General features: G+C 73.6%; 43 protein-coding genes and 6 pseudogenes (1 of these 49 only partly in view). 32 read left to right on the top strand and 17 right to left on the bottom strand.

Annotated features, from left to right (window positions below):
• Positions 1–46 precede the first annotated feature (46 nt).
• Both Q3Y56_RS02440 and Q3Y56_RS02435 read right to left on the bottom strand, forming a co-directional pair.
• A complete protein-coding gene (locus Q3Y56_RS02440; protein ID WP_304460324.1) occupies positions 47–1,582 on the bottom strand; it encodes an amino acid permease in 1,536 nt (511 codons plus the stop codon).
• A 76-nt stretch (positions 1,583–1,658) separates the two neighbouring features.
• Entirely contained in the window at positions 1,659–2,720 is a 1,062-nt protein-coding gene (locus tag Q3Y56_RS02435) for a hypothetical protein (RefSeq protein WP_304460323.1), read from the bottom strand.
• Between the two features lie 410 nt (positions 2,721–3,130).
• Between Q3Y56_RS02435 and Q3Y56_RS02430 the strand changes: the two genes are divergently transcribed.
• The 3 genes and pseudogenes from Q3Y56_RS02430 to Q3Y56_RS02420 all read left to right on the top strand — a co-directional run.
• Entirely contained in the window at positions 3,131–4,567 is a 1,437-nt protein-coding gene (locus Q3Y56_RS02430) for an FGGY family carbohydrate kinase (protein ID WP_304460322.1), read from the top strand.
• A gap of 125 nt (positions 4,568–4,692) precedes the next feature.
• Positions 4,693–6,102 (top strand): annotated as a pseudogene (locus tag Q3Y56_RS02425) (FAD-dependent oxidoreductase); the annotation flags it as partial.
• Between the two features lie 363 nt (positions 6,103–6,465).
• Positions 6,466–7,722: pseudogene (locus tag Q3Y56_RS02420) on the top strand (NAD(P)/FAD-dependent oxidoreductase); the annotation flags it as partial.
• A 31-nt stretch (positions 7,723–7,753) separates the two neighbouring features.
• Here the strand turns inward: Q3Y56_RS02420 and Q3Y56_RS02415 are convergent.
• The 3 genes from Q3Y56_RS02415 to Q3Y56_RS02405 all read right to left on the bottom strand — a co-directional run bounded on the left by Q3Y56_RS02415 (position 7,754) and on the right by Q3Y56_RS02405 (position 9,939).
• A complete protein-coding gene (locus Q3Y56_RS02415) occupies positions 7,754–8,737 on the bottom strand; it encodes an NAD-dependent epimerase/dehydratase family protein (protein ID WP_304460321.1) in 984 nt (327 codons plus the stop codon).
• Positions 8,738–8,833: 96 nt separating this feature from the next.
• Complete coding sequence (locus Q3Y56_RS02410) at positions 8,834–9,328, bottom strand: YchJ family protein (RefSeq protein ID WP_304460320.1); 495 nt, start codon at positions 9,326–9,328, stop codon at positions 8,834–8,836.
• Positions 9,329–9,510: 182 nt separating this feature from the next.
• On the bottom strand, positions 9,511–9,939 hold the full coding sequence (locus Q3Y56_RS02405) for an RNA-binding S4 domain-containing protein (RefSeq protein WP_304460319.1): 429 nt from the start codon (positions 9,937–9,939) through the stop codon (positions 9,511–9,513).
• A gap of 206 nt (positions 9,940–10,145) precedes the next feature.
• Between Q3Y56_RS02405 and Q3Y56_RS02400 the strand changes: the two genes are divergently transcribed.
• The 3 genes from Q3Y56_RS02400 (at position 10,146) to Q3Y56_RS02390 (ending at position 14,005) form a co-directional block, all read left to right on the top strand.
• On the top strand, positions 10,146–12,149 hold the full coding sequence (locus tag Q3Y56_RS02400; protein WP_304460318.1) for a DUF2264 domain-containing protein: 2,004 nt from the start codon (positions 10,146–10,148) through the stop codon (positions 12,147–12,149).
• A 98-nt stretch (positions 12,150–12,247) separates the two neighbouring features.
• The gene (locus Q3Y56_RS02395) at positions 12,248–12,982 is read left to right on the top strand and encodes a Mut7-C RNAse domain-containing protein (RefSeq protein WP_304460317.1); all 735 of its coding nucleotides are present in this window, start codon (positions 12,248–12,250) and stop codon (positions 12,980–12,982) included.
• A gap of 204 nt (positions 12,983–13,186) precedes the next feature.
• Positions 13,187–14,005 carry a DUF4157 domain-containing protein gene (locus tag Q3Y56_RS02390; RefSeq protein WP_304460316.1) on the top strand — a complete coding sequence of 273 codons (819 nt, stop codon included), beginning with the start codon at positions 13,187–13,189 and terminating at the stop codon, positions 14,003–14,005.
• A 36-nt stretch (positions 14,006–14,041) separates the two neighbouring features.
• On the opposite strand, the gene Q3Y56_RS02385 is transcribed toward Q3Y56_RS02390, so the two are convergent.
• Complete coding sequence (locus Q3Y56_RS02385; protein WP_304460315.1) at positions 14,042–15,409, bottom strand: hypothetical protein; 1,368 nt, start codon at positions 15,407–15,409, stop codon at positions 14,042–14,044.
• A gap of 205 nt (positions 15,410–15,614) precedes the next feature.
• On the opposite strand from Q3Y56_RS02385, the gene Q3Y56_RS02380 reads away from it, so the two are divergent.
• The 5 genes and pseudogenes from Q3Y56_RS02380 (at position 15,615) to Q3Y56_RS02360 (ending at position 22,468) form a co-directional block, all read left to right on the top strand.
• Positions 15,615–16,253 carry a response regulator transcription factor gene (locus Q3Y56_RS02380; RefSeq protein ID WP_304460314.1) on the top strand — a complete coding sequence of 213 codons (639 nt, stop codon included), beginning with the start codon at positions 15,615–15,617 and terminating at the stop codon, positions 16,251–16,253.
• Between the two features lie 306 nt (positions 16,254–16,559).
• Entirely contained in the window at positions 16,560–18,536 is a 1,977-nt protein-coding gene (locus Q3Y56_RS02375) for a VWA domain-containing protein (protein WP_304460313.1), read from the top strand.
• A 30-nt stretch (positions 18,537–18,566) separates the two neighbouring features.
• Positions 18,567–19,289 (top strand): DUF4255 domain-containing protein, encoded by a 723-nt coding sequence (locus Q3Y56_RS02370; RefSeq protein WP_304460312.1) that lies wholly within the window; start codon positions 18,567–18,569, stop codon positions 19,287–19,289.
• Positions 19,286–21,465 (top strand): annotated as a pseudogene (locus tag Q3Y56_RS02365) (ATP-binding protein). The gene Q3Y56_RS02370 and the pseudogene Q3Y56_RS02365 overlap by 4 nt, the downstream one beginning before the upstream one ends.
• Positions 21,466–21,538: 73 nt before the next feature.
• Positions 21,539–22,468 carry a type IV toxin-antitoxin system AbiEi family antitoxin domain-containing protein gene (locus tag Q3Y56_RS02360; RefSeq protein ID WP_304460311.1) on the top strand — a complete coding sequence of 310 codons (930 nt, stop codon included), beginning with the start codon at positions 21,539–21,541 and terminating at the stop codon, positions 22,466–22,468.
• A gap of 4 nt (positions 22,469–22,472) precedes the next feature.
• Here Q3Y56_RS02360 and Q3Y56_RS02355 read toward each other — a convergent pair.
• Positions 22,473–23,260: pseudogene (locus Q3Y56_RS02355) on the bottom strand (LysR substrate-binding domain-containing protein).
• Between the two features lie 60 nt (positions 23,261–23,320).
• On the opposite strand from Q3Y56_RS02355, the gene Q3Y56_RS02350 reads away from it, so the two are divergent.
• Positions 23,321–23,695 carry a DUF5997 family protein gene (locus tag Q3Y56_RS02350; protein WP_304460310.1) on the top strand — a complete coding sequence of 125 codons (375 nt, stop codon included), beginning with the start codon at positions 23,321–23,323 and terminating at the stop codon, positions 23,693–23,695.
• Here Q3Y56_RS02350 and Q3Y56_RS02345 read toward each other — a convergent pair.
• Genes Q3Y56_RS02345 through Q3Y56_RS02335 form a run of 3 tightly spaced genes read right to left on the bottom strand, consistent with a single transcriptional unit; the run spans position 23,673 to position 27,560 of the window.
• Complete coding sequence (locus Q3Y56_RS02345) at positions 23,673–24,338, bottom strand: SMI1/KNR4 family protein (protein WP_304460309.1); 666 nt, start codon at positions 24,336–24,338, stop codon at positions 23,673–23,675. The two genes, Q3Y56_RS02350 and Q3Y56_RS02345, sit on opposite strands and share 23 nt — an antisense overlap.
• Positions 24,322–24,639, bottom strand: a complete 318-nt coding sequence (locus Q3Y56_RS02340; protein ID WP_304460308.1) for a hypothetical protein — start codon at positions 24,637–24,639, stop codon at positions 24,322–24,324. Before Q3Y56_RS02340 ends, Q3Y56_RS02345 begins: the two co-directional genes overlap by 17 nt.
• Positions 24,579–27,560, bottom strand: coding sequence for a hypothetical protein (locus tag Q3Y56_RS02335; protein WP_304460307.1), 2,982 nt, complete (start codon positions 27,558–27,560; stop codon positions 24,579–24,581). The genes Q3Y56_RS02340 and Q3Y56_RS02335 overlap by 61 nt, the downstream gene beginning before the upstream one ends.
• Before the next feature lie 219 nt (positions 27,561–27,779).
• On the opposite strand from Q3Y56_RS02335, the gene Q3Y56_RS02330 reads away from it, so the two are divergent.
• The 13 genes from Q3Y56_RS02330 (at position 27,780) to Q3Y56_RS02270 (ending at position 40,657) form a co-directional block, all read left to right on the top strand.
• The gene (locus Q3Y56_RS02330; protein WP_304460306.1) at positions 27,780–29,318 is read left to right on the top strand and encodes a phage tail sheath subtilisin-like domain-containing protein; all 1,539 of its coding nucleotides are present in this window, start codon (positions 27,780–27,782) and stop codon (positions 29,316–29,318) included.
• A 68-nt stretch (positions 29,319–29,386) separates the two neighbouring features.
• Positions 29,387–29,830 carry a phage tail protein gene (locus Q3Y56_RS02325; protein ID WP_304460305.1) on the top strand — a complete coding sequence of 148 codons (444 nt, stop codon included), beginning with the start codon at positions 29,387–29,389 and terminating at the stop codon, positions 29,828–29,830.
• Positions 29,830–30,291: a hypothetical protein gene (locus Q3Y56_RS02320; protein ID WP_304460304.1), complete on the top strand. Its 462-nt coding sequence runs from the start codon at positions 29,830–29,832 to the stop codon at positions 30,289–30,291. Before Q3Y56_RS02325 ends, Q3Y56_RS02320 begins: the two co-directional genes overlap by 1 nt.
• Positions 30,288–30,431: a DUF6760 family protein gene (locus Q3Y56_RS02315; protein WP_304460303.1), complete on the top strand. Its 144-nt coding sequence runs from the start codon at positions 30,288–30,290 to the stop codon at positions 30,429–30,431. The genes Q3Y56_RS02320 and Q3Y56_RS02315 overlap by 4 nt, the downstream gene beginning before the upstream one ends.
• A 55-nt stretch (positions 30,432–30,486) precedes the next feature.
• On the top strand, positions 30,487–32,784 hold the full coding sequence (locus Q3Y56_RS02310; RefSeq protein ID WP_304460302.1) for a hypothetical protein: 2,298 nt from the start codon (positions 30,487–30,489) through the stop codon (positions 32,782–32,784).
• Between the two features lie 33 nt (positions 32,785–32,817).
• On the top strand, positions 32,818–33,249 hold the full coding sequence (locus Q3Y56_RS02305; RefSeq protein WP_304460301.1) for a phage tail protein: 432 nt from the start codon (positions 32,818–32,820) through the stop codon (positions 33,247–33,249).
• Between the two features lie 4 nt (positions 33,250–33,253).
• On the top strand, positions 33,254–34,063 hold the full coding sequence (locus Q3Y56_RS02300) for a LysM peptidoglycan-binding domain-containing protein (protein WP_304460300.1): 810 nt from the start codon (positions 33,254–33,256) through the stop codon (positions 34,061–34,063).
• Between the two features lie 8 nt (positions 34,064–34,071).
• Positions 34,072–35,919, top strand: coding sequence for a VgrG-related protein (locus Q3Y56_RS02295; RefSeq protein ID WP_304460299.1), 1,848 nt, complete (start codon positions 34,072–34,074; stop codon positions 35,917–35,919).
• Between the two features lie 18 nt (positions 35,920–35,937).
• On the top strand, positions 35,938–36,219 hold the full coding sequence (locus tag Q3Y56_RS02290) for a PAAR domain-containing protein (RefSeq protein ID WP_304460298.1): 282 nt from the start codon (positions 35,938–35,940) through the stop codon (positions 36,217–36,219).
• A gap of 2 nt (positions 36,220–36,221) precedes the next feature.
• Complete coding sequence (locus Q3Y56_RS02285; protein ID WP_304460297.1) at positions 36,222–36,629, top strand: GPW/gp25 family protein; 408 nt, start codon at positions 36,222–36,224, stop codon at positions 36,627–36,629.
• 25 nt (positions 36,630–36,654) lie between these two features.
• Complete coding sequence (locus Q3Y56_RS02280) at positions 36,655–38,643, top strand: putative baseplate assembly protein (protein WP_304460296.1); 1,989 nt, start codon at positions 36,655–36,657, stop codon at positions 38,641–38,643.
• A gap of 2 nt (positions 38,644–38,645) precedes the next feature.
• A complete protein-coding gene (locus tag Q3Y56_RS02275; RefSeq protein ID WP_304460295.1) occupies positions 38,646–39,206 on the top strand; it encodes a phage tail protein in 561 nt (186 codons plus the stop codon).
• Positions 39,207–39,559: 353 nt separating this feature from the next.
• The gene (locus tag Q3Y56_RS02270; protein WP_304460294.1) at positions 39,560–40,657 is read left to right on the top strand and encodes a hypothetical protein; all 1,098 of its coding nucleotides are present in this window, start codon (positions 39,560–39,562) and stop codon (positions 40,655–40,657) included.
• A gap of 124 nt (positions 40,658–40,781) precedes the next feature.
• Here Q3Y56_RS02270 and Q3Y56_RS02265 read toward each other — a convergent pair whose 3' ends face one another.
• Together Q3Y56_RS02265 and Q3Y56_RS02260 are read right to left on the bottom strand one after the other, a co-directional pair.
• A complete protein-coding gene (locus Q3Y56_RS02265) occupies positions 40,782–41,576 on the bottom strand; it encodes an endonuclease I family protein (protein ID WP_304460293.1) in 795 nt (264 codons plus the stop codon).
• Between the two features lie 179 nt (positions 41,577–41,755).
• Positions 41,756–43,849 carry a SpoIIE family protein phosphatase gene (locus tag Q3Y56_RS02260; RefSeq protein ID WP_304460292.1) on the bottom strand — a complete coding sequence of 698 codons (2,094 nt, stop codon included), beginning with the start codon at positions 43,847–43,849 and terminating at the stop codon, positions 41,756–41,758.
• Positions 43,850–44,284: 435 nt separating this feature from the next.
• Here Q3Y56_RS02260 and Q3Y56_RS02255 point away from each other — a divergent pair, with 435 nt between their 5' ends.
• Entirely contained in the window at positions 44,285–45,790 is a 1,506-nt protein-coding gene (locus Q3Y56_RS02255) for a carboxylesterase/lipase family protein (RefSeq protein WP_304460291.1), read from the top strand.
• 35 nt (positions 45,791–45,825) lie between these two features.
• On the opposite strand, the pseudogene Q3Y56_RS02250 reads toward Q3Y56_RS02255, so the two are convergent.
• The 5 genes and pseudogenes from Q3Y56_RS02250 to Q3Y56_RS02230 all read right to left on the bottom strand — a co-directional run bounded on the left by Q3Y56_RS02250 (position 45,826) and on the right by Q3Y56_RS02230 (position 51,628).
• A pseudogene (locus Q3Y56_RS02250) lies at positions 45,826–47,216 on the bottom strand (MATE family efflux transporter).
• 5 nt (positions 47,217–47,221) lie between these two features.
• Positions 47,222–48,249, bottom strand: a pseudogene (locus tag Q3Y56_RS02245) (cysteine synthase family protein).
• A complete protein-coding gene (locus tag Q3Y56_RS02240) occupies positions 48,198–49,631 on the bottom strand; it encodes an alanine racemase (RefSeq protein ID WP_304460290.1) in 1,434 nt (477 codons plus the stop codon). Before Q3Y56_RS02240 ends, Q3Y56_RS02245 begins: the two are co-directional and overlap by 52 nt.
• Entirely contained in the window at positions 49,622–50,611 is a 990-nt protein-coding gene (locus Q3Y56_RS02235) for an ornithine cyclodeaminase family protein (protein WP_304460289.1), read from the bottom strand. Before Q3Y56_RS02235 ends, Q3Y56_RS02240 begins: the two co-directional genes overlap by 10 nt.
• A 30-nt stretch (positions 50,612–50,641) precedes the next feature.
• Positions 50,642–51,628, bottom strand: a complete 987-nt coding sequence (locus Q3Y56_RS02230) for a TauD/TfdA family dioxygenase (RefSeq protein WP_304460288.1) — start codon at positions 51,626–51,628, stop codon at positions 50,642–50,644.
• Between the two features lie 345 nt (positions 51,629–51,973).
• Here Q3Y56_RS02230 and Q3Y56_RS02225 point away from each other — a divergent pair, with 345 nt between their 5' ends.
• From Q3Y56_RS02225 to Q3Y56_RS02200, 6 genes are all read left to right on the top strand, one after another.
• Positions 51,974–53,506, top strand: a complete 1,533-nt coding sequence (locus tag Q3Y56_RS02225; RefSeq protein ID WP_304465448.1) for an ABC transporter substrate-binding protein — start codon at positions 51,974–51,976, stop codon at positions 53,504–53,506.
• Complete coding sequence (locus Q3Y56_RS02220; protein ID WP_304460287.1) at positions 53,491–54,495, top strand: ABC transporter permease; 1,005 nt, start codon at positions 53,491–53,493, stop codon at positions 54,493–54,495. Before Q3Y56_RS02225 ends, Q3Y56_RS02220 begins: the two co-directional genes overlap by 16 nt.
• Complete coding sequence (locus tag Q3Y56_RS02215) at positions 54,492–55,430, top strand: ABC transporter permease (protein WP_304460286.1); 939 nt, start codon at positions 54,492–54,494, stop codon at positions 55,428–55,430. The genes Q3Y56_RS02220 and Q3Y56_RS02215 overlap by 4 nt, the downstream gene beginning before the upstream one ends.
• Positions 55,427–56,986, top strand: a complete 1,560-nt coding sequence (locus Q3Y56_RS02210; RefSeq protein ID WP_304460285.1) for an ABC transporter ATP-binding protein — start codon at positions 55,427–55,429, stop codon at positions 56,984–56,986. The genes Q3Y56_RS02215 and Q3Y56_RS02210 overlap by 4 nt, the downstream gene beginning before the upstream one ends.
• Before the next feature lie 36 nt (positions 56,987–57,022).
• A complete protein-coding gene (locus Q3Y56_RS02205) occupies positions 57,023–57,502 on the top strand; it encodes an SRPBCC family protein (protein WP_304460284.1) in 480 nt (159 codons plus the stop codon).
• Between the two features lie 61 nt (positions 57,503–57,563).
• Positions 57,564–57,671: the 5' portion of a gamma-glutamylcyclotransferase family protein gene (locus Q3Y56_RS02200; protein ID WP_304460283.1), read on the top strand. It continues 303 nt past the right edge of the window; the window shows 108 of its 411 coding nt (coding positions 1–108); the start codon lies at positions 57,564–57,566; the stop codon falls past the right edge of the window.

The raw sequence follows: 57,671 nt of genomic DNA, 5'->3' as shown, positions 1-57,671 counted from the left end.
GGCCGAAGCCGTTTCACCGGCGGCCGGCGGGCGGGCGTGAAGCCGCTCACACGATCCCTTCCGCTATCTCCTTCTGCTCACGCGCCGTCCCGTACGCGGACGGCGCGCCCTGCGGCGTGCCGTACGACCGGCGGGCGACGTACCACCACGCCGTGGCCAGCAGCAGCACCACCGCCAGGGCGACCGCCGCGTAGTTCATCGAATCGACCGTCACCGGGCGGGACTGCGGCAGGCAGAACAGCACCGTCACCACCGCCACCCAGCACACGGCCACCCAGCCGACCGGCCGGCTCCAGCGACCCAGCCGCCAGGGGCCGGGCCGGAACCGGTCCCCGGCGCGCAGCCGCAGGAAGATCGGGATCGCGTAGGCCGGGGTGATGCCGATGACGTTGATGGCCGTCACCGCCCCGTAGGCCGTCTCGGAGTACAGGGACGGCGCCGCGAGCACCGCGGCCACGCCCACCGACAGCCACACCGCCGCGACCGGGGTCTGCGTACGGGAGCTGACCCGCCGCCAGAGCCCCGAACCCGGCAGCGCGCCGTCCCGGCTGAACGCGAACACCATCCGGCTGGCGGCGGCGACCTCCGCGTTGCCGCAGAACAGCTGCGCCACGATCACCACGAGCAGCAGCAGCTCGGCGCCGGTCGTACCGAGCCCGTCGAGGAAGATCTGGGCCGGCGGCACACCCGTGTCGCTCTCCAGCGTGCCGGAGTAGTCCTGGATGGCGAAGGTCAGCCCGGCCAGCAGCACGAACCCCGCCAGCCACGACACCCAGATCGAGCGCACTATGCCGCGGGCCGCGGACACCGACGCGCGCGAGGTCTCCTCCGACAGGTGCGCGGAGGCGTCGTAGCCGGAGAAGGTGTACTGCGCCAGCAGCAGCCCGATCGCCGCCACGTACAGCGGGTTGGACCAGCCGGTCTCGTTGGCGAACTCGGAGAACGCGAACGACGCCGAGCGGTGCTGGTCCGGCACCACCGCCAGGGTGGTCACGATCACCGCGACGCCCGCCAGATGCCACCAGACGCTGATGGAGTTGAGCACGCTCACCAGCCGTACGCCGAACAGGTTGAGCACCGCGTGCAGCAGCAGGATGCAGCCGAATATGACCATGGTCTTCTCCGGAGTGGGCTCGAACCCGAACTCCAGGTTCAGCAGCGCGCCCGTGAACAGGGCGGCGCCGTAGTCGATGCCGGCGATGGCGCCCAGCAGTCCGAGCAGGTTCAGCCAGCCCGTGTACCAGCCCCACTTCCGGCCGCCGAGCCGGTCGGCCATGTAGTACAGCGCCCCCGACGTCGGGTACGCGCTGGTGACCTCGGCCAGCGCCATGCCGACGCACAGCACGAAGAGCCCGACACCGAGCCAGCCCCACAGCATCACCGCCGGGCCGCCGGTCTTCATGCCGAACCCGTACAGCGTCATGCAGCCGGACAGGACGGAGATGACGGAGAAGCTGATGGCGAAGTTCCCGAAATCGCCCATGCGGCGGGCCAGCACCGGCTGATAGCCGAGCTCCCGTAACCGCTGCTCCTCGTCCCGCTGTTCGGATTGGCTCGAACTCGTCCATGTCGTACGGGACATATGCGTACCTCCGGAAGGGAGAGGGTGTGGGGGGACAGGGGGACAGCCGGGGGGGAGAGAGCGCGCGTGCGAGCGCTCAGCCGTGGGGCGCGGGGCCGGGGTCGCGTCCGCGCCCGGGATCCGGGTCGCGGCCCGGGCCGGGGCCCGGGTCGCGCGCGGCGGCCAGACAGCGGCCCCGGGCGCGCAGGAAGACCTCCTCGGCCCGCTCGGGGCCGCCGTCCGGGCCGTCGGGGTGCCGGTGCGCCCACGGCGCCGGGGTGAAGTAGGGGCCGAGCGCCGCGAACACCCGGGCCGCGTCGGCGAACCGCAGCGCACCCCAGAGCGCGTGCGCCAGGTGGTTCAGATCCAGCAGCGAGGACGCGGCGGGGTCGGCGTGGTCGAACCAGTCCCGCAGCGCCCGCCGCGCGTCCCGGACCGCCTCCTCCGTGGTCCAGTGCAGATCCAGGGCCCGCTTGTAGCCGTGCCCCTCCCGGAACCGCTCGACGTGCACGTACAGCGGCATCGCCTGGAGCGCCGAGCCCACGGGCGCGCACGAGGCCACCCACTGCGCGTAGTTGACCGCCTCCGCGAGCGGCCCGCCGTCGCGTCGCGCGTACACGAACTGCAGCATCCGGTGGTACGCCTCCCGGTTGAACGGGTCCCGCCGGTGCGCCTCGCCCAGCAGCCCCCACGGACCCGGGAACAGCATCGGCTCCGGCGGCCGCAGCCGGTGCTCCGCCAGGTGCTGCCGGTGGTCCAGCTGCGCCAGGGCCAGCAGGCAGATCCACGGCACCGGGTCGGCGGGCGCGCCGCGCGCGGCCGCGTGGCACGCCTCCCACGCCTCCTGCCGCAGCTCACGGGTGTGCCGGTGGCCTTCGCGGTGGGCGCGTACGGTGCGCTCCACCGCGACTCTCGCGCGCATCACCAGCGCGGCGGTGCTGTCGGGCTCCTCGACCTGCCAGGTGCGCACCACGTTGGACCCGGCCGCGGCCGTCGCCAGCACCTGCGTCCGCCGGGTCCACGACGCCCAGTCCGCGGTCTCGGCCAGCAGGTTCCGCATCGCGACCCACCGCCCGGTGCGCAGGTCCTGCAACGCGATCCGCAGCCCGTTGTCGTAACCCGCCGGGTGGTACACCGGGCGGAACCCGTCCTCGGGCATCAAGCGGCCGCCGCGGCGGCACGAGTGGGGGAGCGGCGGGCGGAGCCGGTGGCGCCGCCGCGGCGTCCGGCGGGAGTCGTGCTGGTCATAAGTCCTCGGAGTCGGCGGGACGCGTCCTGTCCGGGTGCGTGACCGGCCCGCGTCGCGCGGGCGACGTGCCGGAGGGCGGACGCGTCGTGGGGGGTGACACGGTCAGGGAGGTGACGTTCTCGTGCGGGTGACGCTGTCGTGTGCCCCTCTCGTACGGTGCCGCGGCTGGATCCGGAAAGCCCTCCGGCGGACGGACGTTGGCGTTCCGCGCCCGGACGTTGGCGTTCCGCCCGGCAGTCTAGAGTCGGGGCGGCGGCACTCGGGCGACTTTCGCGACGCCCGCGCCGCCGACAGCCCGTGCCGAGTGAAGGAGTCCCGACATGACCGGTCCCGTACTCGCCGTCGACCAGGGCACCTCGGGGACCAAGGCCCTGGTGCTCTGCCCGGAACGCGGAGTCATCGGCTCGGGCACGGCTCCGGTACGGCCCCGCTACGGAGCGGACGGGCTCGTCGAGGCCGACCCGGCCGCGCTGCTCTCCTCCGTCCTCGACGCGGGCCGCCGCGCCCTGGCCGAGGCGGGCGAACCGGTGGTCGCCGCGGGCCTGGCCAACCAGGGCGAGACCGTACTTGCCTGGGACCCGGTGACCGGCGCCGCGCTGACCGACGCGATCGTGTGGCAGGACCGGCGGGCGGAAGGGCTGTGCGCGGAACTCGCCCCGCACGCCGACACGTTGCGGGAGCTCACCGGGCTGCCCCTGGACCCGTACTTCGCGGCCCCGAAGATGGCCTGGATCCGCCGCCACCTCACCCGCGACGGGGTGGTCACCACCAGCGACGTGTGGCTGACCCACCAGCTGACCGGGGCGTTCGTGACGGACGCCGCCACCGCCGGCCGCACCCAGCTGCTCGACCTGGACGACGTCTCCTGGTCCCCGCCCGCCTTGGAGGTCTTCGGCCTGGAAGGGGAGCGGCTCCCGGAGATCGTGGACGCGGGCGGTGACTTCGGCACCACCAGCGCCTTCGGCGCCCCCGTCCCCCTCACCGGCCTCCTGGTGGACCAGCAGGCCGCGTTGCTCGCCCAGAACGTGACCGAACCCGGCACAGCCAAGTGCACCTACGGCACCGGCGCGTTCCTGCTCGCCCAGACCGGCGACCGGCCCCGGCGCAGCACCACCGGCCTGGTCAGCTGCGTGGCGTGGCGGTTCGCCGGACGCACCAGCTACTGCCTCGACGGCCAGGTCTATACCGCCGCGTCCGCCGTACGCTGGCTCGTGGACCTCGGCGTCATCCGCGGCGCGGAGGACCTCGACCCGGTCGGCGGCTCCGTGCCGGACACCGGCGGCACCATCTTCGTCCCGGCACTCGCCGGACTCGCCGCCCCCTGGTGGCGCAGCGACCTGCGGGGCTCGCTGACCGGACTCGGCCTCGACACCTCCGCCGGGCACCTCGTCCGGGCCCTGTGCGAGGGGATCGCCGCCCAGATCGTGGAGATCGCCGACGCGGCCGCCGCCGACACCGGGACCCCGCTGACCGCCCTGCGCGTCGACGGCGGCCTGACCCGGTCCGCACTGCTCATGCAGACCCAGGCGGACCTGCTGCAACGACCGATCGAGGTCTCCGCGCTGCCGGACGTCACCGCGCTGGGCGTGGGCACCGCCGCCCGGCTCGGCCTCGACCCCCGGCTGTCGCTGGCCGACGCGCTGCCCGAATGGAAGCCGGCCGCCGTGTACGAACCGCGCGTCACCCCGGACGAGGCCGCGGAGCGCCGGGCGGCCTTCCGCGCGGCGGTGGCGGCGCTGCCCGCCCACCGCGCGTGACAGCGACACGTACCTTGCCGGGCGTGACTGCCGGGCCTGGGCAGACACGTACCTGCCGGGCGTGACTGCCGGGCCCGGGCACGCTTCCCCCCACCCCAGCACGTTCCACCGAACGAGGGACCGCCATGACCCTGACGACCAACGGTGACCTGCCGGACGACGTGTACGACGTGGCCGTCGTCGGCGCCGGGGTGGTGGGTACCGCCATCGCCCGCGAACTGGCCCGGCATCCGCTGCGCGTCGCCCTCCTCGAGGCCGCCCACGACGTCGGCGACGGCACCTCCAAGGCCAACACCGCGATCCTGCACACCGGTTTCGACGCCGTACCCGGCAGCCTGGAGGCGCGCCTCGTCCGCGAGGGGTACCGGCTGCTCACCGCGTACGCCGCCGAGACGGGCATCCCGGTCGAACCCGTCGGCGCCCTGCTCGTCGCCTGGGACGACGAACAGCTCGCCGCCCTGCCCCGGCTCGCCGCCAAGGCGGAACGCAACGGCTACCACGACGCCCGCCTGGTGGACGCGGCCGAACTGCGCGCCCGCGAACCCCGGCTGGGGCCCGGCGCGCTCGGTGCCCTCGACATCCCGGGCGAGAGCGTCATCTGCCCGTGGACCACGGTCATCGCCTACGCCACCGAGGCGGTACAGGCCGGAGCGGACCTCCACCTCAACTGCCGGGTCGAGTCCGTCCGGACCCCCGCCCGTACTCTCGCCCGTACCGAAGCGGCCGCGGACCACCACGAACTCGCCACCAGCCGGGGACTCCTGCGGGCCCGTCACCTGGTCAACGCCGCGGGCCTGCGCTCCGACGAGATCGACCGGCTGCTCGGCCACGCCGACTTCACCGTCACCCCGCGCCGCGGCCAGTTGATCGTCTTCGACAAGCCCGCCCGCGACCTGGTCCGGCACATCCTGCTGCCCGTGCCCACCGCCCTCGGCAAGGGCGTGCTCGTCACGCCCACCGTGTTCGGCAACGTCCTGCTCGGCCCCACCGCCGAGGACCTGGACGACAAGCGGGCGACCGGCTCCACCGTCGACGGCCTGACCGCGCTGCGCGCGGGCGCCGCCCGCATCCTGCCGGACCTGCTCCGCGAGGACGTCACCGCCGTCTACGCCGGGCTGCGCGCCGCCACGGAACACAGCGACTACCGCATCACCGGCCACCCCGGCCAGCGGTACGTCACGGTCGGCGGCATCCGCTCCACGGGGCTCAGCGCGTCGATGGCCATCGCCCGGCACGTCACCGGCCTGCTGGCCGAGGCGGGCCTCGCCCTGGGGCAGCCGCGCGAGCCGGCACCCCCGCGCGTACCGAACCTCGGCGAGGCGTTCCCCCGCCCGTACCAGCGGGCCGCTCTCATCGCCGCCGACCCGGCGTACGGCACGCTCGTCTGCCACTGCGAACGGGTGAGCCGCGGCGAGATCCGCGACGCGCTGGCGTCTCCCGTACCGCCCGCGACCCTCGACGGACTACGCCGCCGCACCCGCGCGACGGGCGGCCGCTGCCAGGGCTTCCACTGCGCGGCGGCGATCCGCGACCTGCTGGCCGAGAGCGCCGCGGGCAGCGGCTCCACGGCGGACGGGGGCACCCGTGCGCGTACCGCACCGACAGAGCCCGGAGCAGGCGGCCCGGGGAGTGACGTCCGGGCGCGCCCCGTCCCCGCGCCTGCCCCCACGCTGGTGCCGCGCACCGCACAGCCACAGGCGGGACCGGTGCATCCGGCACCCGCCGCCCCGGCCCGCGCCGACGACGCTCGCGCGACGGGTGCGGAGCACCCCCGCACGGCTTCCGCCGACGACGGCTGCATCTCCACCCAGGACTCCTGCCCGGCTTCCGCCGACACCCGCCCCGCGGCCCGTGTCGCCGCCGCTCGCGGCACGGCGTCCGACGACGCCCGCCGCACCCGCACCGTCGACGTACTCGTCATCGGCGCGGGTCCGGCCGGGCTGGCCACCGCCGCGCGGCTGGCCGAGGCCGGCGCGGGCACCGTCGAGGTGCTGGAGCGCGAACAGTGGGCCGGTGGCGCACCGCGGCACTCGCACCACACCGGATACGGCCTGCGCGACCTGCGCCGCCCGCTCAGCGGCCCCGACTACGCCCGCCACTGGGCCGACGCGGCGGCCCGCGCCGGCGCCCGCCTGCGCACCTCGGTCACCGCCACCGGGTGGGCCGGGCCGCTCGCCCTGGACCTCACCGGGCCCGGCGGCGCGGAGCGCGTCACCGCCAAGGCCGTCGTCCTGGCCACCGGCGCCCGTGAACGCCCGCGCAGCGCCCGCCTGGTCCCCGGCACCCGGCCCGCCGGGGTGTTCACCACGGGCGAGCTGCAACAGACCGTCAACCTCTATCGGCAGCCCGTGGGCTCCCGCGCCGTCGTCGTCGGCGCCGAACACGTCAGCTACTTCGCGGTGCTCGCCCTGCGCCGCGCCGGTACCGACGTCGTCGCGATGGTCACCGATCTCCCGCGCCACCAGACGGTCCCGGCGTTCGCCGCGGCCGCCCGGCTCCACCACCGGATCCCGCTGCTCACGGGCGCCACGGTCACCGAACTGCTCGGCCGCGACCGGCTGACCGGCGTCAGGCTCCGGCGGGCGGACGGCCGCACGACGACCGTCGGCTGCGACACGGTCGTCTTCACCGGGGACTGGGTCCCCGAACACGAGCTGGCCAGGACCGGTGGGATCGCCCTCGACCCCGGCACGGCGGGCCCGGCGGTCGACCCGTGGTTCCGCACCTCCCGGCCCGGTGTCTTCGCCGCGGGCAACCTGCTGCACCCCGTGGAACCGGCGGACGCCGCCGCGGGCGACGGACGGGACACGGCCGAGGCGGTGCTGCGCCACCTGGCCGGTGTGCCCTGGCCCGGCGCCTGGCTGCCCGTCGAGGCGGCGGCCCCGCTGCGCTGGGTGGCACCGAACCGCATCGACCCCAGCGGACCGCAGCCCAGGGGCCGTCACTTCACGTTGCGCGTCACCGAGTTCCACGCCCGGCCCCTGCTCGTCGTCGCCCAGGACGGCCGGGAACTGCACCGCGAGCGGCCCTGCCGCATCGCGGTCCCGAACCGGCCGCTGCGGCTGTCCGCCGACTGGACGGTCCGGGTGGATCCCGGCGGAGGCCCGGTACGGATCGCCGTCCAAGGCGCCGCCCCACCGTCGGCCCCCCGGTGACGGTGCCGACCCACTCGCCCGGCGGACCCGTTCAGCCCCGCAGGAACTCGGCCTCCACCTCCGGGTCCAGACCGACCGGCGGCCGGTCGGGCCGCTGCGGCGCCACCCCGCCCAGCTCCTGGAGCCACTCCCACGTGTCGGCCACCGTCTCCGCGACGGGGCGGCACCGCAGCCCGGTAGCCAGCGCCTTGGACACGTCGTGCCGGAAGATCGAGTCGTACAGCTCGCCCGGCGGCAGCCAGACCGGAAGCTGCGACCACGGCTCGATCCCGGCCGCCAGGATCCGCTCCGGGTCGGCCCAGCGCAGTTCGGCCGTGCCGCCGGTGACCCGCGCGCAGGCCTCCAGCAGCTCCCCGATCGTGGTGTGCCCCGGCGGGCCGACCAGGTTGTACGCCCCGCCGAGGCCGCTTTCGGCGGCGTCCAGGATCCAGGCCGCCAGGTCGCGTGTGTCGATGTACTGGATGCCCAGGTCGCGCGGGCCGGGCGCGAGCACCGGACCGCCGCGCGCCAGCCGCCCCAGCCACCACGGCAGCCGCCCGATGTTCTCACCGGGGCCGAGGATCAGCCCCGCGCGCGCCAGCAGCGCGCGCTCCCCGAAGGCGTCGAGGACGGCCAGCTCGGCGCCGCGCTTGGCCTGTGCGTACTCGACGTCGCCGTCGTCGGGCGAGGCGTCCACCACGGGGGCGTCCTCACCGCGCCCGACGGGCACGGGGTGCCGGTAGACCGACCCGCTGGAGACGTACACGTACCGGCCGACGCGGTCGGCCAGCAGCCGCGCCGCGTCCCGGACGACCCGTGGGGCGGCCGACCAGGTGTCGACGGCGACATCCCACTCGCCCTCGGCGAGGGCGGCCGGCCCGTCCTCGCCGGTACGGTCGCCGTGCAGGGCCGTGACGCCCTTCGGCGGCTCGTGGCGGCCGCGATGGAAGACCGTCACCTCCCAGTTCCGTGCGAGGGCCGCCTCGGCAACCGACCGGCCCACGAATTCCGTACCACCCAGGATCAGGAGTCTCATGGCGGCGACTCTGCCTGCCGAGCGGGCCCGTTGGGAACACCTGCATGCTCTCAGCAGAATCGCCCGGAGCTGAACCGGCCCTGAGGCCGGGGCGGTTCAGCTGCTGGCGTCCCCATCGCTGACGCCGCCATCGCCGACGTCCCCATCGCTGACGTCCCCATCGACGTAGACCCAGGCTCCGTCGAGGCGGACGAAGCGGCTGTTCTCGTGCAGCTCACCCGGCCGGCCCTGCGCGGTGTAGTGGGCGCGGAACTCGACCGTGCCCTCGTTGCGGAAGGCGCCCCCGTCCGTGCTGCCGAGGATCTCCAGCCGCCGCCAGCGCAGCTCGGGGTCGAAGTCGACACCGGGCGGCCGCGTACCGGGGTGCCAGCTGCGGAGCAGATACGCCTCGTCGTGCAGGGCGAACGCGCTGAAACGGGAGCGCATCAACTGCTCGGGGGTCGCGGCCCGGGCCTGACCGCTGTGGAACCGGCCGCAGCAGTCGGCGTAGGCGGCGGGCAGCCCGCAGGGGCAGCCCGCCGGGGTGCGGTCGGCGGCCGGGCGCGGGCCTGAGCGTGGGCCTGAGCGTGGGCGGGAGGTGCGTCGGGACATGGCCCCATTGTCTCTCGCGGCCGAGGAGCGCAGGCGCCGTGTCCTCGCCGAGCGGTGCCGGACCACTCGACGTGACGGACCACCGGCGTGGCGGACCACTCGGCGTGACGGACCACCGGCGTGGCGGACCGCTCGTCGTGACGGGTCGCTCGGCGTGGCGGACCCGCTCGGCGTGCTCGCGGTCAGTCCTCCTGGTCGTCCCGTGCCGCTGCCCCAGCCGCTGCGGCCCGCGACGCCTCCAGGCCCCGCAGCCGGTCGAGGTCGCGCCGGTCCCGCTTGGTCGGGCGGCCCGCCCCGCGGTCGCGCACGGCGACCACCGCCACCTCCTCGCGCGGCGGAGGCGGCGGGGACTTGTCGACGTAAGCCTCGGCGGCGACGGGGGCGCCGACCCGCTTGCGGACGAGGCGGGAGACGACGACGATCCGCTCACGTCCCGCGTGCCGCAGCCGCACCTCGTCGCCCGGACGCACCCCGTGCGCGGGCTTGACGCGTTCCCCATTGACCCGGACATGCCCGGCCCGGCAGGCGGTCGCGGCCAGCGACCGCGTCTTCGTCAGCCGTACGGACCAGATCCAGCTGTCGACCCGTACGGTCCCTTCGTCAGAAGCCACGCACCGAGTCTATGCCGGGGTCGGCAAGGGCACCGGGAATATCGCGGCCGGGCCACGGGGCGGCTCCCCCGGGGGAACCGGACGAGGGCCGGCTGGAGGCGGGATCGGGCAAGGCCGCGGGAACCGGATGCGAGACCGGACCAAGGCGCGAAACCGGATGTGGGACCAGACCAGGGCGCGGGACCGGACGCGGGTAGGAACTCCGCATGGCCCCTCCGCCTCCGACTCCCGCCACGCCCCCGGCCCACGCCTTCCCGCTGCCCCCCGAGGACCGCGCGCTCAGCCCGTTCACCGGGCTGACCCGCGCCCACTGGGAGGCCGTCGCCGACGGCCTCCTGGCCGCCGTGCGCCCCTACGCCACGCCCGGTCAGGCCCTCATCCTGCTGCCGGGCGCCCGGCCCAGTGTGTCCGGGCCGCGCTCGGACGGCCTGGAGGGCTACGCCCGCACGTTCCTGCTGGCGGCCTTCCGGGTCGCGGGCGCCCAGGGAGACGACCCGCACGGGCTGCTGGACCGGTACGCCGACGGGCTCGCGGCGGGCACCGCCCACCCGGTGACCGCGACCGACCGCGCGCCGACCGCCGCGCACCCCGAGGCCTGGCCGGCCGTCACCGACCGCGGGCAGGCCATGGTGGAGGCCGCGTCCGTCGCGCTCGGCCTCCGGCTCACCCGGCCCTGGCTCTGGGACCGGCTGGACGACCGGGTGCGCGAGCGCGCCGCCGCCTGGCTGAGCGGCGCACTGCGCCACGCGCCGTGCGACAACAACTGGTGGCTGTTCCCGCTGACCGTCGGCGGGTTCCTCGCCGAGGCCGAGGCCGAGGCCGAGACCGGCGCGGCCGGGACGCCCGCCCTGGATGCGACCGGGACGCCCGTCCTGGACACCGACACCGGCGCCGCACGCCGGGCCGTGGACCGCGGACTGGAGCGGATCGAGCGGTGGTGGCGGGGCGACGGCTGGTACACCGACGGGCGCCCCCGGGCCTTCGACCACTACAACGGCTGGGCGCTGCACTTCTACCCCCCGCTGCACGCGCATCTGGCGGGGGACCAGCGGCTGCTGGCCCGCTACGGTCCCCGGCTCGCCGGCCAACTGCGCGCGGCGGCCCTCCTGTTCGGTGCCGACGGCGCCCCCGTCCACCAGGGTCGCTCCCTCACCTACCGGTTCGCCACCGCGGCGGCGCCCTGGCTCGGCGCGCTGACCGGCCACACCCCGCTGGCCCCGGGGACCACCCGGCGACTCGCCTCCGGAGTGCTGCGGCACTTCCTCGACCGGGGCGCGGCCGCCCCACACGGGCTGCTGAACCTGGGCTGGTACGGGCCGTACGAGCCCGTCGTGCAGCCCTACTCCGGCCCGGCGTCACCGTACTGGGCCAGCAAGGGCTTCCTCGGCCTGCTGATGCCGCCGGACCACCCCGTATGGACCGCGGTGGAGGAACCGCTTCCGGCCGAGCGCGGGGACGCGGTCACCCCGCTGCCCGCGCCCGGGTGGCTGATCCAGTCCACGGCCGCGGACGGGCTCGTACGGCTGCACAACCACGGCAGCGACAACCAGCCCGGCGACCGCGTCCGGCCCGACGACCCGCTGTACGCGCGGCTCGCGTACTCCACCCGCACCGGGCCCACCCTGCCCGGCGCGCCGCCCGACAACCACTTCGGCCTGGTCATCGGGGGCGAGCCCAGCGAGCGCGGCCGTATCGAGCCGATGGGAACCGGCGACGCGTGGGCGGCGTCCGCGCACCGCCCGCGGGTCGCCGGGGGCGCGCTGCCCGGCGTGCGGATCGTGTCCGTCACGCTGGCGCACGGCCCCGACGAGGTCCGCGCCCATCTGGTCGTCGGCGCCGCGCCGGGCACACCGGTCCGGCAGAGCGGCTGGGCGGCGGACCCGTCGGCCGGGGCGCGCTCGGAACTGGTTTCCGTCCACGGCTTCGGCGCGGACGCGCAGGCGGTGCGGTCCGCGGCGTGCGCCACGGCGTACGGGCCGCACGCCCGGAGTCCGATGCTCACGGGCACGGTGCCGGGCGCGGAGCCCTGCCTGTTCGCCGCCGTGGCGCGACTGACCGGGGTCCCCGGCACTCCGGGCACGGAGCCATGCCCCGAGGTCACGGTCGCCGCCGTCGCACCGGATGCCTTCGCCGTCGCGGTCCGCTGGCCGGACGGCGCACGCCACGCGGTCACGGTCAGCGGCACGTCGGTGCGCGACCGTGACAGCTGACCGCGCCCCGGTGACCGCACCCCAGTGACTGCACCCAGTGACCGCGCCCCTGTGGAAAACCTCGGCCGCACCGCCCGCCGCGATGGCATGCTGACCATGTGAACCGACCGGAGATCCACCTCAGCTTCGCCCCTGAGCTGCGGCTTCTCGCCGCGCCCGAACGGCGCGAGGGCCGCACGGCCCTCGTCACCGACGGCTCGTCCACCCTCGGCCATGTCATCGAGTCGCTCGGCGTCCCGCTCACCGAGGTCGGCCGACTGCTCGTCGACGGCCACGAGCGGCCGGCCTCGCACGTGCCCGGGCCGGGCGAGAGCGTCGAGGTGCGGCCGGTCGAGCGTCCGCAGCGGGTGCCGGGGGCGCCGCTGCGCTTCCTGCTCGACGTCCACTTGGGCACGCTCGCGCGGCGGCTGCGCCTGCTGGGCGTGGACGCGGCGTACGAGAGCGAGGACATCGGCGATCCGGAGCTCGCGGCCCGGTCGGCGGCGGAGCGGCGCGTCCTGCTCTCCCGCGACCGCGGGCTGCTGCGGCGGCGGGAGCTCTGGGCGGGCGCCTACGTCTACAGCGAGCGGCCCGACGAGCAACTGCGGGACGTCCTTGGCCGCTTCGCCCCCCGGCTCGCGCCGTGGACGCGGTGCACCGCCTGCAACGGGCTGCTGGAGGAGGCCGACAAGGACGCGGTCCGCGAGCGCCTGGAGCACGGCACGCGGCGCACGTACGACGTCTTCGCCCAGTGCACGGCCTGTGAGCGCGTCTACTGGCGCGGAGCCCACCACGCCCAGCTGGAGGCGATCGTCGACGGCGCGCTGCGGGAGTTCGGCGGCGCCGCGGTGTAGGGCGCGCCGGGCTCCGGCCCACCGGGTCGGCGGCTCCGGCCCACTGGTCGGCGTACCGACGACGCACCGCGCGCGTGCCCGAAGGGGCAACTGGGCGTGCCCTCGTCCGGCGGAGCCTGTCCTGGACGCCCACCGCGGCCGCCCGCGAGGCTGGTGGACGGGAGACGTCCGGCCGGGCGTGACGCCCCGAGGGAGCGACAGACGATGCACGCACACGAACACGAGAACGAGTCCGCGTACGAACGCGAGCACCGGCACGAACACGACGAGACGCCGGAACCGCGAGGACCTCAGGACGCGGCCGAGCCCGCGGAGCTGCCGCATCTGTTCAAGGCCGCGGCCACGGGCCGTACGGACGTGATCGGCCCCTCCGGCATGGGCACCTTGCAGCGGGCCGTGGGCAACAGCGCCGTGGGATCGGCCCTCCAGCGGGAGCGGGCCGCCCGGGCGGCGGAAGAGCCCACGCCGGAGGAGACGAGCGAGGCGGCCGCGCCCCGCTCCTCCGTCCATGACGTGGTCTCGTCCGGCGGGGGCCGGTCCCTGGACGCCGACACCCGGTCCGACATGGAGTCCCGCCTCGGCGCCGACTTCTCCGACGTACGGGTGCACACCGACGCGCGGGCGCACGACTCGGCCCGCGAGGTCGGCGCCCGCGCCTACACGGTGGGCAACGACGTCGTCTTCCAGCGCGACGCCTACGACCCGTCCTCGCACGAGGGCCGCACCACGCTCGCCCATGAACTGACGCATGTCATCCAGCAGCGGAACGGCCCCGTCGAGGGCACCGAGGCACCGGGCGGCATCAGGGTGAGCGACCCCTCCGACCGCTTCGAGCAGGAGGCCACCGCCAACGCGGAACGGGTGATGGGGCGGCCCGCCGAACCGGCCCCCGCCGCCGCCCCCGCCGCCGTACAGCGGGCCGCGGACGAAGGCGAGGACGAGCAACCGGCGGATGTCCAGGGCTCGTTCGTCCAGCGGGCGCCGGCAGGCGCCGAGGAGGACGAGGAAGCGCCGCCGGAGTGACGGGACCGACCGGGGCCCAGGGCCCCGGTCGCTCGCTCACGCGTCGTCCGCCGAGTCGTCCGCCCGCAGCGTGCCGCCGAGGAACAGCGACTCCGCGCACTGCGCGGGCGCCGGGGCCTTGACCGGCTTGCCCACTTCGCGGCAGGTGACCGAGATGGTGATCTCGCCTCCCGCAGGCACCTCGATCGGGGTGACGAAGTGGTAGTCGGAGTCGCGGAAGTTCTCCAGCGCCAGATCGAGCAGCTGGCCGTCCTGGCTGGAGACGACGACCGTGCCCGCGTCGCCCTGCGGGTTCTGCACCACGATGTCGGTCAGCTCGAAGGTCTTGCCCTCCGGCACCTCGATGACCGGTTCGGTGGTCGCGCCGCCGCCGACCGCGTCCTTGACCTGCTTCCGGGCGCTGGTCGGCGCTCCCGGCCCGCCCGGTTCGCCGGGCTTGGCCGACGAGCCGTCCGACGGCTTCGGCTTGCCGGACCCGTTCCCGCCGCCGGAGCCGCCGTTCGCCCCGCCCTCGGCACCGCCCGAGCCGCCGTTCCCGCCCGTTTCGCCCCCGCCCGGCTTCTGGCCGCCGCTGCCGCCCTCCTTCCCCTTGTCGATGGCCGACTCCACCGCCTCGGGGGTGATCGCCTCCCGCGCCGCCGACCGCACCGTCGGCCGCAGCACCGCGAACCAGAGCCCGATCAGCACGCCCGCCAGCACGCAGGCCGCGATCAGCGCGCGGGGCAGCCAGCGCGGCAGGATGGCCTGCTGCTCGTAGGAACCGTCCACGACCACCGGCGCGTGCGGATCCTGTCCCGGCACCGGCTTCGGCGCGACCACCGCCTGGAAGGGGTGGGTGACCGGTGCGCCGCGCCACACGCGTTTGGCGGGGCGGACGGTCACCGTGGAGAACTTGGCCTGCCCCGGTGGGATGTCCAGCTCGGCCGGTTCGAAGAGCAGACGGGCCCGCCCGCCGCTCTCCTGGGCGGTCAGCATGACCGTCACCGGCGTGTTGCCCCTGCTGTCCACCGCCACCTTGTGCCGCCCGCGCCAGGCGCTGTGCGAGGTGCGCGGCACCAGCTCCGAGGTGACCTCGGTGAACGCCAGCACCTCCACGGTGCGTTCGGGGACCACCGCCCGCGCGGCGTCGCTGGTGGGCACCACCCGCAGCCCGAGCGGTGTCTCGCCGGGGGCGACCCGGTGGTCGCGCGGCGGGCGCAGCTTCAGGGTCGCGGTACCGGACGCGCCGGGGTAGAGCGACAGACTCTCCGGCTCCACGGTGGTCCAGGCCGCGCACGGGCCGACCACCTCGAACCGGAACTCCTCGACCGTGGTGCCCGAGTTGAGCACGGTCACCGGGAGGTCCGCCTCGCCACCGGGCTCGACGGTGACGGATGACTCGTCCAGACTCGCCGAAACACTCATGGCTCGAACCGTACGGCCGGGCAGAACAGTGCAGGAGCGGCCGCACAGGAACACTTTCGGGCACAATGAGGTTCTCTCTGAGTCATCGTCAGTTTCCCTGGTATGAAAAGGCTTGGGCCGGGAAAACGTGTCGGCCGGGGAGGAGCGAGCGCGCAAGGTGTGACACGAGCATGATGGCGTCGCCGTTCTAGGGGGAGGAACCGACATGAATCAGTCAACTGCCAGCCGTATTCCCGTGGACCTGAGAGCTCAGGACCCCATCTCGATGGCCGGAGTGGCCAGTCATCTGCGCACCCGGCCCGAAGTACGCCTCATCGACCGGGACGGCTCCGAGACGGCCCGGGTCGTCCTGGTCGTCGTGGACGCGGTCGACGACACCGTGCTCCGCCTGCTGCGGCAGATCCAGCGGACCAGCGCCGCGCGGGGAGTGCTGGTCACCACCCACATCGACGAGCAGCAGCTGGTGAGCGCCGCGGAGTGCGGCTTCGTCGGCGTCGTACGGCGGTCCGAGGCCACCCCGGAGCGCCTGGTACAGGTCATCGCAGCGGTGGCCAAAGGAGAAGGGCACGTTCCGGCGGACCTGCTCGGCAGCCTGCTCGAACAGGTCGGCAAGTTGCAGGGCGAGGTACTCGGCCCGCGCGGACTGAACCTCACCGGGCTGTCCGCGCGGGAGATCGAGGTGCTGCGGCTGGTCGCCGAGGGGTACGACACCGCCGACATCGCCCTCAAGCTGTCCTATTCCGAGCGGACCATCAAGAACGTCCTGCACGCGGTGATGGCCCGGCTCAATCTGCGCAACCGCTCGCACGCGGTGGCGTACGCGCTGCGGCAGGGGCTGATCTGACCGCCGGAGCGCTCAGCGGCCCCGAAGCGGCCGCCAAGAGATCCGGATGCACATTCGGGCACGGGGCCGTACCCGAAGGGTTGGCTCGCCTCCCGCTGTACGCGCCGCGTGCCCGCGCGACGTTGGAGCCCAGCGCGCCGGTCCGGCCCGGCGCGCCGATCTCGAATGGGGTGTTCCGTGCGGGGGGTTCAGCGACTTCGAGGCCTTCGACGCCTTCGACCACGCGGCCCGTGGCTCCGGGGCCTCCGGTGGACCGGAGCAACGGGCCTCCGGTGGCCCCGGACACGGGCCGCCGCGGCCTTCCGGGTGGGCGGGCTCACCGCCGCGCTGATCCTGGTGATCAGCGTCGTGCCCGGTACGGCGGCCCCCACCCGGCCGCCGGAGCCGGAACCGGCGGTCACCCCCGCGCGCGTCCAGGACGACCTGGACCCCGGCGGCTCCCTCACCGTGGACAAGCGGGTCCGCACGCCGGCGGTGCCGCCGCGGCCGGACGTGGTGCTGCTCGTCGACGGGACCGGCAGCATGCGGGACAGCATCGCGAACATCGAGGACCAGCTGAACCACATCACGGACGCGGTGACCCAAGAGCAGGCGGACGCCCGGTTCGCCGTGGCCACCTACGGTGACGCGGTCGACGGGGCGAACGCGTTCCAGGTGCTCCAGGGGCTCACCGACGACATGGCGGCCGTACGGAGAGGCGTCGAGGCGCTGGACGACGACATGGGGAACCAGACCCCGACCGAGGACTGGATCAACGCGCTCTGGCAGGTCGCCAACAACGGGGAGGGCGGCACCGACTTCCGCGACGGCGCGAGCCCGATCGTGGTCCTCGTCGGTGACGCCTCCAGCCATGACCCCAGCATGGGGCACACCCTCACCGAGGCCACCAACGCGCTGCAGCATGCCGGCGCCCGGGTGCTCGCCGTCGACATCGCGACCCCCATCGGCGACGGCCTCAACGGCAACGGCGACAACGGCAACGGCCAGCCCGGGGAGCCGACGCACGAGCCGAACCAGGCCACGAAGGTCGTCAACGCCACCGGCGGCACGCTCTTCGAAGGCATCAACTCCGACCAGGTGGCCGACACGATCGCCGACGGGCTCGTCAACCTCCCCACCACGGTGAGCTACCGGACCCTCGCCTGCCACCCGTCCCTGAGCGTCACCCTGGAGCCGGCGACCCGCACGGTCACCAGCGGCGAGACCGCCACGTTCACGGAGACGATCACGGCCGCGGAGGACGCGCCGCCGGGGGCCGAGCTCACCTGCGGCATCCAGTTCCTGGTGGACGGCAGGGTGCCGGGCGGCGACGGGGGTGACGACGTGGGCGCTGACGAGCCCGTACCGGCCTACCAGCAGCGCATCACCATCACCGTCAACGACGTGGACGCCCCGCAGGTCGTCGTGGACGACATCACGGTCGAGGCCACCGGCAAGGACGGCGCGAGGATCGACTTCACGCCGACGGCCGTGGACGCGGTCGACGGACGGCTCCCCGCCACCTGCGACCATGCCCCGGGCTCCCTCTTCCCACTGGGTACGACCACGGTCACCTGCTCCGCGACCGACTCCGCGGGCAACAAGGGCACCGACACGGCGACGTTCAAGGTCGTGCCCGCCCCGGCGCCCGACGAGGCCGACCTGGCCGTCCTGGCGAGCGTCGCGCCCGCGCGCACGTACCCGGGCCGGACGGCCACCGCGACCTTCACGATCACGAACGCGGGACCCAAGACGGCGAAGGGCGTGGTGCTGAGCACCTCGTGGCCCCGTACCGCCGACGCGAGCAGGCGCACCGTCGGCCGGTTGCCGGGGTGCACGAACAGCGACCCGTGCAGCATCGCCCCGGGCAAGCGCCTCGTCGTGACGCAGCAAGCGGTCTACCGCACGGCGGTCGACGGCGATGTGCGGGTGTCCGTACGCGGCACACCGCGTGACCCGCAGACGCGGAACAACACGGCCGGCGCCCCGCTCCGCGTCCTCCAGCCGAGGCTCACGGTCACCCCGGAGGTGGGCCCACCCGGCCAGACGGTGGTGGCGCGCGGCAAGGACTTCCCGCCCGGCAGCAGGGTCCGCCTCACCTGGCGGCCGGGGATCACGGCGGCACGGTCGGCGGTACGGGCCGGACCGGACGGCACCTTCGAGGCGCAGGTCCTCGTCCTGCGCAAGGACCGGCTCGGCCCGCGCACGCTGCGCGCCGAGGTACCGGGACTGGACCCCCTGCGCAGGCCGTTCCTGGTCGTCCAACGACACCTGGAGCCACCGGACTTCGCAGGCCGCAGCTGAGCGCGACGTGAGAACCAGGAGACGCCCGCAGTGATCCATGAGGTCGACGAGGCCCTGCGCACGCTGTTCCGGGTGGAAGCGCTCGAAGGCACCCAGATCGCGGTGGTCTTCGACGCGCCCACCCGCGACTGGGCCGCCAAGGTCAACGCGCCCACGGTCAACCTGTACCTGTACGACATACGGGAGGACATGCGGCGCCGGGAGCGCGGCCTGCACAACCAGTACGACGAGCAGGGCCGGGTCGTGGCCCGCCACCGCCCGCCCCGCTACTTCAAGCTCTCGTATCTGATCACCGCCTGGACCAAGCGCCCCGAGGACGAGCACCGCCTCCTCGCCTCGCTGCTGTCCTGCCTGCTGCGCCACGAGGCCCTTTCGCCGGAACGGCTCACCGGCTCCCTCGCGGAGATCGGCGTGGCCGTCCCCATGACCATCGCCCTGCCACCACCGGAGGACCGCTCGTTCGCCGACGTGTGGAGCGCGCTCGGCGGTGAGCTCAAGCCGTCGCTCGATCTCGTGGTGAGCGTCCCCGTCACCGATGCGCCGGTCTATGAGGCGGGCCCGCCGGTCGGCGAGGAGGGCCTGCGGCTCGGCCTCTCGGACAACGGCGCGGAGGGGGCGGGCGCGCCCTCGGGACCGTACACGACGACGCCGGACGGAAGACGGATCCCGGTATACGGAAGGCGGAGCGGCATCGCGTCCCAGGTGGCGGAGGAGCCGGGGCAGCGGCCCAAGCCTTCGGAAGGGCCCGCATGAGCGCGGAACGAGAGCCCTACGAGGCGAGCCTGCGCCATCTCCTCGACCGCGCGGTCGTCATCGAGGAGCGCGTACGCCGTGCCGTGGACGCCCGGCAGTCCGTCGACCCGAACCCCGACGACGCGTTCCGCGGCCTGTACCTGAGCGACGAGGCGGTGCGCCGCCTGCTGGAGGAGGGCCGGGAGATCGCGGCGCCGGGCGCGGCGGAGCCGTCGCTGGTGGCCGACGCGGAGTCACGGACACCGGGCAGGACGCGACTCCGCTCCCTGGCGACGGAGTTCGGCCTGACCGACCTGGACGTGGAGATCCTGCTGATCGCGCTGGTCCCGGACCTGGACGACCGCTTCGAGGCGTTCTACGGCTATCTGAACGACGACGTGACGCGCCGCCGCCCGTCGACCGGGCTGGCGCTGGGGCTGTGCGGTGTGCCGGCGGCGGACGCGGGCGCGCGGGCGCGCCTGCATCCGCTGTCGCCGCTGCGCACGGGCGGCCTGCTCCTGGTGGAGGAGCCGGACCGGCCGTTCCTGGCGCGGTCGCTGCGCGTCCCCGACCGCGTGACCGCCCACCTGCTCGGCGACGACACCCCGGACCCGCGCATCGCGGACGTTCTCGCGACCCGGCACGACGAGCCGGGCACGGGCGGCGTACGGGCCGCGGGCGACGTACCGGTCGTCGGCGACCCGTCCCCGCTGGCACGCGCCCTCAACGCGGGCGCGCACCTGGTGTACGTGCAGGAGGCGCAGGGCGGCGCGGGCACGGCGCTGGCGGCGTCGGCGCTGGAGGAGTCGGGCCGCGGGGTCCTGGGCGTGGACCTGGAGCGCCTCGCGGCGGACCCGAAGCCGGCCGAAGCCGTACGCGTCCTGACCCGCGAGGCCCGGCTCACCGGCTCCGGCGTGGTGTGCGGACCCGTCGACGCGCTGATCCGGGAACGGCCCGAGGTGATCCGAGCGCTGGCGGACGCCCCGCTGCCGGTGGTCCTGGTCGGCAGGACCCCATGGGACGCGAACTGGTCCGCGCGCCCGCCGGTGCTGCTGCACGCGCCGAGGGTGGAGCCGATGGCCAGGGCAGCGCTGTGGACACGGGCTTACGAGAAGCACGGGCGGCACGAGAAGCACGAGAAGCACGAGAAGCACGAGAAGCACGGGGAGCACGGACAGCATGGGCAGTCCGAGGAGCACGGGGGCTGCGTCCCGGACGGTCTGGACGTGACCCGCGTCCTGTCCCCCTTCCTCCTGACCCCGACCAGATCGCGCGGGCGGCGCGCAGCGCGGCGCAGACGGCGCTGCTGGACGGCGGCGAGCTGCGCCCCGACCACATCAGGGCGGGCGCCCGCGCCCAGAACGCGGCGGGCCTCGACCGCCTGGCACGCCGCCTGGAACCCGCCGTGACCTGGCAGGACCTGGTCCTGCCGGCCGACTCCCTGGCCCAACTGCGCGAACTGGCCGCCCGCGCCCGCCACCGCGACCGCGTCCTGGGGGAGTGGGGCATGCGCCCGGGCGGCGGCCGGGGGCGCGGCGTGACGGTCCTGTTCGCCGGTGACTCGGGCACGGGCAAGACGATGTCGGCGGAGGTCATCGCCGCCGACCTGGGACTGGACCTGTACACGGTGGACCTGGCGACGGTCATCGACAAGTACGTGGGCGAAACGGAGAAGAACCTGGAGCGGATCTTCTCCGAGGCGGCGGGCGTCAACGGCGTCCTGCTCTTCGACGAGGCGGACGCCATCTTCGGCAAACGGTCGGAGGTGAAGGACGCGCACGACCGCTACGCCAACGTCGAAAGCGCCTACCTCCTGCAACGCATGGAGTCCTTCGACGGCCTGGCCATCCTGGCCACCAACCTCCGAGCCAACCTGGACGACGCCTTCACCCGCCGGCTGGACCTGGTCATCGACTTCCCCGTGCCGGACGCGGCGCAGCGCAGGCTGCTCTGGGAACGCTGCCTGGCCCCGGTCCCGTGCTCGCAGGACCTGGACCTGGACTTCTGCGCGAAGTCCTTCGAACTGGCCGGCGGCAACATCCGCTCGGTGGCGGTGACGGCGGCGTACCTGTCGGCGGAGTCCGGTGCACCGGTGACCATGCGGGACCTGATCCACGCGGTGCAGCGCGAGTACCAGAAGCTGGGCCGCCTGACGCTGGCGTCGGAGTTCGGCCCGTACATGGACCTCCTGACCTGAACCCTGGGCCCTTGGACGTGACTTATCCACAGGGCCGAGCGGGAAACCGGCGCTCCTTGCACCATGGTGCGGCATGGGGATCAGTAACGAGGTGCTGCACCGGGTCCGCGCCGTGGCCGCCCGGCAGGACTGGGTGGTGACGGCCGCTCAGCTCCGGGCCGCCGGCGCCGGGCCGGACTCCGTACGCCGGATGGTCCGATCGGGGCAGTGGGTGCCGCTGGCCCGGGGCCGCTGGTGGGTGGGCCCGGACCCGCGCGGACCGTCGCTGCGGTCCCGGCTGCGGGCCGTCCTCCTCGGCTGCGGACCGCGAGTCGTCGTCGCGGGCCCGACGGCCGCGCGCCTCCTCGGCATCCAGGGCCTTCCGCGAGACGACGGCGCCCTGCACTTCGCCGTCCCACCGGACAGCGGCACGCGCTCGCACCAGGGCCGACACGTCCACCACACGAGCGTTCCGCCCGAGGCCCGCATGCTCCTGGACGGCATCCCGCTGACCAGCCCGGCGCGCACCTGCGCGGATCTGCTGCTGGCGCTGTCGCGGGAGGAGGCCGTGAGCGCCCTGGACTCCGCCCTCCACCAGCGGCTGCTGGCCGAGGCCGACCGCCGGACCGTCCTGGCCCACCTGTCCGGCCGCCGCGGCGCCCCGCAGGCCCGGGCCCGGGTGCCCCTGGCCGACGCGCGCGCGGAGAGCCCCCTGGAAACCCGGATCCGCCTCATCTGCCTGGACGGTGGCCTGCCGCCACCCGTCCTCCAGTGGCGTATCCGCGATCCGCAGCAGGGCTGGCAGTTCCGCATCGACCTGGGCTGGCCCGACCTGCTCGTCGGCGTCGAGGCCGACGGCCGATCCCCGCACAGCGCCCCCGCGGCCCTCTATCAGGACCGCTTTCGGCAGAACCGCCTGGCCGTGCTCGTCCCCGGACTCACGCTGTTCCGCTTCACGTGGGCCGACACGTACACGCCGGAGATCATCCTCACGCCGCTGCGCCAGGCCCTCCGTCGCACATGATCCGCTACGACCGGCGCCGGGGCTTGCCGTGCCTGCTCCCCTTGGCGCCACCGGACCCGCCCGAGAGCCCTTTCCAGCACCCTTGCCTGCGGCCTTGCCGACCGCTTTGCCGGCCGCGGGCTTGCGCGCTGCGCCCTTGGCGTCGGGGCGCTTCCCGGCCTTCGGCTGCGCCGGGGCCTGGGTGCGGCCCCGGGTGCTGTTGACGGTCCGCCCGCGGACGATCCCGATGAAGTCCTCCACCAGGTCGGTGGTCGCGTCCTCCGGCCACGACAGCGCGACACGCGACTGGGGGGCGTCCGTGACCGGCCGGTACGTGAGGTCCCTGCGGTGGTGCAGGCGGGCCAGCGACTGCGGCACGACGAGCAGTCCCACCCCCGCCGCCACCAGTTCGATGGCATCCGCCGTCGTGGCCGGGCGCTCGATCGCGGGCCGCCCCGGCCGCCGCTCCCATTCGAGGGTGTCGTCGAGGGGGTGGAACACGACGTCGTCGGCCAGATCCTCGGCCGACACCTCGTCGACCGCCGCCACGACGTGGTCCTTCGGGACCACGACCACCGTCGTCTCGATGTAGAGGGGGATGGCGCTGAGGTCCGTCCGGTCGATCGGCAACCGCACGAAGCCCGCGTCGGCGCCGCCGCGGCGCAACATCTCGGGCGCTTCGGCGGCGGAGACCGCCACGAGGTCCAGCGGGATGTCGGGCAGCCGCTCCTGCCAGATCCGCACCCACTTGGCGGGTGTCACGCCCGGGACGTAGGCGAGCCGGAACGAGGGGGATGCTGCCGAACCTGTCACCCGCCCAGGTTACCGGCTGCGTGGTCGGAGCCGGCGCGCACGCTCGATATCCTTGACAGCATGACGTCGCACAAGAGCACCCAGACCATGAAGCCCGCGACCGCGGCGAAGAAGCTGGGTGTGTACCTCGAGGCCACCCCCGCGGAGTTCCGGGAGGGCGTCGTCACGCGCGACGAACTGAGCGCCCTGCAGACCGACCCACCCGAGTGGCTGCGCGATCTGCGGCGGAACGGCCCCCACCCCCGGCCGGTGGTCGCGGCGAGGCTGGGCGTCTCCATCTCGGGCCTCGCCCGCGGCGGCGTGACGGAGCCGCTCACCACGGAGCAGATCGACGCCTTGAAGAACGACTGCCCCGAGTGGCTCCAGAAGGAGCGCGCCACCCAGGCCGAGGTGCGCAAGGAAGCGGCGCGCCTCAAGGAGAAGAAGGCCTCCTGAGCTCGTCGTAGACGGCGAAGTCCAGGTACCGGCCGGAGGCTGTGAACCAGTAGCCCTCTCCGTAGTCCGACGGCACCTCGGTGAGGGCGGCTGCCCCGGTGTCCAGCAGGCTCACGTAGCGCCTGAAGAGCTCGGTGACGCTCTCCTCCACAACGGCGAAGTCGATCTCGTCGACGTTGAAGATGAGCTGGCCGCTACGGCCGGCCGGCCCGGGAACGTTGTCGATCCACAGGTAGGCGCCGCCGTCCTCGTACTGGGCGATCGGGATGCGAGCCGGATGGAACGGTACGCATCGCACCTTGTCCTCATACGTCAGCTCGTCGAAGAACTCGTCATCGGGCAGTTCGCGATGCCCTTGCCACAGTTCCACGACCTCTTCGGCGGAGAGAAAGGCCAGCTGGTCCGGCGGGAATACCAGTTCGGAGTCGTCGGGCTGCCCGTTCGCGTGCCTGAGCAGCTCCTTGTAGTCGTCCGGCAGGGGAGTTCGAATGACCTTTTCCATGTGCCGGATCTCGTCTTCGGAGCAGCCCCTGTTGAAGGGGGAATCTCCACCGGTTCGATCTCTGGCGAAGGCCTCCAGGCGCGCCAGAAGCTCTACGATCCGCGGTTGATCCTGCCGGCTGCTGTCACCAGAACCATGCACTCTCGATTCCTTCCGCCCAATTGCTGTTGTTCCGGTTGCGGGCCTTCTTCATCATGCTCTTGTAGGTGAGGACCTTGTATTTTTGGAGGTTCGCCGAAGCGAGCGAATGCGGATAGAACCTGAATTCGATCGTGGCGCCTCCGGCGAGGAGCGCGTTCGGGGGCTGGTGATCGGGAATCCAGCTTCCCTTGTCTTTCTTGCCCCACTTCGTCGCCTTGTTGGGTTTCGTGCCGGGTTCCTCTATGGAGGAGTCGCTGTGGTCGAAGGTCTTGTAGCCGATGTCGTCCAGATTGTCCCGCATGGACGTTGCGAAATTCCGCCCCGAGTGGCCCGTGACCCACTTGCCGTGCCCTTGAGCAGGCGTTTGGTGGTCTCGTCCAGTTCCTTCATCACCTGATCGTGTGCCTGCTTGGCGGTCAGCTGCTCCGCCTGCGGGGCGCCTTCCAAGGTCTGCGGCGGTGAGGCGACGTAGACGTAGTTCCAGGTCTCACCGCCGTTTCTTACTGTTATCGACTTGAATACGGGATGATCCTTCTTCGTCGCGGCGGCCGCTTCCTCGGCGGCATCCTGTGAAATCTTCCCGGAATTCAGGCGGGAGCCTTCCTCCCGGCGGAGTTGGTCGAGGCCCTTGGCGACCTTGTCCGCCTTGTCCTTGTCCGGCGCTCCGCCCTTGCCGTCCTGACCCTTGTCCGGCCGGCCCTTTCCCCTGATCTTGGCCCAGAGCGCCCTGCCCTTTCTGACGACGAAGTCCACGACCTTGTCGATCGCCCGCTTCACCGGCCGTCCCACCGCGTGGAAGACACTCTTCACCTTGTTCGCCAGGCCGCCGACGCCCAGCAGCGAGGCCAGGAGTCCGATCAGCAGGGGGATGCTGGCCGCCAGCGCGGATTCGACCATCTGCGGGACGCCCGCCGCGCCGCCGTTCGCGATGGCGATGACCGCGTCCAGGATCGCGTTGACGAACTGCACGATCTGCGCACCCTGGTTCACGATGAAGCTGACGATGTCGATGATCGCCTTGACCGCGCGGACGAATGCCGACGCGGGATTCAGCAGGGAGAGAATCCAGGTGATGCCGGCGACGATGACCGTGGGGATGAGATAGGACTTCAGGTCCTCAAGGATCTTGGCCTTGAGGTCGCCCGCCTCCTGCCGGATGTGCTCCATCGCGCCGGAGGGGCCTTCGCGGGCCAGCGCCTGGGCCACCGGGACCGCTTGTTCGACCGCCGTGATCGCCTGGTCCGGGACGCCCTTGCGCACGATTCTGGCGCGGATGTTCGCCCACGTCAGGCCGAGCATGGAGGCGATCAGCTTGATGATGCCCTTGAGGTCGAACTTCTCCGGGATCTCGATGCCCGCCTTCGTGGCCGTGCCCAGCAGCCACGCGACCAGGCCCTTCTTCAGGTGGTCGGCGATGTTCGCGACGAACTGGTTCAGACCCGAGCCCACCGCCTTCACCAGGTTGCCCAGGAAGCCGATCGGGTCCTTGATGATCTTTCCGATCGCGGCGGCGGCCTTGGCGAGGACGCCGAGGAGGAGGTTCTTGAGCTCGATGATGGTCTTGATGACCCCGACGACCGCGTCGACGGCCTTCTGAACCAGCCCCTTGTTCGCCTCCTGGAGCTTCTTGATCTCCTCGTCCACCGCGTTCAACGCCTCGGTGTACTTCTGGGCGAGGGTCTGCACCAGCTCCTGGCTCTTGTCGTTGACCTGCGATTCGAGATCCTCGAACTTCCCCGCGAAGTCCTTCGCCGCCTCCTCGCCGAACTTCCGCAAGTCGGCCGGGAGCCGGTCGACCTCCGCCTTCAGGTCCTCGCGGCCCTGGGCGATGCGGGCCTTGGCCTTGCCCAGTTCGGCGCCGATCGTGTCGGCGATGCCGGAGATGACGCCCTGCATCTGGCCGACGTAGAGCTTGCGTGACTCCTGGTAGAGCTGGTTCGCCTCCTCCGGCATGCCCACCAGCTTGTCCTTGGCCCACTTCGCCGGGCCGAAGAAGCCGCTGTAGCGCTTCTTCTTGTACGCCTTCATCCGCCGCTCGTGATCGGCGGTGAACGCGTCCCGCGCCGCCTTCTCGCCCTGCGTGAACTGGTCGTCGACCTTCTTGTCCAGGCCCGCGAGCGTCTCCTCGACGTCCTTCTTCGTCGCGTCGAAGACCTTCTGGAGCTTCGCGGTGGCCTTCTCGCGCTGCTGCTCGTCCTTGGACTTCGTCTCGCCCTTGCCGCCGTCGACCGCCTTGCCCGCCGCCGCCCGGGTCCCGGTCAGCGACGCCATCGCCTTCTCGCCGGACGCCGCCGCGTGCGCCTTCGCCGCCGCCAACTGCTCCTGCTCCGCCGCCCGGCCCTCCGCCGGAGCCTTCGCGGAATGCGCCTCGGCCTTCTTCTTCTCGCCCAGCGCCTCGTCGAACTGCGGCTCGTTGCCCTTGGCCAGCTGCTCCTCGGTGACCTCGGCGTCCGCCATCTCCTTGTCGGTCCGCTTCGGCCCCTCGGAGAAGTCCGTGACCTCCGGCGGCTGCTTCTCCGGGACCGCGTCCGCGGCGTTCGGCGCGCCCGGGTTCCCCGGCGGCCGGTCCGGGGACATCGGCGTGACCGCCTTCTCCTTGGCCGCCGAGGTGTCCGGCTCCGCCTTGGTCGTGGTCGCGATGTCCTTCGCCGACCTGTCCTTGCCGTCGGAGACCTTGCCGTCGACCTGCTCCTTGACCTTGTCGGCCTTGCCGGACTCGGAGAACTTGTCCGCCTCGTCGAGGTTCTTCGGCGCCTGCTTGTCGATGGCCTCGTTGACCGCGGCGATGAACGCCCGCTTGTCGAACTCGCCCGGCTTGGCCGCGTTCATCTTCTCGGCGTTGGCCGCCTTGCCCTGCGCTTCCTTGTCGTCCGGCGGCGCCACCGCCGCGTCCTGCGCGGCCTTCGACTCACCCACCGCCGGCGGATGATGCGCCAACTTCTGCTGCTTCGCCGCCACATCCGCCTTCACCTTGCGGAAGCGCGCGGCCTGCGCGGGCGAGGGCTTCACCGGGGCGGTGTAGCGTTGGGCCACGAGTCGCGACACCGCGGCGTTGCCCACCGCGCCCTGAAGACGCTGGACGTCGCGGCGGTCCAGGGCCTGGGTGCTGCCGGAGACCACCGCCGGACGGGCCGGGGTCTCCTCGGCAGCGCGGGCCGCGGTCGGCTGCGACGGGTGGTGCCGGTGGTCCGGTGACGCGGCCTTCTCCGATGCTGCCTTCACGGCATCTCCCGGTCCATCCCGCCGCCCCCGTCGCCCGCCATGCCTGCCAGCATGTGCGGCGGCCGGGATCCACCGGGTGCGCGCCGGGTACGGACCTGGTGCACCAGCCCGTGCCCCATCGGGCAGCCGGATCTGTACGGCGGGGCGGCCGATCGCCCTATCCGCTGATCCCGGCCCCTGGCGAGAATCGCTCTCGTTTCCCCGGTCAAGGAGAGTGGTATGCCGTCGTACCTGTCCCCGGGCGTCTACGTCGAGGAAGTGGAGTCCGGATCCCGCCCGATCGAAGGGGTGGGCACGTCGGTCGCCGCCTTCGTCGGCTTCGCGCAGAAGGGTCCGCTCAACGAACCGACACTGATCACGAACTGGACCCAGTTCGTCACCGTCTTCGGTGACTTCGTCGACGGGGCCTACCTCGCCGGCTCCGTCTACGGCTTCTTCGCCAACGGCGGCGGCATCTGCTACGTGGTGCGGATCGGCGGCCACGACGCCGCGGCCGGGCCCGGCAGGGCGGAGCTCGCCGCCGGGCCGCGGGCGCAACTCGGCCCGTACGTCGTACGGACCCTGCCCGGGGTGACCGGCGAGATCACCGTCGAGGTCGCCGAACCCGAGGGCGACGACCCGCCCCAGGACGTGTTCAAGCTGGTGGTCAAGCGGGACGGCCAGGTCGTGGAGACCTATCCGGCCGTCACCACCAAGCGCAGCAAGGAGAACGTGGCCACGCAGGTCAAGGCCCAGTCCCAGGTGATCGCGCTGGAGGAGCCCGGCAAGGGGGCCGCCCCCGCCCGGCCCGCGCCTCAGTCGGTCACGCTGGCCGCGCCGTCCGGAGCGGAACCCGCCGCCTCCGGGCCGCTGTCGGCGGATACCTACGTCGGCGACGCCGAGCAGCGCACCGGCTTCGGCGGCCTGGAAGCGGTCGACGAGATCACGATGGTCGCCGCCCCGGACCTGATGAGCGCCTACCAGCGCGGCGTGCTGGACCTGGAGACGGTGATCTCGGTGCAGCAGGGGCTGATCACGCACTGCGAGGCGATGGGCAACCGGATCGCCATCCTCGACCCGCCGCCCGGGCTGACCCCGCAGCAGGTCCGGGAGTGGCGCCAGGACCGCACCGGCTTCGACTCCAAGTACGCCACCATGTACTACCCGTGGATCAAGGTCTTCGACCCGGGCGCCGGACGCAACGCGTTCGTACCGCCCAGCGGGCACATCGCGGGCGTGTGGGCGCGCAACGACGACGCGCGCGGGGTGCACAAGGCCCCGGCGAACGAGGTGGTCCGGGGCGCCGTCGCCCTCCAGACGCAGCTGACCAAGGGCGAGCACGACCTGCTCAACCCCATCGGCCTCAACTGCATACGGGCCTTCCCCGGCCGGGGCATCCGGATCTGGGGCGCCCGCACCCTCGCCAGCGACCCGGCCTGGCGCTATCTCAACGTACGACGGCTCTTCAACTACCTGGAGGAGTCGATCCTGGCCGGCACCCAGTGGGTGGTGTTCGAGCCGAACGACGACGCCCTGTGGGCGCGGATCCGGCGCACCGTGGGGGCGTTCCTGGTCAACGAGTGGCGAAAGGGCGCGCTCTTCGGGCTCACCCCGGACGAGGCCTTCTACGTCAAGTGCGACCGCGAGACCAACCCGCCCGAGAGCATCGACGCGGGCCAGGTCGTCTGCGAGATCGGGGTGGCCCCGGTCAAACCGGCGGAGTTCGTGGTGTTCCGGCTCGCCCAGCTGTCCGCGGGCTCCGGCGCGGTCGACGAGTGACGGCGGTCCGCGACAGACAACCTCCAGGCCGCCCACGGCCTTTCGGAGACTGACACAAGGAGGCTGTAATGCCGCTCCCCGATCTCGACAGTTCCGTAGCGAATTCCTTCGGGCTGGAATTCGACAGCGTCCTCATCCGGCAGATCACGGAGATCAGTGGTCTGAAGATGGAGCAGGACGTCATCGAGCTGAAGCAGAACACCGTCGACGGCAAGTACATCGTCAAGAAGCTCCCCGGCAGGGCGAAGGCCGGCGAGGTCACGGTCACCCGCGGCCTGACGGAGGACAACAGCTTCGAGCGGTGGATCAAGGACTCCCGCTTCGGGAAGATGGCCAGCGTCCGCCGCAGCGGAGCGATCATCGTCTTCGACTACGAGGGCATCCCGATCAAGCGGTACAAGCTGATCAACGCCTGGCCCAAGTCGCTGGAGATCAGCACCCTCAAGGCGGGCGACACCTCGGTGCTCACGGAGAAGCTGGTCATCACCTACGAGAGCGTGGAACTCGACTGATGCGCCGGACCATCCCAGCGGCCGTACGCGACGGCCACGGCTCCCCGGGGGCGGAGGCCGCGGGGCGAGGGGAGCAGCGGACCGAGCGGCTGCGTACCGAGTTCCCCTTCGAACTGCCGCGGGGGTACGTGGACGAGTCCGGGAGCCTGCACCGTACGGGCGTGATGCGGCTGGCCACCGCACGCGACGAGCTGATCCCCCTGCGCGACGACCGCGTGCGGGAGAACTCCGCCTACCTGTCCGTGGTGCTCATCTCCCGCGTCCTCGTCCGCCTCGGCACCATCGAGGACATCCACCCGGGCATCGTCGAGGACCTGTTCGCCTCCGACCTCGCCTTCCTGCAGGACTTCTACCGCCGGATCAACGCCGAGGGGCACACCCGGGCGGCCGTCACCTGCCCCTCCTGCCAGGAGAGCTTCGCGGTGGACCTCGCCGGCGGTGGTCGCCTGGGGGAATCGTGACGTACGCGGCGGACCGCATCCACGAGGAAGTCGCGTACCTCGCCTACCACTTCCACTGGTCGCTCGACCAGATCCTCGACATGGAACACGCCGATCGACTCCGGTACGTGGAGCAGATAGCCCGGCTGAACGGGAATTGACACACGCGGGCACACGCGGACACACGCGGGTCACGCAAGGGGGGATCGAGAACTCATGGGACTGCTGTCCTGGCTGAGCGGCCGCCGGCACACCGGTGCGCCCGCCGCCCCGGTGTCCCCCGCACTGGCGCCGACCCCGGCACCGCTGCCCGAGCCCGCGGGATGGCGCGAACTGCCGCCGCTCCAGCGGGCCGTGGGCGCCGTCGACCTGGTCTCCGACCCGGCCGGGTTCCGCGGCTCGCTGGCCACCTGGCGCGACGCGTCCTTCACGGCTCCGCTCGGCCATCTGGTCAGCGCGCAGGCCCCGTCCGGAGTGGGGCACGGACTCGCCGACGCCGTCCAGCCGACGGTGAGCCGGACGGTGGACGGCTCCGGGCCAGGGGGCGTCCGGGCCGGGGAGGGGCCTGCTCCGGGCGGTGCTGCCCGGGCGGGGGAGGGGCCTGCTTCGGGTGGTGTCCGGGCCGAGGACGGTCGTGCCTCGGGCGGTATCGGTGCCCAGGACGGATTCGCTCCGGGCGCTGCCCCGGCCGGGGCCGGCCCGGCCGAGACGGCCGTCCTGTCCGAGGCCCCAAGTGCCGCCGGACCGCAGGCGGACGGCGGTGCGACGCCTCCGCCGGTCCTGCCGACCCCGCTGGCCCCGCCGGCCCCGCTCCAACGGGCCGTCACCCGGTCGCTGGTCTCGGCCCGGCCGCTGGAGAGGTCCCTCGGCGACCTGGCACAACTGCCGGTCGTCGCAACGTCGCAGGTGGTGCAGTCTGTGCGCGAGCAGGGTCCGGCCCCGGACCCGGACCGGGACCCGGACGCGGGAGGGGGACCGGGCCCGGCTCCGCGTTCCGGCGGCGACGCGTCCGCCCCGGTGCAGCGGTACCGCGCCGACGAGGCCCCGAGGCCCCGGGGGTTCGGGCTCGGCGCGCCGCTGCCCGGACTGCCGCCCACGGCGCAGCGCACACCTGCCGCGAGCACCGGCGCGTCGCCCGCGGCCCCGCTGATCGGCCCGACGTCCTCCGCGCCGACGTTCTCCGGCGCGCCACCCTCCGGGGGCTCGCCCGCCGGCACGCCACCGCCGTCCAGCGCGTCGTCCTCCAGCGTGCCGCCTTCCGGCGCGTCGTCCTCGGACGTGTCGGAAGGCGGTCCCGCCGACGCCCCGATGCTGCCCGTGGCGCGGGAGGCCGAGACCGCCGGAGCCGCCCCGCCTGCCCCACCCGCCGGGGACCACGGATCCGATCCGGGCGAGCGGGTCCGGCCGCTGCTGGGGGACGACCCGCTGACCACGCGTACGCGGCCGACCCCGGCACCCGGTGGGGCCACGGACGCGACCGGCCCCTCGCCGGACGCCGCGCTCCCCGCCCCCGTACCACTCCAGCGGGCCACCGCCGACGGCACGCCGATCCCCGGGCCCGCCGCACCGCCACCGGCCGCGGACCCGGTGGTGCCGCTCGTCGCCCAGCGCTCCGTGCCGCTGTTCTCCGGCGTGTCCGCGCCGACCCCGGCTGACGTGTCGTCACCCGACGCGGCATCCGATCCGGTGCCCGCGGCGGTTCCGGTGCGATGGGCCGCCGCGGACCCGCCCGTTCCGGCGTCGGCCGGTCGTACGGGCTCGTTCACGGACCGGCTCACGACCGGAGCCGCGTCCGTGCAGCGGTCAGCGGCTCCTGCGGCCGCCGCCTACGCGGCGGCGTCCCCGGCCGAGCCCGTGCCGTCGGCCTTGTCGGTCCCCTCGGCCCCGTCCATCCGGACAGCCGCATCCAGTCCGTCGGCGTCACACCCGCCCGCCGCCTCGGCCCCCGTGCCGGTCCAGCGCGCCGCCGCGCCCATGCCGTTCCCGGCCCGTACCGGGCAGGCGGCTCGGACGGGTCCGGGGCACGGCCTGGTGGACGCGGGGGCGGTCGCCGTGGCCGCGGGAGTGGCACAGCGGATGGCCGACGGCTCGGTGGCCTTCCGGCCGCCCGTCGAACAGGGCCTGGCCCCGCAGGGCCCGGCCTCGCAAGGCCCCCTGTCGCAGGGCCCCACCATGCAGACGTACACCGCGCGGCCCCTTCCGCCCCCGGCCGCCGCGCCGCCCGCCGTCCAGCGGGACGCGGCGGACGATCCGCCCCCGACGCCCGACCCGCCGCCCGAGCCCGAGCCGCCACCGGAACCCCAGCCGGTCCCCGGCCCGGAGCCGGACACCCCCGGCGGCGCCACGGCACCAGGCGCCCCCGGCGCACCAGGGGCGGCGGCAGGCAGACCCGGCGCACCCGCCGTCACCGACGAGCTGGTCCGCGCCCTGTTCGGCCCGCTCAGCCGACTGCTCAAGGCCGAGCTGCGGCTGGAGCGCGAACGGGCCGGCTTCCTGATCGAGACCAGGCACTGACGAGACCAGGCCATGATGAGAAAGGGGCAGGCCGTGCCCGTAACCGACGACCCGGCGGTCAGCGTCTGTTTCGTCGTCACCATCGACGGCATCGAGCTCGGCTCGTTCAACACCTGCGAGGGGCTCGGCTGCGAGGTGGTCCTGGAGCAGCGCGAGGAGGGCGGCAACAACTTCCACCTGTGGCAGCTGCCCACCCGGCTCAAGTACTCCAACGTGAAGCTGTCCCGGCCGCTGACCCGGGAGACCGAGAAGGTGGCCAAGTGGTTCGCCTCCATGACCACCGGCTTCAGCCGCAAGACGGCGCACATCGAGGCGCGCACCGGCGACGGCCAGAAGGTCGCCCAATGGGGGCTGCTGGAGGTGGTACCGGTGCGCTGGACCGGGCCGACCTTCAACCCCGAGTCCCCCAAGGTGGCCATCGAGACCATCGAGATCGCCCACCACGGCTACGTCATGGAGGGCTGAGGCGGTGAGCACACCCATCGCGTTCAGCGCCGCGGGCACCGGCGCCGCGGCCCGCGCCGGCGGCGCCCGGCCCAAACTGGAGCACGCCTACCTGGAGCTGCGCACCCCGCCGCCCGGCGGGAGCCTGACCCCCGGCGGGCCGTGCGGCCGGATCGACTTCCAGTTCAACCCGAAGGAACTGAGCCTGACCAAGGCGGCGGCGTGGAAGCGCGACAACGCCAAAGGGGCGAAGAGCGCGGGCCCGCCCGAGTACCAGGGGCCGCAGCCCAGCAAGCTCACCGTCGAGATGTTCTTCGACGCCAGCGACACGCAGGACACCAGTGTGGTGAAGTCGGTGGAGCAGCTGTTCGCCTGCTGTGTGCCGACCAACGAGACCCGGCAGCAGCAGCGGTCCTCCCCGCCGTGGGTGGTCTTCCACTGGGGCGGGCTCACCGGCTTCCCCGGCTACGTCAGCCAGGTCCAGGTCAAGTACACCCTGTTCACCACCTCCGGGGTGCCGATCCGGGCGGTGTGCCTGGTGACCATGGAGGAGATCAGCGGCGAGACCCCCGGCCAGAACCCGACCTCGGGTGCGCTGCACGCCCGTCGGGTGCACCGGGTGCAGTCCGGCGACACCCTGCCGCAGCTGGCCTACCGGGAGTACGGCGACCCCGCCGCCTGGCGGGTGATCGCCGAAACCAACGGCATCGACGACCCGATGCGGCTGGCGCACGGCCGGGAGCTGCTGCTGCCCGCTCTCGACGAGCTCGAACGGCTCCAGGACGACGAGCCCGACCGCCCCGGCGCCCGGGCGGCGCTCGGCGCGGGCCGGTGAGGTGAGACATGGTCGAACACAGCGTCGCCAAGTCGGTGGTGGTGGAGTTCGCGGGCCGCCCGCTGCCCGCCGCCCTCGCCAACACCCTGGTCGAAGGCTACGTGGACGACAGCCGTACGCTGCCCGACCTGTTCGTGCTGCGGTTCCGCGACCCCGGCCGGGTGCTGCTGGAGCAGGCGGGCATCACGATCGGCGCCACGGCGCGGCTGCTGGCCAAGGCCGGCGGCGCGTCGCCGCAGCCCCTGCTCACCGGCAGCGTCACCGCCCTCGAAGTGGAGATCGACGACACCGGCACCTTCACGGTGGTGCGCGGCCTGGACGAGTCCTATCGCCTCTTCCGCGGCCGCCGGGTGGCCAGCTACCAGAACATGACGCTCGCCGACATCTGCGCCCGGGTCGCCCAGCGCGCGGGGCTGCGCCCCGGCACGGTCGACGTCGCCGGTCCGGTCCTGGAGCACGTCGCCCAGCCCAACGTCACCGACTGGGAGTTCCTGCGCCATCTCGCCCAGGAGGCGGGCGCGCAGATCTACGTCCGCGACGGGCAGCTGCACGTCGTGAAGCCCACCGAGGCCGGCGGCGCACCGGACGTGTCGACCCGCGCGGACTCCAGCCCGCTGGTCCTGGAGATGGGCGACAACCTGCTGCGCTGCCGGGCCGGGGTCTCGGCGGCCGAGCAGGTGTCGGCCGTCGAGGTGCGCGGCTGGGACGTACGGGCCAAGAGGCCGCTGGTCGGCCGGGCGCCCGCGGGCAAGGCCGGCACCCTGGAGCTGGGCGTCACCGCCGCCCAGGTGTCCGAGCCGTTCGGGGAGGCCCACTTCGTCGTCAGCGACGCCGCGTACGGGACCCAGGCGGAGGTCGACCAGGCCGCCAAGGCGCTGGCCGAGCGCATCGCCGGGTCCTTCGCCGAACTGGACGCGGTCATCCGGGGCAACCCCCGGGTCAGGGCGGGCGGCGCGGTCACCCTCACCGGCGTCGGCGCGCCGTTCGAGGGCCGGTACACCGTCACCTCCACCCGGCATGTCTTCGACGCCCGGCGCGGCTACGAGACCTGGATCAGTGTCTCCGGGCAGCAGGAGCGTTCGCTGTTCGGGCTGACCGGCGGTGCCCGGACTCCCGCACCGGCCTCGTCCGGGCTGGTCAACGGCACGGTCACGGACACCAAGGACCCGGAGGGGCTCGGCCGGGTCAAGGTCGCGTTCCCTTGGCTGTCCGACGAGTACGCCAGCGACTGGGCACGTACCGCGCAGGCGACCGGCACCGCCGGCGGCCAGGCGTTCATCCCGGAGGTCGGCGACGAGGTCCTGGTCGGGTTCGACCAGGGGTTCCTGGACCGCCCCTACGTCATCGCCGCCCTCTACAACGGGCAGGACAAGCCGGGGCAGCAGGGCACGGAGGAAGGCGAGACGGTGGACTCCACCAGCGGCGCGGTCAACAAACGCGCCTTCGGCTCCAAGCACGGGAAGCTGGAGGTGCTGGACACCCCCAACGGCCCGCAGGAAGTACGGCTGGCGACCGCCGACGGCAAGCTGAAGATCGCGCTGGACCGCAAGGGCACCACCATCGTGCTGCACAGCGACGGCACCGTGGAGATCGACGCCAAGGAGAAGGTGTCGATCAAGGGCAGCTCGATGGCGCTGGACGCCGGCAGTGGCACGCTCGAACTCGCGGGCGGCTCCGTCAAGCTGACCGCCCGCAGCGGAGTGCAGCTCGACGGCGGCAGCGGCCAGGTCAAGCTGTCCAGCGGCGGCGCGGTCGAGGTCCAGGGCAGCCAGGTGACGGTGAACGGCACCGCGCGCACCGAGATCAAGGGCGGCGCGACGGTGTCCGTCAACGCCCCCATGGTGAAGATCAATTGAGGCAGGGGGATTCCGCGCATGCCACCAGCCGCCCGTGTCGGCGACATCACCGGACACCCGGGCACCGTCGGCCCGCCGGGCGTACCGACGGTGCTCATCGGCGGCATGCCCGCGGCCACCGTCGGCACCCCGCACATCTGCGCCTTCCCGCCGCCCGCGGTGCACCCGCCGAGCCCCATCGCGCCGCCCGGCAGCACCAGCGTCCTGATCGGCGGCAGGCCGGCCGCCCGCGTCGGCGACATGGCGGGCTGCGGCGCGCCGATCACCGTCGGCTGCCCGACCGTACTGATCGGAGGATGAGCATGGCCCAGCAGTTCATCGGCGCGGGCTGGGCCTTCCCGCCGCGCACCGACGCCACCGGTTCCATCGCCTTGGTCCGCGGCGAGCGCGAGCTCGAGGAGGCCATCCGGCTGATCCTCGGCACCTCGCCCGGCGAACGCCCCATGCGGCCCGAGTTCGGCTGCCCCCTGAGCGACTACGTCTTCGCGCCCGCCGACGCCGGCACCGCGGGACAGCTCGCCTACGAGGTGCGGCTGTCCCTGGAGCGGTGGGAGCCGCGCATCGACGTGGCGGACGTCGCCGTCCGGTTCGACGAGGCGGACAACGGCGTGCTGTACATCGACATCAGCTACACCGTGCGCGGCGCCAACGACCCGCGCAGCCTCGTCTTCCCGTTCTACGTGATTCCGCAGCACGAGGAGGGCGTATGACGCTCCCGCACCGTGAGGAGGGCGTATGACGCTCCCCAGCCCCAACCTGGACGACCGGCGTTTCCAGGCGCTGGTCGACGAGGCCAAACGGCTGGTGCAGCAGCGCTGCCCGGAGTGGACCGACCACAACGTCTCCGATCCGGGCGTCACCCTGATCGAGGCGTTCGCGACCATGGTCGACCAGCTGGTCTACCGGCTCAACCGGGTGCCGGACAAGCACTATCTGGCCTTCCTGGACCTGATCGGGGTGCGGCTGTACCCGCCGACCGCCGCCCGCACCGAGGTGACGTTCTGGCTGTCGGCACCGCAACCGGAGCCGGTGCGCGTCGCATCCGGCACCGAGGTCGCCACCGTGCGCACCGAGACCGAGGAGGCGGTCGTCTTCACCACCGGCCGCGACCTGTCCGTGGTGCCCTGCTCGCTCGCCCACCTCGCCGGCTGGCCCGCCACCGGCAACGCCACCGACCGCTCCGAGGAGCTCGCCCTCGGCCGCGACGTGCCCTGCTTCTCCGCCTCGCCCACGCCCGGCGACTGCCTCTACATCGGGCTGTCCAACCCCGTCCCCGGCTGCGTCCTCGTCCTGCGCCTGGACTGCCGGGTCGAGGGCGTGGGCGTCGACCCGCGCCGCCCGCCGCTGCTGTGGGAGGCCTGGGACGGCGGCAACTGGGTCGCCTGCGAGGTCGACAAGGACGACACCGGCGGCTTCAACAAGGCGGGCGAGGTCATCCTGCACATGCCCGCCGCGCACACGTCGTCCGTGGTGGCCCGGCACTCCGGCGGCTGGCTGCGCTGCCGCCTCGTCGAGGCGGCCCCCGACCAGCCCACCTACCGCGCCTCCCCGACGGTCCGCCGGATCACGGCGTTCACCATCGGCGGCACCGTGGAGGCGTCCCACGCCGAGACCGTCACCGAGGAGCTCCTCGGGCTCTCGGAGGGCGTCCCCGGGCAGGGCTTCCGGATCGCCCGGCCCCCGGTGGTGCCGGGCGAGGAGCCGTTCGTGGTCGAGGTCGCCGAGGGCGCCGGATGGGTGGCGTGGACGCGGGTGGAGAACTTCGCCCACTCCACCGCCCACGACCGCCACATCACCTTGGACCCCAACTCCGGCCAGGTGGACTTCGGCCCCGCGGTACGGGAACGCGACGGAAGCCTGCGGCTCTACGGCGCCGTGCCGCCCAAGGGCTGCCCGATCCGGGTTCGCGGCTACCGCACCGGCGGCGGCCGCCGCGGCAACGTGGCCCGGGGCGCGCTGCGGGTGCTGCGCAGCTCGCTGCCGTACGTGGCCCGGGTGGAGAACCGCCGCCCCGCGCTCGGCGGCGTGGACGGCGAGACCGTGGAGAACGCGCGGGTCCGCGGCCCCATGACGCTGCGCACCCTGGACCGGGCCGTCGTGCCGCACGACTACGAGCAACTCGCCCGCGAGGTCGCGCCGGACGCCGCCCGCGTCTTCTGCGTCCCCGCGGGCAGCGTGCACGGCGACGGCCGCGACCGGAGGGAGACGCGCACGCCCGCGGGCGACGGCGGCGTACGGCTGCTGGTGGTGCCCGCCGGCCGCGGCGACGCGCAGGGCCGCATCCAGTTCGACGACCTCATCCCGCACCAGGACACCCTCGCCAGGATCGCCGCGCATCTGGACGCGGCCCGCCCGATCGGCACCCGGCTGGTGGTCGAACCGCCCTACTACCAGGGCGTCACCGTCGTCGCCTCGGTCCAGGCCGGCCGCGGCCACCCCACCGAGCGGCTGCGCGACGCGGCGCTGACCGCGCTGTACGGCTACTTCAACCCGCTCACCGGGGGACCGGCCGGGACCGGCTGGCCGTTCGGGCGGCCCATCCACTCCGGCGAGGTGTTCGCGGTGCTCCAGCAGGTGCCGGGGGTCGACCTGGTCGAGGACGTACGGCTGTTCCCCGCCGACCCCGTGACGGGGCAGCGCACCGACGCGACCAACAAGATCGCGCTCGACCGGCACGCGCTGGTCTTCTCCTACGAGCACCAGCTCCGGGTACGGGAGGGCTGACCGTGCGCGCGACGATCCCGGGACTACCCACGCCCCACCCGCTGCTGCACCAACTCCCCGCCGCCTACCTGGAGCACGACTTCCTCCAGCGGTTCGTCGGCGCGCTGGACGAGGTACTGGCACCGCTGCTGCTCACCCTCGACAACCTGCCCGCCCATCTGCACCCGCGCACCGCGCCCGAGGACTTCCTCGCCTGGCTGGCCGGATGGGTCGCGGTGGAGGTGGACGAGGAGCGGCCCGAGACCCAGCGGCGCGCCGTGGTCGCGGGCGCCGTCGTCCGGCACCGGCGGCGCGGCACCCGGCGCGGGTTGGCCGCGGCGATCCGGGTGGAGACGGGCGTCGAGCCGGAGATCAGCGAGAGCGGCGCGACCGCCTGGTCGTCGGCGCCGGGCAGCGCGCTGCCCGGCTCGGCTCGGCCGTGGGTGGCGGTCCGGCTGCGGGTGCCGGATCCGGCGCGGTTCGACCGCGCGCGGTTGGACCAGCTGGTGGCGGCCGAGGTGCCCGCGCATGTCGCGTACCGGATCGAGATCCTGCCCATGGCGGAGGGAGCGGGGAGACCATGACCTGTCCCGACTGCGGACATCGCAATGCCGCCGGTGCGCGGTTCTGCGTGTCGTGCCAGGCGTTTCTGGACTGGGAGGACCGGCCTGACGAGACGTCAGCCGACCCGCGGCCCGCCGCACCGGGAGACCCCGCGGCCCCGGGCCACCCCACACCGCCGGGGAATCCTGCGGCGTCCGGCCACCCCGCCGCGCCCGCGGGATCGGGGGATCCGTCACCGGGCCGCCCAGCGGCATCCGGCCGACCTGCGGCCCCTGCCGCACCGCCGCAGGGCCCGGTGCCGCCTGCCGCGCCGGGGCTCCGGCACCCGCCGCCGCCCGCCGGGCCCGCGACGCCGCAGGGGCATACGTCGCCCGTGCCCCCCGCGCGCCCGGGTGTGCCGTCCGCCTCGGCGGACCGGGCGTCGTCGCCCGCGCCACCGGGCGCGAGGTCCGGGCCGCCGCCCGCGGCCTCCCCGCCGGCCGCGACCATGCACCTCGGCCCGATCCGGCCGACCGCGCCGCCGCCCGCGTCGGCCGGACTCGCCGACAACGCGCCGGGCGCGCCCTCGTCAGGCGCCCGGGGCGCCCGTCCCGGGGCGGCACCGCCCGGACCCGCGGCTCCCCGACGCCCCGGCGACCCGCTGGACGGCGGGCCGGGCACCGGGCCCGATCACCGGCCCGAGGACGAGCCGGTCCGGGCCGCCGGGCCCGATCCAGGCGCGGCCCGGCGGCCGCGCGGACGCCCGTGCCCCCGGTGCCGGGCGGACAACTCCGCCGACCGGAACCTGTGCGTACGCTGCGGCGGACTGCTGGACACCGGTGCCGGTCCGGACGCGTCGCCGCTCCCGTGGTGGCGGCGGCTCTTCCGGCGGCGCTCCGACCGGGTCCTGGAGGCCGGGAGCCGCCCCCGGACCCGTACCTGGCCCCGGCCCCGCCTGGCGCTGCCCCTGACCTTGCTCGTCCTCGCGGCAGCGGCCTGGTTCGCCCGCGCCCAGCTCGACGACGTGTTCACCTTCACCCAGGACCGCACCGGCAAGCTGGAAGCGCTGCGGCCCACGGAGAGCCGCGCGTCCAGCGAGGCGTCCGGGCACCGGGCGGGCGCGGCGTTCGACGGCTTCAACAACCGCTACTGGGCGCCCGCCGAGGCGGGCCCCGGCGTCGGGCAGTATCTGGAGGCCGAGTTCGACAAGCCGGTGCGGCTGCTCAAGGTGCTGATCACGTCGGGGAGTTCGGCGAAGCAGGACGAGTTCCTGCTCCAGGCCCGGCCCGCCGAGCTCACCGTGACGATGGTCTCCGCGGACGGCAAGCGCACCACCGAGGCGGTCAACCTCAAGGACCAGCCGGGCCAGCAGACCTTCGACGTGCGCGGCTCGGATGTCGTACGGGTCCGGCTGACGGCCGACGCCGCGTTCGGCGCCCGCTCCCAGCGCAGGCTCGCCATCGCCGAGGTCGAGTTCTTCGGGAGGCGGTGAGGGTCCGGCGGTCAGCGGCGGCGATCGGCTCGGGACCGGCGGTGACGCGCGTAGCGCGTGGACAGCGCTCCGCGCGTCACCTCTCACGGCGAGGCGACGGCCCCTCGTGCGGCGGCCTCGCGCCTCACCAGATGGCCTCGACCCACTCCGGGTGGTCGATGAACGGGTTGCGGTTGTGCTGATAGCTGGCGTAGATGACCTCGTTGCGGCGCTTCTCGAAGGCGTCCGGCGGGTCCTCCTGGCTCCACTGCTTCAACACCGACAGCCGCCCGTGGTACGGCTGGGTGCCGTTGGTCACCGAGTCGTTGGGCTCCAGGTTCGGGAAGCCGTCCTCGCCCTCGTACCGTACGGCCATGTACAGGATCATGCGGGCCACGTCGCCCTTGACGGCGTCGCGGGGCTCGAAGGAGTTGGAGTCGGTGTAGTTGCCGGGGGCGCCGCTGACCGCGCTGCCGCCGTTGTCGAAGTCCTTGTTGCCGCGGATGCTGTTCACCGTCACGTCCTCGGGACGCAGGTGGTGCAGGTCGGTGCCGGGTCCGGCGGTGGTGCCGAAGTCGCCGTGGGACTTGGCCCAGACGTGCTCGCGGTTCCAGTCGCCGGAGTCGCCGCCGTTGCTGTTCTCGCTGATCGAGCGGCCGGTGTACAGCTCGATGACGTTCGAGGAGTTCGCCGGGTCCTCGTCGGTGACCTTGAGTGCCGCCCACACCTGGTCGTACGAGAGCTTGCTCTGGCTCTTGATGATGGTGTGCAGCGCGGACTTCAGCTGCGGCCCGGTCTTGCCGATCGCGCCGCTGTAGTACGTGTCGTCGTAGGCGGGGGCCGCCGCGGCGGCGGGGGTCTGGACGATGGCGCCGGCCGCCAGTACGGCGGCGGTCGCCAACGTCACGGGTATCCAGCGGTTCACGCGGTGGATGCGCATGGAGAAGGTCCTCTCCCGGTGGGGGGCTCGCGCCGGCGACCGGGGCATGTCCCCTTCGCCCGGCGCGAGCTGACGGTTGATCGCTCAACCAGAGAGAGTGACACAGACATGACATCGAACGTGTGAACGGCATGAGTCGATCTTGTGTCAGGACGATGGACGCGCGGTGCGCGGAGGCGTCAGACGGGCGCGCTGAACTTGCCGACCCGCGAGATCAGCAGCGCCACGTCGTCGTGCTCGTCCGGGTTGCGCAGCGCCGCCAGCAGGTGGTCGCAGAGGTCTTCCAGGTTCGCCCGGGGCTCCGCCAGCAGGCCGACGAGGGTGTTGAGCCGGGCGTTGATGGGCTGGTCCCTGGTCTCGATCAGGCCGTCGGTGTAGAGCACCAACTGGTCGCCGGGGGACAGCTGGAGCGTGCTCTCCTCGAAGTGCACGCCGCCCACTCCCAGCGGCGCGCCCGATGGCAGATGCAGCAGTTCGGCCTGCCGGCCGGGCCGGACCACGACCGGGGGGACATGGCCGGCCACGGATATCGTGCAGCGCATGCGGTGCGGGTCGTACTGGGCGTAGATGCACGTGGCGAGCGCCGGGTCGAGATCGGCCGCGATGCGGTCGAGGTGGCGCAGCAACTCCGCGGGCCCCAGGTCGAGTTCGGCCAGGGTGCGGGTGGCGGTCCGCAGCTGCCCCATGGTGGCGGCCGCGTTGATCCCGCTGCCCATGACGTCCCCGACCACCAGGGCCGTCCGGTCGTCGGCCAGCGGGATGGCGTCGAACCAGTCGCCGCCGAGCTGGCCGGCGGCGTGAGCGGGTTCGTACCGGTAGGCGATGTCCAGCCCCTTCGGCTGCGGCGGCTGGTGGGTGAGCAGATGCCGCTGCAGGGCGAGGGCGGTGCGGCGCTCGTTCTGGTACCAGCGGGCGTTGTCGATGCAGACGGCGGCCCGCGCGGCCAGTTCCCCCGCCAGCACCACGTCCTCGTCGTCGAAGGGCAGCGGGTTGCGGGCGCGGCCCAGGTCCAGCGCGCCGAGCACCTCGCCCCGGGCGATGAGCGGCACCGCCATATAGGAGTGGAGGCCGCTGCGGGCCAGCAGCGCAGCGGACTGCGCGTCGGGGGCGATCCGCCGCAGGTCCTGCTCGCCGACGTGCGGCACCAGCACCGGGCGGCCGGTGGTCACGCACTGGGTGATCAGCCGGTCGGCGTCGTACGCGGCTATCTGCCCGGTGAGGTCCCTGGCGTCCAGAGCCTCGGTGGCGTAGGCGGAGCCCCTGACGGCCACGGCGCGGAAGCGGGTGCTGCCGGCGTTGGGCGAGACGCCGGGGCGCCGCCCTTCCAGGACGGCGTCCAGGATGTCGACCGCGCCCAGATCGGCGAGCTGGGGCACCACCACGTCGAGCAGTTCCTGCGCCGTGCGGTCGACTTCGAGGGTGGTGCCGATGGACACCGTGGCGTCGGCGATGAGCGCCAGCCGCTTCCGGGCGCTGGCCGCCTCGGTGGCCGCCCGGTGCTGCTCGGTCACGTCGATGACGGAGGTGGACAGCCCCAGGACGCGCCCGGTGTGGTCCTCGAGCCGGTAGTACGACACCGACCAGGCGTGCTCGGTGCGCAGGTCGTGCGGCGGGCGGCCGACGGTGTACTGGTTCAGCAGCGGCGTGCCGGTCTCCAGCACCTCCCGCATGGTCGCCGCCAGGGTGTCGGTGTCCAGGAAGGACAGGACCTCGTGGATGCTGCGGCCCACGTGCTGGTCGACGGGCAGCCCGTTCATCTTGGCGAGGGCCGGGTTGACCATCACGTACCGCAGATCGGTGTCGTAGACGGCCAGGCCGATCGGGGACTGCGCCACCAGGCGCACCGACAGCGCCAGGTCCTGCTCGACCCCGCGCAGCACGGACTGGTCGGCGGCTATGCCCAGCGCGTAGCTGGCGCCCGCCTGGTCCAGCAGCCGCATGTTGCGGAACTCGACGATCCGGGTGCTGCCGTCCTTGTGTCGAATGGGGAAGGCCCCGGCCCAGTTCTCGCCGCTCGCCATGACCTTGGCGAACAGGCTCAGGACGAGGTCGACGTGCTCCGGGGCGACCATCAGCTTCGCGGCGAACCGGCCGAGCGCCTCCTGGGCGCTCCAGCCGAAGAGCTGCTCGGCCTGCGGGCTCCACAGGGTGATCCGCCCCTCGGAGTCGAGCATCACCGCGGCGACGCCGAGGGCGTCCAGCAGGCCGCCGGGCTCGGACGGGCCCGCCTCCGCCGGGTCGAGGCGCACCGGGAACGCGTCGGTCGAACCCATCCAGGCACTCCTTCCGCCAGCCGTCGCGGACCGACGAGCTCGTCGCGGAGTCGGTCCGGTTCCCGCTCGGCGTGCCTACCGCTGGCCTCCATCATCGCTCCGGGGGTGAGCGACTTCCAGATCAAGTGCGATGACCTTACCGGACGTACTCGGTCCCTGCCGCTGCGTGCGCGGACGATCTCCGCTCGGGGCGGGCGAGGGCCGCAGGGGTTACGGCCGGGTAGCCGCGGAGACCGTACGGCTGCCGCGGCGGCGGGCGGCCGATGTGACCGGCGGGTACGGTCCGTGCCGCCGCACGGGTGGGCTCCCGTGCGGCGGGCGGACACCGGCGGGCAGGTGAGGTATGCCGCTGATGCGGGAAAACTCCCCCTTGTCGCCGCCGCCCGGTCAGGGCCGGGGCGTGCGCAGGGATCATGCTCCGGGAGGCACACAGACATGGACGTCACCGCCCTGACCAGGTACGGAAGAGTGCGCGGCCGGCACGGCGGCGGCATCGCCGCGTTCCTGGGGATTCCGTACGCGGCACCGCCGTTCGGCGCCCGCCGGATGCGGCCGCCACGGCCCCCGGAGCCCTGGACGGGGGAGCGCGACGCGACCGAGTACGGCGACAGCGCGCCGCAGCCGGGCTACGTGCCGCCGATGTCGGATCTCTTCCCCAACCTCGAAAGCCCCGGCGACGACTGCCTCAATCTCAACATCTGGACACCGGCGCCCGGGCGGACCGGCGGCGGGCTGCCGGTCATGGTGTGGATCCACGGCGGCGGGTTCCGCTACGGGGCCGGCTCGCTGCCCCTGTACGAGGGGGGACGGCTGGCCGCCGACGGGACCGTGTGCGTGACGCTCAACCACCGGCTCGGCCCGGAAGGGTTCCTGCTGCTGCCCGACGGCACCGCCAACCTCGGACTCCTCGATGTGATCGCCGCCCTCGAATGGGTCCAGGACAACATCGCCGCCTTCGGAGGCGACCCCGGCAGGGTCACCGTCTTCGGCGAGTCGTCCGGGGCCATAAGCGTCGTCACCCTCATGGCCATGCCCCGCGCCCGCGGCCTGTTCCACCGCGCCATCGCGCAGAGCGGCGCGGGCCACCACACCCACACCGAGGACGTCGCCCGGCGCCTCACCGCACGGCTGGCCGCCCTCGCCGGGGTCGAGCCCACGGCGGAGGCGCTCACCGCCGCCGCGCCGCAGCGGCTGATCGACGCCAACGCCGCGCTCGGCAAGGAGCTGTCGGCGCATCGGGACCGGGCGGTGTGGGGCGAGGCGGCCGGCGGCGTCCTCACCCTGCTCCCCGTCGTGGACGGCGCCACTCTCCCCGCGCGGCCTGTGGACGCCATCGCCGCCGGCGCCGGGGCCGACGTCGACCTCCTCGTGGGCACGAACACCGACGAGTTCCGCTTCTTCCTCGTCCCGCTGGGCCTGCAGAACCTGATCACCGACGACGTCCTGCGGCAGGTGACCGCCGAATACGGCCTGGCGGACGAGGCCGGACTTGCCACATACCGCGCCGCCCGCCCCGGCGCCACCCCCGGCGACCTGCTGTCCGCCGCCCTCACCGACCACGCCTACCGGGTCCCCGCCCTCCGGCTCGCCGAGGGCCGCGCCGCGCACGGCGCCGACACCCACGTCTACGAGTTCGCCTGGCGGACCCCCGCGCTCGACGGCACGCTCGGCGCCTGCCACGCCGCCGAGATCGGCTTCGTCTTCGGCAACCTCAGCTGCGGGCTGACGGGCGAGACCGCCCCGGGCGACCTGTCCGACCAGATGCGCGCCGCGTGGACCGCCTTCGCCCGCGACGGCCGCCCCGGCACGGCGGGCGGCCTGCTCCCCGAGTGGCCCGCGTACGGAACCCGCCGCTCGGTCATGCGCCTGGGCGACGGCCCTCCCGCGGTCCACCACGACCCGGCGGCCGCGGAACGGCGCCTGTGGGAGGGCATCCGCTGAGCGCCGCCGACTGGATTGCCCGATGATCGGGGCCGTCAGGTCCGGGCGGCGAGCGCCCGCGTGAAGCGGTGCAGCAGCAGTGCCGCCGTGGTGGCCAGGCCCGCGAAGAGGCCGAGCCAGGTGCCGAGGGTGTCCAGACCGGCGGCGACGCCGAGCAGCCAGGCGGCGGGCAGCCCGACCAGCCAGTAGCCGATCAGGGTCATCCGGAAGCCGCTCTTGGTGTCGTCCAGGCCGCGCAGCAGGCCGACGCCGATGTTCTGCGCGCAGTCCACGAACTGCATGACGGCCGCGACCAGCAGCAGCCCGGTGGCGGTGTCGAGGGCGTCGCCGCCCTCGGCCCCCTTGTCCAGGAACGGCCGCAGGACGAGTTCCGGCACCGACACGTAGACCAGCGCGACGGCGGCCATCACGCCGGCGCCGCAGATCAGCGCGGTGCGGGCGATCCGGCGGGCCGCCTCGGCACTGCCCTGGGCCAACTCCCGGCTCACCCCCAGGGACGCGGCGTGCGACAGGCCCACCGACACCTGGAAGACGATGTAGACGAGCTGGTTGACGGCGGTGTGGGCGGCGAGCGCCGCGCTGCCGAAGCTGCCCACCAGCAGGGCGACGACGGAGAAGAAGCCCGCCTCGGAGCCGTAGGTGGCGGCGATCGGCGTGCCCAGCCCCAGCAGCCGGCGCAGGGTCGCCGGGCGGGCGCTCCAGACCCGGCACGTCAGCATCGGGGCCAGCTCCGGGTCGCGCCGGGCCGAGGCGTACAGCGCCAGGAAGGACAGCGTGTAGACGGTGGTGGTGGCGATGCCGATGCCGGGCAGGCCCAGCTCCGGCAGGAACCAGGTGCCGTGGATCAGGCCCCAGTTGAGGCCCGCGTTCACCGCCACCGAGCCGAGGGTGATCCGCAGCAGCGCCTGCGGGCGGCGCATCCCCACCGTGAACTGGCGGACCGCCTGGAACCACAGGCACGGGACGAGCCCCGGCGCCAGGGCGATGAGCATCGGACGCATCGTGTCGACGACGTCCGCGTCCTGGCCCAGGAGCCCACGGCCTCGCCGATGAGCACCATCAGCACCGCGCCGACGGCACCGGCCAGGGTCGCCAGCGCCATCGCGGCCCGGACCAGTTCGCGGACCTCGGCGCGCGCCTCCTGCTCGGAGGCGTCCTTGCGCGCCGAGGCGGCCGCTATCTGGTTGCCGACCGCGGTGACCAGCCCCACGCCCATGGTGCGCAGCTGGTTGAAGATGACCATGGCCAGGCCGCCGGCCGCCAGCTCCTCGACGCCGAGGAAGCCCATCATCACCGTGTCCGTGGTGGTCAGGGCGACCTGGGCGAGCTGGGTGAGCGCCAGCGGCACGGCGAGCGTGGCGAGTTCGCGGCTGTCGCTGCGGAGGGTCGGCGGCGCGGCCTGGTCGGCCGTGGGTGTCTGGGTCATCGGTGTCAGTTCCCGCGGAGTTTGGTGAGCATCTCGTCGGCCTCGCGTTCGACGGCGGGGTCGATCAGATCGCGCTGGGCCATCCAGTCGTCGTCGAAGACGGTGTCGAGGTACTTCTCGCCGCCGTCGTTGATCAGCGCGACCATAGTCGTCCCCGGCGGCAGGGTGGGCAGCCGGGTCAGCGCCTCGTACACCACGCCGCCCGCCGAGCCGCCGATGAGCAGCCCCGTCCTGGCCGCCACCACCCGCGCGGTCGCGAACGCCTCGACGTCGCCGACCTTCACGCCCTCGTCGATCAGGTCGAAGTCGACCAGTGCGCCGATCTCGGCGCCCTCGGGGTGCCGGTGCCGGACTGGTAGTAGTCGTGCGCCGGGCCGCCGAAGGCGATGGACCCCTTGGGCTCGACGCCGACGGTCTGTACGCCGGGTACGGTCCTGCGCAGTTCGCGGGCCGTGCCGCAGAGCCCGCCGCCGGTGCCGACCGCGCCGACGAGCACGTCGATCCGGCCGTCGAGGGCCTGGTCGAGTTCGTGGGCGACGCGGTAGTAGCCGACGGCGTTGGCCGGGTTGTTGTGCTGCTCGGTGAAGATCGCGTTGTCGGCCTCCTCGGCCATCCGCTCCGCCAGCTCCTCGCGGGCGGCGGTGGCCAGTTCCTCCGTACCGTCGTCCACGACGTACACCAGCTCGGTGCCCATGGCCTTCATGGCGCGCAGTTTGTCGACACAGGCGTGGTGGTCGACGACGGCGGTGAAGCGGTAGCCGCGCTCGGCGGCGATGACGGCGAGGCCGAGCCCGGTGTTGCCGGAGGTCGACTCGATGATGTGCCCACCGGGCCGCAGCGTGCCGCGCTCCTCGGCGTCGAGGACCATCTGCCGGGCCATCCGGATCTTGGCGGTGCCGGTCGGGTTGAACATCTCCAGTTTGAGCAGCAGTCGGCTGCCGGTCTCGGTCCGGCACAGCTCGAACAGCGGGGTGTATCCGATCAGGTCGGAGACCCGGCTGACGATCGCGGGGCGTATGAGTGCGTTGTCCATGAGGGGTCCCGGGGGGAAGGTTCAGCGGGAGAAGTGCCGGTCGAGGCGCCAGCGCGGGCGCTCGCCGTCGTGCTCGAGTACGACCTTGGGGGCAGCGGCAGGTCGTGGAACGGCGACTCGTTGGAGTCCATCTGGTAGCCCGCGGTGTTCGGGTATACGAGAAGGTCACCGACGGACGGCCGGGCGGGGAAGGCGACTTTGCGCCACGTGAGCATGTCTGATTCGAGGCAGGTCGCGCCGCCCACGCAGGCCGGGAACGGCTCGCCGTCCGCGATGGCCTGCTTCTCGGGTCGCGGTACCAGCACCGGATCGGGCAGGAACTCGCTGTTGAACCACTGCTCGCTCAGGCTCAGGCTGGTGCCGTCGACCGTCACGATGCCGTACTCCCGCGCCTTGACGCCCTGGACGCGGAAGACCGTGCAGCCGGCCCCGTCCAGCAGCGCCCGGCCCGGCTCCAGCAGCAGCGCCACCTCGGCCTCGCGCAGCAGCGCGGCCAGGGTGGCCCGCTCGCCGTGCGGGGTGGCGGCCAGCACGGCGCGCAGCGCCTCAGGCCCGGCGACGGGGGAGTGGTACGGGTAGAAGTCCGGGAAGGACTTGCCCGCGTGGTAGTGCTCGGGGCGCTGCTCGCGGGTGAACCGCTCCCAGTCCTCGGCGGCCACGTAAGTGACGGCGAAGCCGCCGCCGATGCTGATCCGGTCCGCGGGCAGTCCGAGCGCGCGCGCCCGGCGGCACAGCCCGACCAGCTTCCCGGCGAGGTCGGCGCGCGGTTGGGTGGCGTAGCCGGACAGATGGAAGCTGAAGCCCTCCATCCGTACGGAGTCCCCGGCCTCCTGGCAGCGGGTCAGCGCCGCCGCCAGCTCCGCCTCGTCGAAGCCGAACCGGCTGTGCGACTGGGCGGGCGGCAGCACGCGCAGCAGCAGCCGCGCGGGCCGGTCGGGCCGCGCCGGCGCGATGACCCGGTCCAGCTCGTCCGGCGCGTCGACGGCGATCAGGCAGTCCTGGAGGTGGGCCAGGCGCAGCAGGTCGTCCGCCTTGGCGGGCCCGGTGACCACGATGCGGTCACCGCGCACGCCGTGGCCCAGCGCCTCGCGCAGCTCGCCGGTGCTGGCCACGTCCACGCCGAGCCCGGCGTCCGCGCAGCGTTCGATCCAGGCGGCGGCCTTGTTGGCCTTCTTCGCGTAGTGGACCAGGCCCGGGACCTGGTGCTCCGCCAGCACGGCCGCGAACGCGGCGGCGTTGGCCTCGAACCGGTCGGGCAGCAGGAAGTGGAACGGCCCGCCGAACGCGTGACTGAGCTCGTGCGGCAGCTCGCCGCCCAGGACGGCGGTCAGCCGCGGGTCCTCGTAGGCGGGGAGGGTCAGCGGCGCGTGCGTCACCGCCACAGCGAGACCTCCGTGCCCAGCCCCTGCGCGAGCGCCAGCTCCGCGAAGCGGTGGCCGAGCGCGATGTCGGTGACGACCAGTCCGCTGTTGTACGCGAAGATCCGCTCGGCGGCGCCGGTGCGGCCCCGTGCCCGTCCCGCGATCACCTCGGGGAACTCGGCGTCCACCGCGGGGAACTTCCCGTCCGCGTCGGCCATGTCGGTGCCGGTCACGGCCATCTGGGCGGCGCTGGTGGCGATCACCCGGTCGGCCCGGTGCAGGGTCGACGGCTGGATGCCGTAGCCGATCAGGACCGACAGCGCGCCGGGCTTGAGCCAGTCCCCCTCGACCGCTGCCGGGGTGTGCGGGCCGGCGGTGGCCAGGATCACGTCGGCCTCGGCGGCCGCGGCCCGCAGGTCGGTGACCAGCTCCAGCTCGCGGTCCGGGAAGTGGGCGGCGAGCTGCTCGCGCACCGCCGCGATGCCCTCGGGGTGGGTGCCGGACAGCAGCAGCCGGTCCAGGTCGGGCAGCGTGGTCAGCAGGAACGGCAGCGCGAGCCGCCCTTGCACGCCGGTTCCGATGACCAGCGCGGTACGGGCGCCGGGCGGGGCGCACTCGCGGGCGATCAGCGCGGAGACCGCGGGGGTGCGCAGGCTCCCGATCCGCCCGCAGTCCATCATCGCGATCGGCAGCCCGGTGGTGTCGTCGTAGAGGGTCAGCGCCGTGTAGTAGTGCTGCTGGTCGCGGTCCAGCGTCAACCCGTGCTTGTACGAGGTCTTGATGGCGACGACCTCGCGGGCGCCGTCCCGGCCGAGCATGGCGTACGACACCGAACGGCCGTCGCCGGGCTTGACGGTGAGCTTGGGCGGGGTGACCGAGACGCCGTCGGCGAGGGCCCGGTAGGCCTGCTCGACCACGGAGACGACATCGGACAGTTCGATCTCCAGGCCCGCCAGGTCGCTGGTGCTGAGGACGCGCAGCGGTATGTCGCCGTCGGTCACGTCGGACTCCTTCACTGGTCAGGGGCGGGATCAGGCGGGGGCGACGACGGCGGCCTGGCCGTAGCCGTGCTCGTCGCGCTCGGCGGCGGGCCGCGTGGCGCGGCCGGGGATGCGGATGGAGGCGCGCTTGAGCCAGCGGTCGGAGCCGTCGTAGCGGGCGCGGAACGGCACCCGGCCGTGCACCACCACGTCGTTGTCGACGATCAGGATGTCGCCCGGGGTCAGGCTCACCGGCGCGGTGACCCGCTCCAGCTCCGCCGACAGCCGGGCGTAGGCGGCCCGGTGCGCGTCCGACGCCTGGTCCAGCGGGGTGTAGGCGGGGTCGAAGCGCAGCGTGAGGCCGTCCTCGGACTCCCACAGCGTGGGCACGGCCGGCGGCTCCAGGCCGCTGGCCTGCGCCTCCGTGTACGAGTCGTCGGGCAGGATCGGCAGCACGGGCTCGCTGAGCAGCGCGACGTCCTCGGACTGGAGTTCGGTACGCCGGATGCTGGACGCGGTCGTCGCGATGTTGTCCGGGTTGCGCATGCAGCCGAGCATCAGCAGATGGGCCCGGCCGGGGTGGAAGGCGTCCTCGGTGTGCGGGCTGAGGAGCACGGTGCTGCTCGCGCCCGTCTGCTCCTGCTCATGCCCCGGCGACGGGACGATGTTGTGGACGAACCGGCCGTCCTGCTGGCCCTCCCAGGCGATCGGGCGGCCCATCACGGTGGCGAGCAGCAGCAGGATGACGTCCCATACGGCGCCTGAGTCGCCCGCGGTGGACCAGTGTCCGGGGGTGGGGCCGAGCGCGGCGTCGTCGACGGAGAGCCCGCGGATGACGTAGACGCCGTCATCGGTCTCGTGCGGGCGGCAGTGGTGGCGCACCCGGTCGCTGAGCGCGGCGGCGGCAGCGGGCACCGCCTTCAGCAGGTCGGGGTGTTCGGCGGAGCCGTAGGCGTCAAGGAGCGCCTGGGCGGCCTCGTTGAGCTCGGAGATCGTGTCGGCATCCAGCTGGCGGACGGGTGCGGGGCCCGTTTCCATGTGCGGATCCATCCCTTTCATGGGGGAGAGCAGTCGTTCGTGGGCAGGCGTGTGGGGCGTCCGGCGGCAGGCGGGCACGCCGGACACGCTGACGGCTGCGGGGGGTTGGGGCTGCCGGGGAGACGGCTGCGGCAGGCGATTGGAACGTAGCAGCGCATCAAATCTTAGGCAAGCCTTACCTAAAATCGAGTTTGGCTCTATGCTCCTCCAGGAGACCGCGCCGCCCCCCAGCGCACGGGCGATCCGCTCGTGTGCCCGCAGGCATGCCATGACGGGGACCGGAACCGCCTGACCAGGGCGAAAGAACGAAGCGAGGACGCGAACGTGGGACTGACGAGACGACAGATGCTCTGGGTCGGCGGCGGCCTGGGTGCCGGAGCGCTGCTCACCGCCTGTGGTGGGGACGATTCGGGAAGCGGCTCTTCAGCGAAGAGCGGTGGCAAGCCCAAGCCCGGCGGCACCCTGCGGGTGGGCGCGCTCGGCCGCGCCGGAGCCATCACCCGGGACCCGCACGGCACCCAGGCCAACGAGAGCGACTACCTCGTCATCAGCCTCATCTACGACACCCTCACCGTCCCCGGCGACACCGAAAACACCGTCGCCCGGCTCGCCACCGGCTGGAAGTCCGACAAGGACCTCAAGACCTGGCGCTTCACCCTCGCCAAGGGCGCGAAGTTCCACGACGGCACCCCCGTCACCGCCGACGACGTCGTCTGGTCGCTGCGCCGGCTGCGCAACACCCCCTCCGGCGCCTCCCGGCTGCCCGGCATCAAGGCCGACAACATCACCGCCGACGGCAAGGACACCGTCGTCATCGTCTCCGACTACCCCAACGCCGAACTGCCGCTGCTCACCCGGCTGTCCACCTTCGTCCTCAAGAAGGGCACCAAGGACAAGGAGATCGCCAAGGCGCCCGGCACCGGCCCCTTTAAGCTGGACTGGTACCGCGCGGGCAACGCCCGGCTGGTCCGCAACGACCAGTGGCACGGCGGCAAGGTGTACCTCGACGCGATCGAGGTCAAGATCTTCGACAGCCCCCAGGCCATGGCCAACGCCCTGTTCGCCGGGCAGATCGACCTCGCCTCCAACGCCGGCGCCGTCCAGGCCCGTACCGCCGAGCGCCGCAAGGACATCCAGATCCTGCGCCGCGCCGACGACATGGCGATGCCCATCGTCATGCGCACCTCCAAGGGCAGCCCCTTCGCCGACCCCAAGGTGCGCGAGGCCCTGCGGCTCGCCGTGGACCGCGACGCCATGGTCAAGCAGGTCCTCAGCGGCTACGGCAAGGCCGCCAACGACGTGCTGGGCACCGGCGACCCGGCCTACGCCAAGGACATCCCGCAGCGCGCCCGCGACCTCGCCAAGGCCAGGAAGCTGCTCAAGGAAGCCGACTTCGACCTGTCCAAGACCTATGTCCTGAGGACCACCGAGGACATCGCGGGGCTGGCCGAGTCCGCGACCCTGTTCGCCACCCAGGTCCGCGAGGCCGGGGTGAAGGTGAAGGTGGAGAAGCAGGAGTCGGCGAAGTTCTGGGAGTCCACCTGGCTCAAGGGCGACCTCTACACGACCTATTGGGGTACCAACGACTCCGTCGTCTTCCTCGCCGGCCGCACCATGGTCTCCGACTCCACGTCGAACGAGACCGGTTGGGACGACGCCGAGTTCGACAAGACGTACAAGAAGGCGCTCGGCTCCGCCGACGAGAGCGCGCGGACCAAGGCCCTTCGCGACCTCCAGGTCATCGAGCACGAGCGCTCCGGCTACCTGCTGTGGGGCGTCGCCGACGGCATCGACCTGGCCGCCGAGAAGGTCCGCGACCTGCCGAAGCTGCCCGGCTACGGGCGCGTTCAGCTCGAGCGGGCATGGCTGGACGCCTGACCACGAAGGCCGCGCGGGCGGCGACGGCCGGGGCGCTGAGCACGAGGGCCGCGCGGACGGCCCTGCGCTTCGGCTCCCTGCTGGCGCGGCGGGCCCTGCTGCTCGCCGCGCTGCTCGCGCTGGTCTTCGTGGCCGTGGAAGTCCTCCCCGGGGACGCGGCGGACGCCACCTCCGAACGAGGCGAGAGCGCCGCGGACACCGAGCGGCGGCGCGCGCTGCTCGGCCTGGACCGGCCGGTCGCCGAGCGGTTCTGGGACTGGATGACGGCCCTGCCCAGGGGCGACTTCGGTACGTCCGCGCGCGGTGAGCCGGTCCGCGACCTGCTGTCCGGGCCGTTCCCCAACACCCTGCTGCTGGGCGGGCTCGCGCTGCTGGTCACCGTCACCGTCTCGGTCGCCCTGGGCTGCTGGGCCGCGCTGCGGCCGGGCCGCGCCGTGGACCGTACGGTCTCCGCCTCGGCCACCGCCGTGCTCGCGCTGCCCGAATTCGTGGTCGCCGTCGCGCTGGTGCTGGTCTTCGCGCTGTGGACCGACCTGCTGCCCGCCGTCACCACGGCGGGCGCGGACGGCGCCCCCGCCTCCTGGGACATGCTGGTGCTGCCCGTCATGGCCCTGGCCATCCCGCAGATCGGCTGGAACACCCGGATCGTCCGCGCGGCCCTCGCCGACGAGGCGAAGGCCCCGCACGTCGAGACCGCCGTGCTGGACGGCCTCCCGGCCCACCGGATCCTGACCCACCACGTCCTGCCCGGCGCCCTCCCCGCCATCGCCACCGGCGCCGCCACCTCGACCGGCATGCTGCTGGGCGGCGCCGTCGTCGTGGAGACCATCTTCAACTACCCGGGCATCGGCAGCGTACTGGCCAGTGCCGTCGCCGACCGGGACACGCCGGTCATCGCCGCCGTGGTGATGGTGACCGGCGCCGTGATCACCGGTGTACTGCTCCTCGCCGACCTGGTGCGGGCCCGAGCCGCAGGAGGACGTGGATGACGTCGCAGTCTTCGCAGTCGGCGAAGAAGCAGGGGAGGGGAGGGGGCGGGAGCGCGCCGGGCTTCTGTGCGGCCCGGCGCGCGACCGGCCCCGGCGCCGAGGGCGCGACCGCACGCACAACCGCGGCCCGCCGCAGGGTGCTTCTGCGGACCCTGCCCGCCCTGCTGTTCACCGCCGTCGCGCTCGCGGGGCCCTGGCTCGCGCCGGAGGCCATCGACAAGCCGGTGGCGATACCGTACGGGGAGGCCGGAGCAGACGGCGCGCCGCTCGGCGGTGACCAGCTCGGCCGCGACGTGTGGAGCCGACTCCTCGCCGGAGGCCGGGAGCTGATCGGCACCTCGCTGGTCGTCGCCCTCACCGTCACCGTGATCGCCGCGCTCCTGGGCACCGCGGGCGCCCTGCGCCCCGCGCTGGGCCGGGTGGTGGAGCGGACCGCCGACGTCCTGATGCTGCTGCCCGCCATCCTCGGCATCCTGCTCGTCACCCTGTCCTGGCCGGGCGGCGGGCGGCTCGCGGTGATCGCCGCGGCCGTGGCCCTCGGCTTGCCGTACACCATCCGGCTGGTGTCCGCGGCGGTCGCGCCCGTGGCCGCCAGCGGCTATGTGGAGGCCTCCGTCGCGGGCGGCGAGCGGCTGTGGCACCTGATCGTCCGCGAAGTGCTGCCGAACCTCCGCTCCACCCTGCTCGCCCTGTTCGGCCTGCGCTTCGTGGCCGCCGTCCACGTCGTCGCCACCGCCGGATTCCTCCAGGTGGGGCCGCAGCCGCCGACCGCTGACTGGGCCCTGATGATCCGGGAGAACGCGCCCGGCATCCTGCTCAACCCGTGGGCCGTGGTGGCCCCCAGCATCGCCATCGGCCTGCTGGCGATGAGCGTCAACCTCGCCGCGGACGCCCTCGCGCCGCGCACCGGACGGAAGGCGGTGGCGGTCCTGTGACCCACGACGAGCGGACCCGGGCACCCTACCCGCCCACACCCGGCGGCCCCGGCGACGGCGGCCCGGCCGTACGGGTCGACGGACTGACCGTCACCACCGAGGACGGCCGCGCGCTCCTCACCGACGGCGGCCTCGAAGCGGTCCGCGGCCGGGTCCTGGCCCTCGTCGGACCCTCCGGCTCGGGCAAGACCACCCTGCTGCGCGCCGTCACCGGCCTGCTGCCGCCCGGCACCTCCCGCACCGCCGGGACCGTGCGCGTCCTGGGCCAGGACGTCCTGGACTGCGCCCCGGCCGACCTGCGCGAACTGCGCCGCCGCCACCTCGCCTACCTCGGCCAGGATCCGGCCTCGGGCCTCAACCCGCGGATGCGCGTCGCCAAGCTGCTCGCCGAGACCGCCGAGGACCGGTCGCGGGCCGCGCTGCTCGGCCTGCTCACCGAGGTCCGCATGCCCGCCACCCCCGACATGCTGCGCCGCCGCCCCGGCGAGCTGTCCGGCGGCCAGCAGCGCCGGGTGGCGCTCGCCCGCGCGCTCGCCCGCCGACCCCGCGTCCTGCTCCTGGACGAACCGACCGCCGGCCTCGACGCCGCGCTCCGCAACGAGGTCGCCGACCTGCTGCGCCACCTGGCCGCCGAGCACCGGCTCGCGGTGGTGCTCTCCTGCCACGACCCCGAACTGGTCGACCGGCTGGCCGACGACGTGGTGGAGCTGACCGCGCCCGGCGCCCCGTCCCGGACACGGCCGGCCGCGCAGCGGCTGCCGGACGCCGCGCCCCGCACCCCCGCGGACGCGCCCGCGGCCCCACCGGAGCCTCCGGGGGACGCGGCGGCCCGCGGCCTGTCCGCCCGCGGCCTGACCGTACGGGTCGGCCCGCACCGCACCACCGTGCTGCACGGCGTCGACCTCGACGTCACCCCCGGCGCGTCCCTCGGCATCGTCGGCGCCTCCGGCGCGGGCAAGTCCACGCTGCTGCGCACGCTGATCGGCCTGCAACGGCCGTCCGGTGGTGCGGTTCTGCTGGACGGTACGGCGCTGAAGCCGGGCGTCGGCAGCCGCAGCCGCGAGCAGCGGCGGCGCGTCCAGCTCGTACCGCAGGACCCGCTGGGCGCGCTCAACCCGATGGTCACGGTCTTCGCCGCCCTCGCCCGGCCGCTGCGGCTGCACCGCCGCTGCGACCGCGCCGCCGTGCCCGAACGGGTCGCCGCGCTGCTGGACCGGGTCGGCCTGCCGCCCGAGCACGGCGACCGCTATCCGCACGAACTCTCCGGCGGGCAGCGGCAGCGGGTCTCCATAGCCCGCGCCCTCGCCGCCGATCCGGACGTCCTGGTCTGCGACGAGGTGACCTCGGCGCTGGACCGGGACACGGCGGACGCGGTGATGGAGCTGCTGGCCGACCTGCGCGGCGGCCAGGGCCTCTCGCTGATCCTCGTCAGCCACGATCTGCGGCTGGTCGCGGAGCACACGGACACCACGCTGATGCTGCACGACGGCCAGGTGGTCGAACACGGCCCCACGGCACGCGTGCTGGCCCCGGCCGCGGCGCCCACCCGGCACTGATCGCCTCGCCATCCCCGATCGCCTACCATCCCCGATATGGCCCGCTTCCTGATCGAGCGCCGTTCTCCGCTGCCGGCCGACGAGGCCTGGCGGCGGATCACGGACTGGCCGCGCCACTCCGCCCACGTCCCGCTGACCCGGATCACCGCGACCCCGCCGGGCCCCACCCGCACCGGCACCGTGGTGCTCGCCCGGACCGGAGCCGGCCGGGCCGTCTTCGACGACCCCATGGAGGTCGTGCGCTGGGAGCCGCCGGAGCCGACCGGACGGCCGGGCCACTGCCGACTGGAGAAGCGCGGCCCGGTCGTCACCGGCTGGACGGAGATCCACGTACGCCGGGACGGGGACGGGTCGCGGGTGGTCTGGGAGGAGGACGCGCGGGTGCGCGCCCTGCCCCGGCTGTGCGACCGGCCGACGGCATGGGTCGGCCGCCTGGTGTTCGGCCGCATGGTCGGCAGAATGCTGAAGCCCGGCCGGCCGGCCCGTACGACGGGGCCGCTGCCGCCGGCCGACTGACGGACGACGGGCACGACACGACGGGCGCACGACACGGACGACAGGGAGCGGCCGCCTCGCCATGGACCACGGCATATCCTCGGCCCCCGACGCGCTGTTCGCGTACGGGAGCCTGCAGTTCCCCGAAGTGCTCACCGCGCTGCTGGGGCGGGTGCCGCAGCAGCGCGCC

It is taken from the genome of Streptomyces sp. XD-27 (assembly GCF_030553055.1).
Classification (GTDB): Bacteria; Actinomycetota; Actinomycetes; order Streptomycetales; family Streptomycetaceae; genus Streptomyces.
This window is presented reverse-complemented; position numbering and strand designations above follow the sequence as displayed.

Bases quoted from the DNA above. Each gene is read 5' to 3' on its own strand.
- Q3Y56_RS02205 (WP_304460284.1), top strand. From the start codon at position 57,023: ATGGCCCGCTTCCTGATCGAGCGCCGTTCTCCGCTGCCGGCCGACGAG.
- Q3Y56_RS02215 (WP_304460286.1), top strand. From the start codon at position 54,492: ATGACGTCGCAGTCTTCGCAGTCGGCGAAGAAGCAGGGGAGGGGAGGG.
- Q3Y56_RS02330 (WP_304460306.1), top strand. From the start codon at position 27,780: ATGCCGTCGTACCTGTCCCCGGGCGTCTACGTCGAGGAAGTGGAGTCC.
- Q3Y56_RS02295 (WP_304460299.1), top strand. From the start codon at position 34,072: ATGGTCGAACACAGCGTCGCCAAGTCGGTGGTGGTGGAGTTCGCGGGC.
- Q3Y56_RS02290 (WP_304460298.1), top strand. From the start codon at position 35,938: ATGCCACCAGCCGCCCGTGTCGGCGACATCACCGGACACCCGGGCACC.
- Q3Y56_RS02255 (WP_304460291.1), top strand. From the start codon at position 44,285: ATGGACGTCACCGCCCTGACCAGGTACGGAAGAGTGCGCGGCCGGCAC.
- Q3Y56_RS02440 (WP_304460324.1), bottom strand. From the start codon at position 1,582: ATGTCCCGTACGACATGGACGAGTTCGAGCCAATCCGAACAGCGGGAC.
- Q3Y56_RS02400 (WP_304460318.1), top strand. From the start codon at position 10,146: ATGGCCCCTCCGCCTCCGACTCCCGCCACGCCCCCGGCCCACGCCTTC.
- Q3Y56_RS02430 (WP_304460322.1), top strand. From the start codon at position 3,131: ATGACCGGTCCCGTACTCGCCGTCGACCAGGGCACCTCGGGGACCAAG.
- Q3Y56_RS02410 (WP_304460320.1), bottom strand. From the start codon at position 9,328: ATGTCCCGACGCACCTCCCGCCCACGCTCAGGCCCACGCTCAGGCCCG.
- Q3Y56_RS02230 (WP_304460288.1), bottom strand. From the start codon at position 51,628: ATGGAAACGGGCCCCGCACCCGTCCGCCAGCTGGATGCCGACACGATC.
- Q3Y56_RS02390 (WP_304460316.1), top strand. From the start codon at position 13,187: ATGCACGCACACGAACACGAGAACGAGTCCGCGTACGAACGCGAGCAC.
- Q3Y56_RS02265 (WP_304460293.1), bottom strand. From the start codon at position 41,576: ATGCGCATCCACCGCGTGAACCGCTGGATACCCGTGACGTTGGCGACC.
- Q3Y56_RS02285 (WP_304460297.1), top strand. From the start codon at position 36,222: ATGGCCCAGCAGTTCATCGGCGCGGGCTGGGCCTTCCCGCCGCGCACC.
- Q3Y56_RS02310 (WP_304460302.1), top strand. From the start codon at position 30,487: ATGGGACTGCTGTCCTGGCTGAGCGGCCGCCGGCACACCGGTGCGCCC.
- Q3Y56_RS02280 (WP_304460296.1), top strand. From the start codon at position 36,655: ATGACGCTCCCCAGCCCCAACCTGGACGACCGGCGTTTCCAGGCGCTG.
- Q3Y56_RS02360 (WP_304460311.1), top strand. From the start codon at position 21,539: ATGGGGATCAGTAACGAGGTGCTGCACCGGGTCCGCGCCGTGGCCGCC.
- Q3Y56_RS02385 (WP_304460315.1), bottom strand. From the start codon at position 15,409: ATGAGTGTTTCGGCGAGTCTGGACGAGTCATCCGTCACCGTCGAGCCC.
- Q3Y56_RS02220 (WP_304460287.1), top strand. From the start codon at position 53,491: ATGGCTGGACGCCTGACCACGAAGGCCGCGCGGGCGGCGACGGCCGGG.
- Q3Y56_RS02350 (WP_304460310.1), top strand. From the start codon at position 23,321: ATGACGTCGCACAAGAGCACCCAGACCATGAAGCCCGCGACCGCGGCG.
- Q3Y56_RS02320 (WP_304460304.1), top strand. From the start codon at position 29,830: ATGCGCCGGACCATCCCAGCGGCCGTACGCGACGGCCACGGCTCCCCG.
- Q3Y56_RS02435 (WP_304460323.1), bottom strand. From the start codon at position 2,720: ATGCCCGAGGACGGGTTCCGCCCGGTGTACCACCCGGCGGGTTACGAC.
- Q3Y56_RS02380 (WP_304460314.1), top strand. From the start codon at position 15,615: ATGAATCAGTCAACTGCCAGCCGTATTCCCGTGGACCTGAGAGCTCAG.
- Q3Y56_RS02415 (WP_304460321.1), bottom strand. From the start codon at position 8,737: ATGAGACTCCTGATCCTGGGTGGTACGGAATTCGTGGGCCGGTCGGTT.
- Q3Y56_RS02340 (WP_304460308.1), bottom strand. From the start codon at position 24,639: ATGCGGGACAATCTGGACGACATCGGCTACAAGACCTTCGACCACAGC.
- Q3Y56_RS02325 (WP_304460305.1), top strand. From the start codon at position 29,387: ATGCCGCTCCCCGATCTCGACAGTTCCGTAGCGAATTCCTTCGGGCTG.
- Q3Y56_RS02260 (WP_304460292.1), bottom strand. From the start codon at position 43,849: ATGGGTTCGACCGACGCGTTCCCGGTGCGCCTCGACCCGGCGGAGGCG.
- Q3Y56_RS02225 (WP_304465448.1), top strand. From the start codon at position 51,974: ATGCTCTGGGTCGGCGGCGGCCTGGGTGCCGGAGCGCTGCTCACCGCC.